Here is a 57,671-nt window from a genome sequence, read left to right on the forward strand (position 1 = left end):
AGGCGACACATCAACGGAACCAAGCTCGCTGACGTTGTTTGGCAGTAGGCAGGAACCGCCGTATACGGAACCGTACGTACGGTGGTGTGAGAGGACGGCGGATGTAAATCCGCCTCCTACTCGATCCTGGAATTTGTCGGCCGCCCTCAATAAATAAGTTGCGCGACTGATAACCTGTTGCAGAACCGCCCTGTACTTTTCCAGTCTTACGTACAGGCCCTAACCCGCAGTGAGGAAAAGCATGAAGTCGCGCATCTGGCATTTGGCCGGTGTTGGTTTGCTGTGCGTCAGTGTCACTGCGCAATCGCTGGCCGATGATCAGCAAAACCGTGGCCCCGATGACGGGCAGCGTGGATCGGACGGCCATCAGGGCAACAATCAGGGCCATGGCGGCAATAATCAGCCGCGCCCGCAGAACAACGACATCATTCGTGGCGACAACAGCCGCCAGTTCGAGCACAACGGCCAGAATCAGAACAACGGCCAATGGCAGAACCGCCAGCAGCCCGACTACAACAATCCTGTTCGCTCACCGCCGCCACCGCCGCAGCTACCGGCCAATGACCTGCCGATCCAGGGTCGCCCCGACACCGTGCGCCAGACCCAGCAGCCGCAACGTGGCTATTATCAGGACGTTCCGCGGCGCAACGATTACAACCAGCACTGGCAGAACAACGGTCCACGTCCCGATGATCGCCGTTGGGCCGGTCGTCCGGACGGGCACGGTAACGGCTGGGGCCCCGGCCCGCAGTATCGCCCGGGTCATGTGATCGACCTCTTCCCGGACCGCGACTACCGCGTGCCTTATGGCGGTCGGGATTATTTCTATTCCGGCGGCTACTGGTATCGCCCGCAAGGCCCGCGTTATGTAGTGGTTCAACCGCCTCGCGGGATTCGTGTCAGCTACTTGCCCGATTACGCGCGTGAGGTTTGGATCGGCGGGGCGCTGCTGTTCCTGGCGGCCGGCTCGTATTACGCCTATCAGCAAAACACGCAGGATTACGTGGTAGTCGAGCCGCCGGTGCAAGCGCAGCCGCAGCCGGTCAGCAACAGTTATGACGTGGAGGCCTATCCGGCGAACGGTCAGTCGCCGGAACAGATCAAGCAGGACGGTTACGAGTGCTATCAATACGCGGTGCAGCAGAGTGGCTTCAATCCGCGGACGGCCACCTACCAGCCAGCCCCGTCGGTGGTACAAGCCTACCGTCAGGCCCAGGGCAACTGCCTGAGCAGTCGCGGCTATCAGGTGAGTTACTGAGCCCTGCTGGCCTGCACCACTTCCTGCGGGTCGGCGTGCACCAGCACTTCGGCTCGCGGGTAGGCGGCATGAATAGCATCGGCGGCTTGATCGCTGATGCCGTGAGCGACTGACAGGGTCAAGTCCCCCGGCAATTCCAGGTGCAACTGCACGAACCACTGGCTGCCGGAAATCCGTGTACGCAAGTCGTGCGCCCCCAATACTCCCGGTACGCCGCAGGCCAGTTCGAGCATGTGCTGGCTGACGTCCGACGGCAGTTCTTCATCCATCAACACGGTAAAACTTTCCCGGGCGATCTGAATCGCGCTCCAGAGAATGTAGACGGCGATCGCCAATCCAAACCAAGGGTCGACCTGATGCCAGCCAAACCCAGCGAGCACCAGCGCCAGCAGAATGCTGCCGTTGAGCAACATGTCCGAGCGGTAATGCAGAGAGTCGGCGCGCACTGCATTGGAGCCGGTTGCCTTGACGACCCGATGTTGCAACATCAGCAGGGCCAGCGTCAGCACCAGGGAAAACACGATCACGCCGATACTGATCCATGGCGCCCCCACCGGTTCCGGGTGTTTGAGTCGATCGATCGCCTGCCAGCCAATCAGCACCGCACTGCCACCAATGAACAACGCCTGAGCCATGCCCGCCAGCGACTCGGCCTTGCCGTGCCCGTACCGATGATCATCGTCGGCCGGGCGCAAGGCGTAATGCACCGCGAGCAGGTTGAGCAGCGACGTGACGCCGTCGAGGGCTGAGTCGGTCAGCCCGGCGAGCATGCTCACCGAACCGCTCAACCACCAGGCGATGGCTTTGGCGACGATCAGCGTACACGCCACCGCCACCGAGGCACGGGTCGCCAGCCGCAACAGGCGGGCGTGTTCGGAGCTTGCGATCATAGGGACGGCGTTTCCTTTGAGTGATCCTTCACAGGCACGGACTATGCGGCAGGTTGCAGGCCAAGCATGGCCAGTTGCTGGGTGCTGCCCTTGTGCTGAATCAGACGCGGGTCGTCCAGCGGGAAGCTACGTCCCAGTTCGGTTTCGAGAATAGTCTGCAACTTGTGGTTATCGACCTTGCCGTCGGCGCCGATGGCTTCCTTGAGTTTTTCCGGGGCCACTTGGGTGGTCTTGCCGGGCTCGAAGTAAATCGCGCCAGTGGCGAAGTCCACGGCAAACGCGATCAGGCCGGGGATGATGTAGAACAGCAGACCCACGGCATCGAGCGCGGCGATGGCCGGGTCGATCTTGCCGTCGATCTGACCACGACGGTCAGGGTAGAAAATCGATCCGCAAGCGGTCACTTGCGTCAGCAGCGTCGCGACCAATACACCGCCAATCAAGCGAAAGGGAATACGCATATGAAATCTCCTGGGTAATTTCAAAACGAAAGGACGCCTGTATGAATTAGGACCGTCATTAACGCCGAGCAGTTCGCCGTTATACTCGCCGCTCTGTTTTGGAGCCAGCATGATTTCTTTGCCGATTGATGAAGTTTTACCCGCCCTGCGTGAAGCCTTGGCTACACGCCACGAAGCCGTGCTCGAAGCACCGCCCGGTGCCGGTAAAACCACCCGCGTGCCGTTGGCCCTGCTCAACGAGCCTTGGTTGGCCGGGCAGACCATTCTGATGCTCGAACCGCGCCGGCTGGCGGCACGGGCGGCGGCGGAGCGCTTGGCCAGTGAGCTGGGCGAGAAGGTCGGTGAAACCGTCGGCTATCGCATTCGTCTCGACAGCAAAGTCGGCCCCAACACCCGTATCGAAGTGGTCACCGAAGGCATCCTCACCCGGCGTTTGCAGGATGACCCGGCGCTGGAAGGCGTTGGTCTGCTGATCTTCGACGAATTCCACGATTTGCTGAATGCACCGAAATCATCATTATTTTGTCAAAAACTTTCAAGCAACGCGGTCTCAGCCTGAGGGCTTGATCTCCTCCTCCAGTCCCCCGTCGTATACTGCTCCCCTGATTTAGGAGCATCGATGATTTCTCTACCTATTGACGCCGTATTGCCAGCCTTACAAGCCGCTCTGGCTGGCCGCAACGAAGTCATCCTTGAAGCGCCTCCTGGTGCGGGTAAAACTACTAGGGTTCCTCTCGCACTGTTGAACGAGCCTTGGCTTGGTGACCAGAAGATCCTGATGCTCGAGCCTCGGCGGCTAGCTGCTCGGGCGGCGGCAGAGCGTTTGGCAGGCGAACTCGGTGAGAAGGTGGGAGAGACTGTAGGCTACCGCATTCGACTTGAAAGCAAGGTAGGCCCGCGCACTCAGATCGAGGTAGTCACCGAAGGTATTCTGGCTCGCCGCCTTCAGGATGATCCTGCTTTGGACGGTGTGGGTGTGGTCATCTTCGATGAGTACCACCTGCGAAATCTGGACTCAGATCTTGCACTGGCCCTGTGCGTGAGTGCTCGTGAGCTATTGCGTGATGAGCCGCCACTCAAGTTGCTGCTGATGTCTGCAACACTGGAAGGCGCTCGGCTTTCAAAGCTTCTGAATGACGCGCCAGTGATCACCAGCGAAGGGCGGATGTATCCGGTCTCAACGGTTTGGGGTAGCCCATATCAGTCGGGCGAGCGTATCGATGCGCGAGTCACAGACACCTGCTTGTCCGCCATCAACGAACAGTCAGGAAGCGTTCTGGTTTTCCTTCCTGGGCAGGCAGAGATTCGGCGGGTGGCAGAGACCCTCAAAGAGCAGTTGAGCAACCGTCCAGACGTGATCATATGCCCGCTGTATGGTGACCTTGATCTCAACGCACAGCGTGCTGCGATAGACCCGGCACCCAAAGGCTCCCGTAAGATCGTACTGGCCACGAACATCGCCGAGACCAGCTTGACCATCGAAGGCGTCAGAGTGGTGGTGGACAGTGGCCTCGAGCGAGTGCCGAAGTTCGATCCTCGCAGTGGAATGACTCGACTCGACACGCAGCGTATTTCGAAGGCCAGCGCTACTCAGCGTGCGGGGCGGGCAGGGCGATTGGAGCCAGGTGTCTGCTATCGCCTATGGTCTGAATCGCAGCACGAGCAAATGGCCGGCTACAGTACCCCTGAAATCCTGCAGGCGGATCTTGCAGCCCTGGCACTCCAGTTGGCCCGGTGGGGAATGAAGCCAGAGGAGATGATCTGGCTCGACCAACCTCCATCAGCTCCCTTCGCCCAAGCCAGAGACCTGCTGAAGCGCTTAGGCGCACTTGATGATGCTGGGCAGCTCACACCACATGGATCGGCCATGAGCGAGCTTCCAGCGCATCCACGGATCGCTCACCTGCTCATCAAAGGCAACGCGATGGGACTGGATGACCTGGCTTGCAACATCGCTGCGTTGCTGGGTGAGAAAGACATCCTGCGCGGAGCAGGTGCCGACCTTCACACTAGGCTGAGTGCATTGTCAGGCGAGCAACATTCACGCCGAGGCGGTGGCTCTTTCCAGCGAGTGAAGCAGTCTGCTCGGCAGTATCGATCCCTACTACGTGGAAGGGCTTCCAGCCCCGTTAGCGAGCCCGATCACCCAAGATGGGTAGGGTGCCTACTGGCATTCGCCTACCCTGACCGAATCGGTCTCCAGAGGCGTGCGAGTGCATCTGAGTACCGTCTCTCCAACGGGCGGGCCGCAGTTTTCTCAGAGCCCGATGCCCTGACCAAGCATGAGTGGCTGGTTGTGGCAGACCTGGGTAGCCGACAAGGTCAGCGTGAGGAGCGGATCTACCTGGCGAGTGACCTCGATCCGGCCCTGTTCGATGAAGAGCTGGCTGACCTCGTGAGGTCTGTCGATGAGGTCGAGTGGGACGAAAGGGAAGGTGTGATCAAGGCTGAACGGCAGCTGAAGGTGGGGCAGTTGGTGCTATCCACAGCGCCTCTGCCAAGTCTTGACGAGCAAGCCCGTTCGCTCGCCTTGGTCAACCTGGTGAGACGCAAGGGCATCGAACTCCTGCCTTGGAACCCTGAGTTGCGGCAGTGGCAAGCGCGGGTAGATCTGCTGCGTCAGCTTGATATCCAAAATGGCCAGGCAGAAAGCAAGTGGCCTGATCTCAGCGATACCAACCTGGTGGACACGCTGGAAGAGTGGCTCACGCCGTACCTGGGCAAAGTCACGAGGCTCAGCCACTTCAGCCAGCTGGATCTGTCTTCGATAGTCAGAAATCTCCTGCCTTGGCCGCTTCCAAAGGAGTTAGAGGTTCAAGCACCGCAGACGATTCAGGTGCCGTCAGGGTCGAACATTCGCATCGACTACAGCGAACAGCCACCTATTCTGGCCGTACGTCTGCAGGAGCTGTTTGGGCTGGCAGAAACGCCTCGCATAGCCCACGGCAAGCAACCTCTGGTTCTACATCTTTTATCGCCGGCCCGCAGGCCTGTGCAGGTGACCCAGGATCTAGCCAATTTTTGGCGGAGCACCTATGCGGAAGTGAAGAAGGATCTTAAGGGTAGATACCCGAAGCATTTTTGGCCTGAAGACCCATTGGTGGCTGAGGCTACCGCACGAACCAAGCCTAGAGGCACTTGAGCCTACTTGCCGCACGAGGTTTGGTTTCTGGATTTGAGCGGGTTTATTCGCTTGTCATGATGGAAGGGCTGGGCGACAGATTCTAGGAGTGGTGTTCGCGATGAAAAAGGCGCTGGAGAAATACGCTAAAAGGCTTCAGAAGGACGCGGAGGTAGCTGTCATCAGGTGAATGATGTGGATTGACATGGAAAACCGCATCCGCGAGATGTTCCGAGAGGTCGAAAGCTCACCTCAAGCTAGCTGGTATGGAGGTATGAGAATCCACAATGGGTTACATCCCGAAGCCAACAAGATCCCCGTGAACAAACGACTGAATCATCTCCAGGTTACGTGCATGACTAGGCGACTTTCTGGCCTTCCTGCGGCAGATCGACCGAGCTACGCCCGCAGAACTTGACCTGCATATCATCCTGGACAACAGCTCGACTCACAAAACGCCGGCCATCAAGCAATGGTTGGAGAAGCACCCGCGTTTCAAACTGCACTTCATGCCGACCAGTGCTTCGTGGCTGAACGCAGTGGAAGGCTGGTTCGCGCAGCTGGAAAGGCGGGCACTGTATCGTGGTGTCTTCACCAGCGTGGCCGAACTGAAAGCGGCTATTCGTCAATTTATCGAGGCCCACAATGACTTTCGGCTAAGCCTTTCAAGTGGAAAAAGACGGCTGAATCAATCATCAGTTCTGTAAACAAAGCAAAGCTGGGAGCGATAAAGAATAAGTTATTGAATTAACCGCTCAGGACAGTAGCCACCCAAACAGGTTTGACATGAATATATAACCCCGATCTGCGCTCAGGCCAGCCCCGCCCCGCTAATTTGGACTCTTTTGCCGTGGAATGTTCTGCGTTTTTTGGTCATGAAAAGCTCCGCGATAGATATATTTTCCACCTGTCGGGATGTCCGTTGAAATCAGACCACTACTGTCTTTTGGAGGAGGCGAATTTTTTGTGGTCCCCCGGCGCCAAATGACAGGGGAAGCATAGTCAAGACCGAAAAGTATACTTTGATAAAAAACATGCTAGCCCCAAGTCGATGTGTGTCAGCATAAGATCTAACAATTAACAGAGTGCCCACTAAGCAGGCAGTGATAAGCACCAAGAACTAACCCGATCAAAATCAAGAATTTTCTTGGCCTGTATCAAGAGCCTGCTTATCTTGTTTCTATGCCGCCCCCTTTAATATGTGGCTTGCCAGTGATACGGAAAAAATTAACCAATATCGCTTTAGGTAGGTGTGGATATATGAAACTCGTTAAGTCTGCTATTGCTGTTGGAATCTGCTGTTTTGCTGCTCAGGCCATGGCGGCAGATGGTGAGATTAACTTTACCGGAAGCGTGACTTCCAATACCTGTTCTGTTGTCGTTAGCGACGTGAACGGTGGAGCGGGTGGTAATGTTTCGCTGGGTAACGTGCCGAGCACTGCACTGAAAAAAGCCGGCGATGTGGCGGGTGGTGGCGCATTCCAGTTGACGCTGAGTTCGGCTGATGCAAACTGCGTTCTTGCAGGCAAATCCGCGACGGTACGTTTTATCAGTCTGAACGGTGCTTCCGGGAGCAAGGGTGAATGGATCGGTATTGCCGGTGGAGCCGGTGCCGCCAAGAACGTTGCCGTTCAAATCAAAGACGCTACCGGTGCTGACGTGCAACTTGGCCAAGCCTCCAGTGAATACGCTGATTTGACCAAGCCGCTGCGTTTTACCGCCAACTACATCGCTACCGGTGTAGCAGAGGCAGGTACGGCCAACGCCAAAGCAGCGTTCAGTATCGATTACAAATAAGTCGAGAATCTGGAGAGTATTCCTCTGGAGATCTGTCGCTACCTAACCTGCTAATGGCTGTTAGGTAGTGACGCGTTGTGCGTGAAGTGTTCAGCTGAACACCATCTCTCTGCGGAGCGCTAAATAAAGCAGGCTTCAACAGTCTGTTTTATTGGCCGGCATGTTGGTTTTTTACGTGAGAGGCTATCCCGCATGTTGGGGGAAATATGTTTTTAAAGTTTAAGATTTACACTTTTTATTGTATTTTTGGGCTCGGCGTTTTAGTGGCTAGCGCTTGTTATTCGCCGGTCGCCTTCTCCGGCGTGATGTTAAGTGGTACCCGTATCATTTTGAATGCGGATGAACGTAATGTTTCGACTGTCGTTAGTAATGTAACGGATAAAGACTACGCCGTACAAGTGTGGGTCAACGGTCAAGAAGACAACAATAATGCACTGTCGCCATTTATTGCAATGCCGGCGTTATTTCGGGTCAGGGCTGGGGAAGAGCAAGTAGTCCGGATTATCAAAACTCCGGGTACACTGCCTTTGGATCGTGAGTCGGTGTTCTATTTCAATGCACAGGAAATCCCGATCGCTAGTAAAAATGACGAAAACGCATTAAAAGTCGCGATTCGCACGCGGGTGAAGTTTTTTTACAGACCGGAAAAGTTAGCCACAAAGCCTGCCGACGCTCCTGGCCAACTGCAGTGGAAGTTAGTCAATACCGCCTCCGGAAGTAGCCTTCGCGTAACCAATCCTAGCCCATACCACATTACGTTTATCGGCATTAAAGCGATGGACGGTAATAACGCTATCGAGTTGAGCGACGTAGCGATGGTGGCGCCCAAGTCGAGCCAGGAGTACCCGTTGGAGCATAAGGTCGGGGCGCAAAAGGTCGATGTCGAATTTTCGGTCATCAATGACTACGGCGGATATAGCGCTCCGAGCAAATCAATAGCGTCATTTTGACCCTTTCAGTTTTGGTTCTCTGAGCGTTAGCTCATCGGCTGAGTGAGAGTTTAGATACCTAGAGGTTTCTGTGCGCATTTGTTTGAGATTAAGGAAAGTCGCAGTTGGTTTGCTACTGATTGCTATTTTTGCACGCGTAAATGCGCAAGAGCTTGAGTTCGACTCTGGCTTTGTCAGGGACTTTGACCATTCAAGTGGAACCTCGAATGTCGATATAGCGGCCATGCTTAAAGAACGCGACATCGGTCCTGGCAGGTATGTGGTGGGCATTACCATCAACCAGGAGTACTTCGGGCAGCGAGAAATAACCTTTACCCGACTACGTCAGGACTTGATGCCATGTCTCTCGCCAACCCTGCTCACTGAGATGGGAGTGAAGACTGCTGTTTTGCTTGATGCCACTCAGCAAAGCGTGACATGCGTTGATCTGCAGTCTCTGGTCAAAGAATCTTCGATCCGTTTCAACAGTCAAAAACTTTTGCTAGACATTAGCGTGCCGCAGATCGCCATGGAGCGCGATGCCCGTGGCTACGTCTCGCCCAAAGAATGGGACAGTGGCATCAATGCGAGCTTTTTGAACTATCAACTATCGGGGTCGCAAAGCAAAAACCAACAACAAACTGCGACGGGTTACAATCTGTACTTGAACGGCGGGATGAATCTTGGTGATTGGCGCTTGCGCTCCAGTTCGTCTTACCGAAAAAACGGGCAGTGGGAGCATGCCACCACTTATGTGCAACGCGACTTGCCTGGCACCGCCGGTACCTTGTCCCTGGGTGAAAGTGTAACCCCAGGTGACATGTTTCAGAGTATTCCGTTTCGCGGTGTTCAACTATCGACTGACGTCGACATGTTGCCTGATTCCCTGCAGGGCTATGCGCCGATTATTCATGGCATCGCTCAGACGCAGGCCAAGGTCGAGATCCGTCAGCACGGTTACTCGCTATACACCACGTACGTGGCACCGGGCCCTTTCGAAATCAGGGACTTGAACGCCGCAACCGGTAGTGGTGACCTCGAAGTGATCATCACCGAAGCCGACGGCACTGAACGGCGTTTCATACAACCTTATGCGACCCTGGGTAACCTGTTGCGTCAGGGGACCTGGCGCTACAGCGTCACGGCCGGGCAATACAATGAAAACAACGAGAACAGTGACCGCCCAACCTTTACCCAAGCGTCGTTCGCCTACGGTTTGCCGAGCGATTACACGCTTTCGGTCGGTGGGCTGTTCAGTGATGACTATCGAGCCTGGCAGATGGGTGTGGGTAAAGGCCTCGGCAGCCTGGGGGCGATCTCTCTGGATGCCACCCAAGCCACAACCGATACGGCGCGCGGCACCTTAAGCGGTCAAAGTTACGGTATCCGCTACGGTAAGGCGTTTGATAGCGGCACCAGCATTCGTTTTGCGGGCTATCGCTATTCGACGCAAGGCTACCGCGACTTTGGCGAAGCAGTTTTTCAGAGAAGCGCCAATTATGACGCTCTAGATGCCTATCAAGGCATCAGCCGTCGCAGCCGCCTGGAGGCCAACATTTCACAAAGTCTCGACAGTCGAGCTTCGATTTATTTGAACCTGACCCAGCAGGACTATTGGGGCTCGTCCCGCCAAGAGCGTCAGCTGCAGTTTGGCGTAAACACCCAGATATCCAAGGTGAACGTCGGCTTGTATGCCAGTAAAAGCTTGAGTGACAGCGACTACCAAGGGGCGCAGATAGGATTAACATTCACCTTTCCACTGGGCCAGCAAAGCGCGAGCGTGAGCCTTAACCGTAACACCGACGGCTCTAACGATCAGCGTCTGGGCATGAGTGGCATGGCGGGCCAGTACAACGATGTGAACTACAACGTTGACATGCTGCGCAGTGAGACTTCGGCCAATACCGGATCTGCCTCCGTTGGCTATCGAGCCCCATGGGCCCAGCTGAGTGCTGGTGCCAGCAATAGCAGTTATTACAAAAGTGCTAACATCGGGATGTCCGGATCGGTGCTGGCCCATGCCGGCGGTATTGAGTTGGGCCAGAGCATGGGTGAAACCATGGCGTTGGTAGAAGTTAAAGACACCCCGAACGTAGGGGTCAACAATGCCCCAGGCTCACTGACCAACAGCAAGGGTTATAGCCTCGTGCCTTACGTACAGCCGTATCGCAAGAACCGCATTAGCCTGGATACCAGCCAACTCGATACCAATACAGATATCGATAATGGCGTGACGACCGTTATTCCGCGCCGTGGTGCGGTCGTACTTGCCCGATTCGATGCCAGCCACTCCCAAAAGGTGCTGGCCACGGTGCGCTTGAAAAATGGGGTATTTGTACCCTTTGGTGCGGCAGTGCTGGATGAAAAAGGACGGAAGATCAACGTTATCGGGCTGGGCGGGCAAGTGCTTCTTGCGGTTGCCGATAGTCATAAGTTTCAGGTGGAGTGGGGAGCGAGTCAGGCGCAACACTGCAGTCTTGATATTTCCTTTGAGGAAACCGAAGATGATGGTGATTTTAAGGTAGTAAACGCTTACTGTAACTAAGGAGCTCTGGTGTGATGTCGATGTTAGAGGTCCGGCGGCTTTCTTGATGTAATCGAGTCATCAGTCTGAACGTCTTTTGTCCTACGGCATCGGAGCTTATGCTGTTACTACGAGGTGAGTCCTTTGGACAACATTTCAAGTTCGCCAATCAGGGGCAGGTGATAGTTAGTATTAGCGATGCCACACTCGACGGTCATAGTGTAGAGCTTGCGCGGGGCGGATCTATCGAGGCGAGCGCGGACTCTTATGGTTCATCAATAAAGGTGGCGCCGGGTGACTTCATTCTTCCGATCAGTGGTGGGCCGCCCGCCCGAGGTTCTGTCTGGTCTCTGCGTGTGGAGATTCATCCGCTGATTCCCGTTTCCGAAATGCGCATCCCAGATGCCAAAACACTGGAAGCTCATTTCACCTTCGAGGTTGGAAGTCATTGAGTTCGTCGGTGTTGCACGAAGGATTATTGAGTGGCGGCATCAGTTATGCACGAGGCCCTGCGCGATGAGATCAGACCGACGGATATCGGATGGCAGTGCGCGGCTGCCCAGTGACAGGCTGATGACGTTTTCCAAGGTAAAGCCGCACCTGGCTGATCATCGAGCACTTCAGGTAATGAGTAGACTGCCTACGAGTTCGTTCCTTTTAACTGCGTTCTACCGCAGTAGCCAAAGAGGCACGACACAGGGTCGTAGGGAGGAACCAGAGTGTCGAGTATTTCAGCAGAATTAACTTGGCTTGTTGAAATGATCTAATACTAAAAGCCCGACTATATGCCGGGCTCTTGTAACGATAGTCAACGCGAGGGTCTATGGATAAGTCAACGTCACTCGGTATTTCCCAAAGTTTGCTGGTCGCCCTGTACTATCTATTAGTGTAAACAATTGTTTGTTGTCATCGCTGTTGTTTTTACGGTTGGCGACCAATTGTATCTGCGCACCTGATCGGCTTATTGCTTCAACCTTTTGCTGAGGAGCGATCCATGGAGTGCCCGTTGACCGGGCCGCAACCGCGGCTGGGCAGTGCTCCAGGGAGAGCTGTGCTGTACGGGGTTCTTCGTTGTTCACAATGGATTGTGTACACGGTGTTTCGACAATATTTCCATGGAAATGAATCACCCCTTGAATTGTGGGGGGGGCGGCGATGCTTAAGGAGGAGAAGCCAATCAGCAGGTTTAACGCCACGATTTCTATACGCATGCCAACACTCCAAGCTTTGAGGGGACTATGAAGAAGCATAGCCCCAAGAAAAGTTTGTGTGTATGACGGCTGTCACATTCTTGGATGATGAGGCTGTAGTGCTAAATGAGCGAGCCCCATGAAAGACAGGACACCCCGATAGGTGGGAAATGCGTCTATCGAGGAATTTTCCATGACCGAAAAACGCAGAACATCCCACGGCAAAAGAGACCGAATGGCCAGGGCTAACCTGAACGCAGATCGGGATTATATCTTCACGTCACAGCTGTTTGGATGGCGGCGTCACTTATTTATAAGTAAGTGTAAAGTTAGCACTTGCATTCGCGATACCTGGTTCAGGCCCCGTTGCAGAGTCGCTGGTCTGAATGTACCGGGCTTTGAGGATTAGACTCATACTACCATCCTTGACCTTGGTAATGGGGGTTGGAATGCCTAACGGCATTGGTGTAATGCCGTCCTTGTGAAGAACCTGCACCGCAACACCTTTGGCCGTGGAGTCGGAAGTTAAACCTAAAATGCCGTTCGCAGGGTCAATCATGGTGGACCCTTTTGCACTTTCCAATAATAGGGTGGCATTGGAGTTTTGATAAAAGTTCCAAGACTGATTCGGGTAAGTACCGGCAGTGCAATCTGTAAGGGGGATTTGGAATTCATTGGTTTCGGTTTTACTGCCCTTACCTTTAAATTGCCGGCGCTCTATGTTGCCCATTGGGACTTTTATAATTCTTGCGCTTGCAGGAAGTGAGCATTCTGAACGCACTACTGAGCCCGTTACGAAAATAGAGGTGACGTTCTCCCCGTTACTCATGTACTTTACTATGGAATAAGGGCTTGTTAAGTTAGATGCACCCATAGGGATATCATTGCTGATTTTGACTAGTGTAAACTCTGTCCACCAACCGGGGGGTATGCCAAACGCTCCTTTGGCTTTTAGGTTGAAAGGAGGGTAAGGAAAGTTACTAGGAATGGTTTCAAAAACAGATGCAGCGCCCAAAAGACCTTGGGATCTGACGATTATTCCAACGCCTGGAATATTTGTTTTAACAATAGTTGCTTTTATGTTGTAATCTCCGTCGTCGACTGACGGCATGGTTATACCACTCACTACGGACCCGTTGATAAGCACTTCAAAAGTGTCATTCTTTTTACAATATAAGTCTTGGGAGTGATGAAAAGACCGGTGGTAAACTCCAATTACAGAACCAACAGGAGCGTTGCGCGGAACGTAGTTTGCCCCCACGTCGAATGTCGGCCATGCATTACTACTACTGGTGCATGTTGCAAAAGAGGGATTGCTAAATAATGTAAAAATATTTACCGTGAGGGCTAGTAGTAGTTTTTTTCTAGAATTTGACATTCTTAATTTAAATCCTGTGTAATTAATCGTGGCGGCTAAATAATAATATAAATATTTGGTAGTGCTTAGGTTTCTCAAGGTTGTCATCAACTTTCGTCTCCTGCTAGATATAGCGCTTTAGCAGATTGTCGATTCCCCATAATTATGAATAAAACATCTTTATCCCTAACGGAATACGGTGAGATCAAGGTGTCGAGATTAGACGCGCTGTAAGACGTAGAGAGCTATCTGATCCCACATTATAACGCGTTGCGCGCGCATTCTTGGCGGGATGGGTCTTGAATTGTGGTAAGAGCGATCTTGGTCTGGTAGCTCTTGGGTGAGGCGGAGGACGAATGAGAAAACGCTCTTCCATTATGAGCATTCAAATACTCGGTGATGTTAATTTGCTTATGCCCTGCGAAGTTTTCTTAGGCAACGCTAAGGGCCAATTTTATCTCTTCCAGCGCAGCGCCAACTTCCAATATCATTTGCTCAATGCGGATCCTGTCGGCGTCTCTTTCTAGTTCTTGCTCAATGGACTCACTGAGTTTTAGCAGTCGGTCTGAATGAATGATTCGGGCAGAGCTTTTTAGTCTATGGACGGTGCTTTTGATGCTGGTTAAATCTGCACTCACAATAGCGGCTTCAAGTGCTTGGTAATCGGCTTCATTGCTGGTCACCAGATCACGCATGAGCTCCTGGCGTTTTTGCTCAGGCAAGGCAGAAAGAAAACCTGTCGTCGCTTGGTCAAACCCTTGCTCTTGCGCGGGTTCGAGCCGCGTCGGCACATAGTGAGCGAGTGTTGAAATGCTGACGGGTTTCAGCAGGCAGTTGTTCATGCCCGCATCGAGGCAATCACCCACTATGACTTCCAGCATGCTAGCGGTCACGCCGATAATTGTGCAGGGTCTGGCTTGTAATCGCTGTTCCAGCTTGCGTATTTCTTTGGTCAGCGCTATCCCGTCCAATTCAGGCATGTTGTAGTCGGTGATGACGATGTCGATCTCGGCGTCCTCCCATTGGAACAATGCATCCAGACCGTTTTGAGCCAGGATCGGCGTGTGCCCCAACAACTCAATCTGCGCTTTGAGCAATTTGAGGCTGGGGGCATGATCCTCGGCAATAAGGACATTGAGCCGGGTTGAGGTAGTGGGGGATGCAATCATCGCGGTGTTTGAATCGGATGTGTCAGACGTCGCAGAGATGACTGCCGACATACGCAAGGTGACCGATGTACCCTGGCCTTCAGCGCTGGTGATCTTCAGATCACCGCCCATGATTTTGCTCAGGGAGTGACAGATTGAAAGCCCCAGCCCGGCGCCGCTGTTATGGGTGATTTTGGTTCGGGTGAAGGGTGTGAAGAGTGTCGCCTTTTCTGCTTCAGGAATGCCCTGGCCGCTGTCTTGTACGGTGATGCTGAACCCTATGGCAGCGGCTTCGTCGACTTGACCAGTAACAGTGACGCTGACACCACCGGTTTGCGTGAACTTGATGGCGTTGCTTAATAAATTTGAGAGCACTTGCTTGATCTTGAATTTATCGATGGAAACATAAGCGTCGGAATACGAATCGAACGTCGTCTTGATCCAAAGGTCTTTGTGCTTTGCCGCGCCCTCGAAAATCATAACAACGGGCTCGATCACCTGCCGCAGCGTGGTGGTCTCCAACTGCAATCTGGTTTGCCCTGACTCAATGCTGGAAACATCCAGAATGCCGCCCAACAGTTCAAGAAGACTCAGCGCCGACTCATGGGCGGCCTGAATGGCTTCGCGGTTTCGTGTGGTGCTTTTGTCCCTGACCAACGTCAGTTCGAGCATACCGATGATGGCGTTCATCGGCGTTCTGATTTCATGGCTCATGGTCGCCAGGAAAATAGACTTGCTGTTATTGGCGTTGTCCGCGGTTTCCTTGGCTTGGCGAAGTTCTTCGAGAATCTGCAAGCGGTCGCCGATGTCCAGCCATCCACAGACCACGCCGATAATCCGTGCATCGTCGTCTCTCAGCGGCTGGATCCAATGGTAAATTTCCAGATTCTTGGCATCGAGGGATAATGTCTGATCACTTGAAATGGCCACGCCGTTGCGTATGACCTCGGCATAGGATTTTTCCCATTGTGCATAGATCGGTTGGCTGATCAGTTTGTCGAGGGAAAGGTTGCTGGTCTTTGAGTCGGCTGACGGGTTAAAGGTGCGGGCGTAAGAGTTATTAAACAATATCAGGACACCGTCACGATCTCTCACATAAATGGGGTGAGGAATACTGTTGACCATGTTCTGCATCAGGCTCAGTTGCGTCTGCAGGTTCTTTCTCACGATGGTTTTCTTGAAGATACGTTTTTTGAGGAAGGCGATCCAGATGCAAGTGGCCAATAGCAGAACGAACAGGGCGCTGAGTACTTGATAGATCAGTAGACTGAGGCCTTCCCAGTACAAATTGTCAGTGGCGGCGTTGGCACGCCAGCGCCCTGTTATGACTGCAATCTCGCTCGGCGAGATTTTTAGCAGGGCTTTTTGAATGATAGAGATGAGCTCGCGGTTGTTCGGGTTCGCTGCTATTGCAATGTTAGCTGAGGTACCCATGAACATACTTGAGATTTTCAGTGTGCTCTCATACTTATAAGCCAAGTAATAACGGGCTTGATTGGTCGAGGCGATAGTGAAGTCGGCTTCACCGTCTCTGACCAAATTCAGTGCATCGGCAATGTTGTCAGTACTGAGGATCGTGAGCGAGGGGTAGTGATTTTTTATATAGGTCTCAAGGGCATCCGACTTGGGCAGGGCGATGGTTTTAACGTCGGAGGCCGAGAGAGAGAAATTATCCGGTTCAGCCTTGCGAGTGATGAGGGTATAGGGTGTGCTGGAAATGGGGTTGGTGAAGAGGTATTGGCGCTTACGATCATTGGTCTCGGCTATCAAACTCAGGTCGACGGCATGGGCGTTAAGTTGTTGGATCGCGGAATGCACAGAGTGCGTTCTTACTACACTAAACTTCAGGCCAGACTCAAGTCTGATCAATTCTAGAATATCGGACGTCGAGCCGCTGAACTGGCCGAGGCTGTCGAAAAAAGCATAAGGGGCTAGGTCTTCGCTGATGGCTATTTTGAAGGTTCTGTTGCTATTGAGTAGACTTTTCTCCTGACCGGTCAGCTGTTGCAGGAAGTCACCTGCATTGCATTTTAGGGTCGAGACCCACCAACTGATCGATTCTATTTTTTTGCATTTACTGCGGGTGCTCAGGTGTTCGTTTAGTATGTTTTTCAGCACCGAGTCGGAAGATCTGAGTGCAAATCCGATTTTTTCGTCAGCACTTGCCACCGTGGTGTTGGTGGTGAGCTGGTTGTTGAAGCTTTGGTTGACCAGATAGCTAGTGCTGACAGTATCGCCCAGATAGGCCTGCGAGTTGCCATGTAGAACGGAGGAAATGGCATTGAGCGGTGAGTTATAGATCTCGATAGTGGTACTGCGGAAACCATGAAGGATGTCATCACTTATCAGACCGTTTTCGGTCGTGGATATCTTGGAGCGCGGATCACTGAGATCGATATTGAGCAACGAGCCGGTCTTTGAGTAGAGCGCAACTCGGGTAAAGGTATATTCGTCAGTAAGGTCGGCGCCATACTTACGGGCTTCGGCTTCTGTACTGGTATCAATCAGATCAATCTCGCCTTGAGCCAAGGCTTGAAAGGCTTGTGCCCTGCTCGAATATCGTTGGAGTTCAATGTTAACCTTCAAAGCACTTTGCAAACCCTTGAGGTATTCGGCCGTTATACCCTGAAGTTCACTATTGGAGTCTGTGATGGTGAAGGGAGGATAGTCAGGAGAGGTGACACCCACTTTCAGTGTGCCTTTTACCTTCAGCCAGCGTGTTGTCTGTTCATCCATCGGGGAGGAAAGATCAATGGAGCGGTTCACGTCAGACACCCTAAGGGAGACGCCGCTAAAAGATTCTGCATGGCAGACACCCATCATCATTAATAGGATGGATAACAATAGATGTTCTGCTCGTAGGATCATGAAGAAACACTCAAATCAAATTTAGCTCTTTTGCAACACTGGCCAACTCGATGGTCGTGCGAGCGCCGAGTTTCCTGAGTATGTTGACTTTATGTCCGCTGACAGTCTTGTTGCTCAGGTTCAGTTTGGTTGCAATTTCCAGGTTGGTAAAACCTTTCGCCAGTAACTGGAGAATGATGACTTCTTTGTTAGTTAGACCCCGCAACCCATTGTCTGGGTGTTTCTCCGAGTTTCTGTATAGGGACAGCACCTCTTTCGGAAAATACAAATAACCGTCGGACAGGGCGTTCAGACCTTTCACCAACTCGCTCAAGTCGGCACTTTTGTTTATATAGCCCTGCGCGCCTGCTTGCATACATCTCACCGCGTAAGTGCTGGCAAGGTGAGAGGTGAACACCAGCGTTTTTATCTCGATATCTTCCGTCGCCAATCGCTGCAGCACGGACAGACCGTCCAGACTGTCAATTCCTATATCCAGCAGCATGTACTCGGGACTGAGAGAGCGGATTTTTGTCAAAGCATCGAAGCCATCCGAAGATTCTGCCACCGCTTCGTAACCGTTCTCCTCGAGGACGGCTTTGATAGCGGCACAGATAATCGGGTGGTCATCCACTATGAGCACGCGTTTTTTCATGGATTCCTCTGGAGTGTAGGTGTCAGGAGAGCATTCAGACGACACCGTCAGTGGCCAGTATAGTCAAATGCATTGTGTTGAGAACCTGCCTTTTTTCAAAATGAAATCCTACGCGAGTATGGTGTCACGAGCGTGTAGAAGCTCTTTGGGGTAGGGGGAATTCTAAAAGCTCTGCATACAGATATGGAATACTAAATCAGATTTTAACACCAACGATCAACTCAAGAATTATCCCCGGAAAACCAAGAAATATCTTGGTTGAATATTTGCTAAGGTAACACCCTCTTTTGTGTTCAAGGCGAGGCTCGTATATATGCGCTCTTCAGTCAGTCAAACAATCATGCCTTCAATGAATACCCGATGGTTGAATGAGCTGGAGGTAGTACGAGCGCTTGATAATAAGCAAATAGTCCCCTATTTCCAGCCCAAGATGTGTCTGGAAACCGATAGAACCTTGGGAGTGGAGGTGCTGGCACGCTGGGCTCACCCAGAAAAGGGGATTTTGTTTCCGGGTTTATTTTTGTCTTTGATTGAGGAAGGCGAACTTTATCCAAGGCTATTTTCATGCCTGCTTGAACAAGGTCTAAAACTGCATAAATGTCTAGTCTCCGCCGGGCAGTCCATTGTTTTTTCGTACAACATAGAAGTGACTCAGTTGCTGGATAAGTGCTTTGCTGAACAGTTTATCGGTAAAGTAAAAAAGGCCGGTATTCCTTTGCATTTGATCACCTTGGAAATGACCGAAAACAGTGATCTTGCGCTCGACACGGTATCAATAGAGAACATTGAGTCCTTGACAAGAAACAAAATAAACTTGTCGCTGGATGATTTTGGCACGGGGTTTTCGTCGATCATGCGGTTGTCGGAAATTCCCTTTAACCAGATAAAGTTGGATTCCCGATTTGTCGCCCATTCATTGGGTTTTAAACAAAGCAGGATTATTAAGTGTGTCACCGACCTGGCCAGGTCGCTTGATCTGGAAGTGGTAGCTGAGGGGGTCGAGACCGAGAAACAAAGAGCTCATCTTCAAAAACTGGGTGTCGACTCTGCCCAGGGTTATCTATTTCACAAGCCAATGGATGGTGCTTCTCTGCTGAAAGTTCTCCTTGAGGGTAAACCGCAGCAACCGTTTCTACGGCAAGGTTAATCGTTAGTTTAATTCTCTCAGGAGCCACTATGCGTCATTTGATTTTGAGCGCCATTTTTGTCACCGGTAGTTCGTTCAGTATGGCCTCTCAGGCAATCAGCCAGTACGTTGAGTTGCCTCAAAGCGGTGGGCTTGTGCAGCAGGGCAAGATCGAAGTAGTGGAGTTGTTCTCGTATGGTTGCCGGCATTGTTACGATCTGGAGTCAACCCTCAATCCTTGGATCGAAAAGCTACCGACGGACGTTAACTTTGTGCGGGTGCCGGCCATGTTCGGCGGCGTCTGGGATGTGCAGGGTCAGGCGTTTTTGACTCTGCAGGCCATGGGGGCTCGCCAGAGTGTACATGCAGCGGTTTTTGAGGCCATTCGCAATCGCATAAAACTGACGACGCCTGATGAAATAGCTGAGTTTCTGGCAGGTGAAGGGATACACAAGGACATATTTCTGAGCACTTACCGCTCGTTTGCCGTTCAGGCCAAAGTGATGGATGCCAAGAAAAGAATCGCGGCTTATCAGGTTTCCGGGGTGCCAGCTTTGGTGATTGACGGCAAATATCGCTTCGACCTGAGCGCGGGTGGTCCACAAGGGATGTTGAAGCTAGCAGAGCATTTAATCGCTCAAGAGCGTGCTGCGAGGCTTGCGAAACTCCCATCTACATAAGGCGCTCGATGTTCTTGAGAGCTGCACTCAATTATTGGAATGCATCGAAAGTCTGACTTCAAGTGGTTGGCGCATATCAGGCTTCTTGGGTACCGATTCAGTAGCGATGCTCACCTAGTTGTAAACTTAATATTTACCCTCTCAGCGTGTTAAAGGTTAGGTCCAATGACAACCACCCGAGATAGTTTTATCCTCCCTCTAGCTGGCAGTCCACGGAATAAAATCACAGTCGATGTGCAAGTAAACAGTCAATGTACGTGCAATAGAGTTACAGCGAAAATACAGAGCAAGGCGACTATGGATGAGGCTCAGAATCAACAACATAAAATTGATCGTTTCTTGATTAGGCAGATTGACTTTCTGAACGGCAAATCGCTGAATTAGAGAGGGCCGTCATCTTATATTTTTCCTATCCTCCAAATGCTGTCGACATTGCGGCTAGCTTCAGCGAGGTGCAAGCTTTCCAATACCATCAGGGTTATGTCATGCAAGCTTAAGAAGTTGTCTCGAATGTTGCCAATCCCTCCAACATCAACCACGCAGCCATCATGGGCGAGCTTCTGCATGATGCGGATCTCGAAACGCTCTTGACACCGGGGAGCGAGTGACGAAATATTGGTGTCGAAGTGTATTGTAAAAGCCCCAACGTCTTGTTGCTCCGACCAGTTGAGCGCGCCTTAGTCTTTTTGATGCATCGTTATCCGGCTTTAGGGAAGGTACTGAAGTACCCACCGATTTTTGATGCCCTCACTACTTGAGGCTCAAAAAATCATAAGTCGGCGAAAATCAGGCCTTTCTTGTCCTTAATCCACGGTTCTTTCCTCTAATTGCACTGTTTCAGGGCAATTGGCCCGCATTACAGAGGCACCTCGCCCATACCCATCAATCGTTTTCGCACCAGCTACAAATTCGAAGCTGCTGGGCCGGGCGGCTATCGACCGGATCATCTTGCGGTCCTGATGCTCTGGGCGTTTGTCCACTCCGGTGTAACCCGCATCCCCGCACACGTAAGTTTCCTCGCCGTGCAGTAACTGATCGACCTGTGTCACGTCCGCTACATTCGCCGCGGTGCCCACCAGGCTATGCACCAAGCCGGATTCGGCATCGACGCCGATGTGCGCTTTCATCCCGAAGAAATATTGGTTTCCTTTCTTCGTCTGATGCATTTCAGGGGCGCGTTTACCGTCCTTGTTCTTGGTCGAACTCGGCGCATGAATGATCGTCGCATCGACCACCGTGCCGTGACGCAGCAGCAAACCACGATCACCCACATAACCGTTGATGACCTGCAAAATCCCGCCCGCCAACTCATGTTTCTCCAGTAGGCGCCGGAAGTTGAGGATCGTGGTTTCATCGGGAATCCGATCCAGATGCAGCCCCGAGAACTGGCGCAGGATCGTGGTCTCGTAAAGTGCTTCTTCCATCGCCGGATCGCTGTAACCGAACCAGTTCTGCATCAGATGAACCCGCAACATCGCCATCAGCGGATACGCCGGACGACCACCTTCGCCCTTCGGATAATACGGCTCGATCAAGGCAATCAAACCCTTCCAGGGCACGATCTGATCCATCTCGATCAGGAAGCGCTCGCGGCGGGTCTGCTTACGCTTTCCGGCATACTCGGCATCGGCGAAGGACATCTGTTTTCGGGGCTCAAACGTTCTGTTCATGTGAGGTGCGTATTTCACCGAATCTGGAAGTCTTTTTCAGAGTTTCCCTAAGGCCTGGCCCCGGCCTTGGCGGTGAGTTGCTCCCGACAATAATCAGCAAACAACTGCGCCGGTTTGGTCAACTGCCCGCGCTTGAGCCACGCCGCCACCAGCCCTGAGCCGGTGACGTCTTCGACGATGTCCACGCACACCACTTTCTGGCCGTCATAGGTGCATTCCGAATGCGGCCGGGTGACCAGGATCGAGAATCCGAACCCTTGCCCGACCATCCCCCGCACCATCTCGATCGACGGTGAGCTGAAGGCAATGTTCGGCGTCAGACCCAACTCTTCGAACAAGCTGACGAAGTAGGTCCGGCTCGGTTGCACGTCCAGCAGAATCATCGGCTCCAGGCACAGATCGCGCAGCGACACTTGCTTGAGCTGAGCAAAGCGATGATCCGCCGGCAACAACGCATAAGGGCGCTGCGCCGGCATCAGCGGTTCGGTCTGGATGGTGGCGTCGAGGTCGTGTTCGTACAGGATCGCCAGGTCGAAGGTGCCCGACGTCAGGCCTTGCACCAGCTCTTGCTGCTCGCCGTCGCGGATGCGGATTTTCACCCCCGGGTACAATGCCGAGAACCCGGCAATCAACTGCGGCAGGTACAGCGGCGCGACCGTTTCGAAGCAGCCGATATCGATTTGCCCGGCCACCACGTCGTTGTCGGCCAGGGCGTTCTGTTCGAACTCCTTGGCCATGCGCAGCAGTTCCTGGGCCTTGCGATAGAAGCGCGCGCCGCTCGGTGTCAGGGACACGCCCTGGGCGTGATGACGGATAAGCAGTTGCACGCCGAAGCTGTCTTCCAGGCCTTTGATCGCCGTAGAGATCGCTGGTTGGGCGATGTACAGCTTGCGCGAAGCCTCGGCGACGCTGCCGCATTCGACGGTGGTGATGAAGTACTTCAATTGACGCAGGTTGTAGGCAGCCACGGCAAACCTCGGGTTGGATGATGTCGACATCCAGGCAAATTGCGAGCCGCCCGCCCGCATCCGTTCGTTCGACGGTGTTGTTGTGTTTGAACAATAACCACATCCCGCGCCACCGGGGAGATTGGCTGCCCAGTTTTTTCATGGTCTGCGAAGATATTTTTACTATTTTTCCTGGACACGGGCCTGGGCCACCATCCAAACACAAGAAAAGTCCATGGAGCATCTGAACGTGTTCGAGCTTGCATATTGGCAAAACAAAGCCGCCGCACTGCGGTTTCCCGATCAGGCTGTGATCGACGGCAACCCCCGTTCGGCGCAGTCGGGGCAGACTTTCACGGCGATCAACCCCGCCACCGGCCAGCGCCTGGCTAACGTGACCGCTTGCGGTGATGAAGACGTGGACGCGGCGGTACACAATGCGCGGCAGGTGTTCGAGGCCGGAACCTGGTCAGCGCGTTCGCCGAGTGAGCGTAAGCAAGTGTTGCTGCGTCTGGCGGATCTGATCATGACCCACCGCGAAGAACTGGCGCTGCTCGATTCGCTGAACATGGGCAAACCGGTCATGGATGCCTACACCGTCGACGTGCCGGGCGCCGCCGGGGTGTTTCGCTGGTACGCCGAAAGCCTCGACAAACTCTACGACCAGATCGCCCCCAGCGCGCAAAACGTGCTGGCGACCATTACCCGCGAAGCACTGGGCGTGGTCGCCGCCGTGGTGCCGTGGAATTTCCCGCTGGACATGGCTGCATGGAAACTCGCGCCAGCGTTGGCGGCGGGCAATTCGGTGATTCTCAAACCCGCCGAGCAATCACCGTTCTCCGCGTTGCGTCTGGGCGAACTGGCGCTGGAGGCCGGGTTGCCGCCAGGCGTGCTGAATGTGCTGCCGGGCCTCGGCGAGCAGACCGGCAAAGCCCTCGGTTTGCACCCGGACGTCGATTGCCTGGTGTTCACCGGCTCTACCGAAGTCGGCAAATATTTCATGCAGTATTCGGCGCAATCGAACCTGAAACAGGTGTGGCTGGAGTGCGGCGGCAAGAGCGCCAATCTGGTGTTCGCCGACTGCCAGGACCTCGATCTGGCCGCCGAGAAAGCGGCGTTCGGGATCTTCTTCAATCAGGGCGAAGTGTGCTCGGCGAACTCACGGTTGCTGGTGCAGCGTTCGATTCATGACGAATTCGTCGAGCGCCTCAAAGAGCAGGCCGAGCGCTGGCAACCGGGGGATCCGCTGGACCCGTCGAGCAGCGCCGGGGCGATTGTCGACAGCCGTCAGACCGCGCGGATCATGAAGTTCATCCAGCAGGCCGAGCGCCTGGGCGCGAATAAGGTGTGTGGTGGTCGGCAGTCGATCTTCAACGGTTCCGACAACTTCATTCAGCCGACGATTTTCACCGGCGTGAGCCCGGACATGCCGCTGTTTCGCGATGAAGTCTTCGGCCCGGTGCTGGCGGTCACGGCGTTCGATGACGAGGCCCACGCCTTGCAACTGGCCAACGACAGCGTCTACGGATTGGCGGCCTCGCTGTGGACTGACGACCTCAATCGCGCCCACCGCGTGGCGCGGCAATTGCGAGCAGGCACGGTGTCGGTCAACAGCGTCGATGCACTGGACGTGACCGTGCCTTTCGGCGGCGGCAAACAGTCCGGTTTCGGCCGCGACTTGTCGCTGCACTCATTCGATAAATACACCCAGTTGAAAACCACCTGGTTTCAGCTGCGCTCATAACAGCCGCTAATAACAAAACGGAGAACTGGCGATGACCACACCACGTGAAACCCGCGACTACCAGGCCGCCGACGCTGCGCACCACATCCACGCATTCGTCGATCAAAAAGCACTCAACGACGAAGGACCCCGGGTGATGGTCCGTGGTGAGCGCCTGCACCTGTGGGACAACGATGGTCGGCGTTACCTCGACGGCATGTCCGGGCTGTGGTGCACCAACCTCGGGTACGGCCGCAAGGACCTGGCGGTTGCAGCGACCCGACAGCTTGAGCAATTGCCGTACTACAACATGTTTTTCCACACCACCCACCCGCAGGTGATCGAGCTCTCAGAGCTGCTGTTCAGCCTGTTGCCGGGGCACTACAGCCACGCGATCTACACCAACTCCGGCTCCGAAGCCAACGAGGTGCTGATCCGCACCGTGCGCCGTTACTGGACGATCCTCGGCAAGCCCGAGAAGAAAATCATGATCGGTCGCTGGAACGGTTACCACGGCTCGACCCTAGCGGCGACGGCGCTCGGTGGCATGAAGTTCATGCACGAAATGGGCGGCATGATTCCCGACGTCGAACACATCGATGAGCCGTACTTCTTCGCCCACGAGGGCAACCTGACCCCGGCTGAATTCGGCCTGCGGGCGGCGCAGCAACTGGAAGCGAAGATTCTCGAACTGGGTGCGGACAAGGTTGCCGGGTTTATCGCCGAACCGTTCCAGGGCGCTGGTGGGATGATCTTTCCGCCAGAGAGTTACTGGCCGGAGATTCAACGAATCTGCCGTCAGTACGACGTGCTGTTGTGCGCCGATGAAGTGATCGGTGGCTTTGGTCGTACCGGTGAATGGTTCGCCCACGAGCACTTCGGTTTCGAGCCGGACACGTTGTCGATCGCCAAGGGTTTGACCTCCGGTTACATCCCCATGGGCGGATTGATTCTGTCGAAGAAAATGGCTCAGGTGCTGGTGGAGCAGGGCGGGGTGTTTGCCCACGGCTTGACCTACTCCGGGCACCCGGTGGCCGCGGCGGTGGCCATCGCCAACCTCAAGGCATTGCGTGATGAAGGGGTGGTGACGCGGGTCAAGGATGACATCGGCCCGTACCTGCAACAGTGCTTGCGCGAGGTGTTCGGCAATCACCCGTTGGTGGGCGATATTCAGGGTGTCGGCATGGTCGCGGCGCTGCAATTGGCGGAGGACAAAACCAGTCGCAAGCGCTTTGCCAATGAGAACGACATTGCCTGGCGTTGCCGCACGATCGGCTTCGAAGAAGGGGTGATTATTCGCTCGACGTTGGGGCGGATGATCATGGCACCGGCGTTGATTGCCAGTCGCGAAGAGGTTGATGAGTTGGTCGGCAAAACCCTGAAAGCGGTGGATCGTACGGCGCAGGAATTCGGCCGGCTCTGAACTTGTAGCGCTCTTGCGGGCCTCTTCGCGAGCAAGCCCGCTCCCACAGTGGGATTGTGTCGATCTCGGTAAAGGGGGCGACATAGGCCCCCTGTGGGAGCGGGCTTGCTCGCGAATGCGATAGCCGATTCAACACACCTCTCAACTTTTGCACCCACCCCGGGCATCCCCGCCCGCAGCGCCCTTTCGCAGTGCGAGCTACCCAGTTTTTTCATCACTCCCATCGACATATTTCCTAATTTTCCTATTCCCGGCCCTGGTCCAACATCGACCTCGCCAGTCAGCCAAACGCTGACCACCGAAAGGTCCATCAGAGACCTCAGGTTGCTTCTGCTCCAAGGCCACTGGCCGTACTGCCCATGACAAAACTAAATCAACAGCTTTGGGAGTGCTCCATGATCAAGTCCTTGCTTACCCGCGTCGCTCATCCACTGGCGGTCACCGCCATCGCCGCCACGGTCGCTACCAGCGCCCAGGCCGGCACCCTGTCCATCGGCCACACCACGTGGGTCGGATATGGCACGCTCTACCTGGCCCGGGATCTGGGCTACTTCAAGGAAAACGGTTTGACCGTCGAATTGCCTGTCGTCGAAGAGGCTTCGATGTACATGGCTGCGCAAGCCTCGGGAGAGTTATCGGGCTCGGCGTCGACAATCGACGAAGTGCTCAAGTACCGCCCGCAATTCTGTTTCAAGGCGGTGGCTGCACTCGATGACAGCCACGGTGGCGACGGCGTGCTGGTGGGCAAGGAGGTCAAAAGTCTGCAGGAGCTGAAGGGCAAAGCCGTGGCGGTGAACGAAGGTTCGACCTCGCAGTTCTGGCTGTCGTACTTGCTGAAAAAACACGGCATGAAAATGAGCGACATCACCGTGCAGAACATGACCGCCGACGATGCCGCCACCGCGTTCATCGCCGGTCGCGTGCCGGCCGCTGTGACCTGGGAACCGCATCTGTCGATGGTTCGCAACAAGCAGCAAGGCAAAGTGCTGATCGACAGCAGCAGCACACCGGGGGTGATTGTCGACGTGGTTGCGCTCAACTGCACGGTCATCGAGAAGCAGCCGGAAGACGTCAAGGCATTGGTCGCCGGTCTCTACAAAGCGGTGCAGTACACCAAGGACCATCCGGAAGAGGCCTACAAAATCATGGCCAAAGGCGTTGGCGGGTACCTCGCCGATCCGAAGGAACTGGCCGCTGCCGCGCAAGGCGTGCGCTTCTACGATCAGGCCATGAGCGAAAAGCTCTTCGGTTCGCCGGGTAAACCGGGTGACAGCGAGCCGCTGATCAAACTGGCCAACGAGACCGCCAGTGAATTGCAGGGCAAACCCTACAACGTCAGCAATGACGACTTGATCGACAACCGCTTCGTCAGCCCGCTCTAGGAGGTTTGCATGTTCAAGCGCAATTCATGGCTGAGCCGCTGCATCACGCCAAAGACCGGCCTGCCGGTTTCGGTGATTTGGAGCGCGAGCGGTCTGGCCTGGGTGTTATTGATCGGCCTGTGGGCCGGATTGTCTTACGGCGGCGTGGTGCCGGGCATGTTCTTGCCGACACCGGGCGCGGTGGTCGAGGCCGCCGTGCGCCTGAGCCGCGACGGCACACTCGGTTTGCACGTGTGGGCCAGCCTCGAAGTGGTGATGGTCGGTTTCATCGTCTCGTCGCTGGTGGCGGTGCCGCTGGGGTTGCTGATGGGCAGCTTTCGCATCGTCCAGGCGTTCCTTGAGCCGATGGTGAATTTCATCCGCTACCTGCCGGTCACTTCGTTCGTGCCATTGTTCATTCTGTGGATCGGCATCGGTCTGGAGCAGCGAGTGTCGGTGATTGTCTTCGGCGTGTTTTTTCAGCAATTGGTGATGATTGCGGACGTGTCCAAAGGCATCTCCAAGGACCTGATCAACGCGTCCTACACCCTGGGTTCGACCCGCCGCGATGCGGTGCTGCATGTGATCGCCCCGGCGTCGTTACCGGGTGTGCTCGACACGCTGCGCGTGACCATGGGCTGGGCATGGACGTACCTCGTAGTCGCCGAGCTGGTCGCCGCATCCAGCGGCCTGGGTTACTTGAGCCTTAAAGCCATGCGCGGCTTTCAAGTGGATGTGATTTTCCTGGCAATCGCGATCATCGGCCTGCTGGGCCTGGTCACCGATCAACTGTTCCGTTTCCTACGTCTGAGGATCGCCGCATGGGCTCAGTAAGCGCCGTCACCCCGCGTTTCGTCACACCCACGGCCGCCCCGGTGCAGGCCGCGCCACGGCTGCAAGTGGACAAGGTCAGCCTGCGCTATCAGAAACCTGACGGCGGCATGTTCACAGCGCTGGAGCAGGTGACGTTCGAAGTGCCGGATCAACAATTCGCCGTGCTGGTCGGGCCTTCGGGCTGCGGCAAGTCGAGTCTGCTGTATCTCACGGCCGGCCTGAATGAGCCCACGGAAGGCGAAATCTACGTCGGCGGCCAACAAGTGCAAGGACCGGGCGCGGATCGCGGCATGGTGTTCCAGAGCTATACGCTGTTCCCCTGGCTGACCGTGCGCCAGAACGTTGAGTTCGGCCTCAAGCGGCGTGGCATGGCGGCTCCACAGCGCAAGGAAATCGTCGATTACTACGTCAATGAAGTGGGCCTCACCGGGTTCGCCGACAACTACGCCAAGCAGCTGTCCGGCGGCATGATGCAACGCGTCGCCATTGCTCGGGCGCTGGCCAACGACCCGCAGATCTTGCTGATGGACGAGCCCTTCGGTGCACTCGACAGCCAGACGCGCCTGCAAATGCAGCAGCTGTTGTTGCGGGTCTGGGGCAACAGCAAGAAGACTGTGTTGTTCGTGACCCACGATATCGACGAGGCGATTCTGTTGGGGGATCGGGTTTACGTGATGGGCGCCAGGCCTGGGCGGATCAAGCAGATTCTGGATGTGCCGATCGAACGCCCACGAACCCTGGACATGGTCATGGAGCGATCGTTCATCGACATGAAACGCAGGATTTTCGGGTTACTGCATGATGAGTTGGAAGAGGCGCATTGAGATCCCTGTGGGAGCGGGCTTGCTCGCGAAAGCGGTGGGTCAGTCGACATCAATGTTGAATGATAAATCGCCTTCGCGAGCAAGCCCGCTCCCACAGGTTGTGCATCATCAGTTGGCGGGCAAAAGGAACCGCGCAATCACCGGCAAATGATCGGAGATCCGCAAGGTATCGTCCTGCCTCACCATGGCCTCGACCCGTTTGATCCGCGGGCTGTAGAAGAGGTAATCAACCGTCCGGTCCGGGCCGTTCAAGCCCGGATCATTCGGGTAGTGGGTCAGCCACCGTGACCGATCGACACCGCTGGCTTCGTTGTGGGTCGGGATCATCGGGTATTTATCCCACAGCACATGCAATGCGCTGTCGACGGAGTAGGGCGTGCGCTGTTCGTCGGGCAGGCGTCGATACTGGCCCAGCGGCAACAGGTTGAAGTCGCCACCGATCAACCACGGGGTGCCACGGCTTTCAAACTTGTCGAGCACCTTGGTCACGGCGGTCACTTGGGCTTGCAGGGTCTCGTCGGGCTGGATGACGCGGTCCAGATGGGTATTGAGCACGGCGATCTGCCCACCGTCACTCAACGGCAGGTAAGTCACCAGCAAAGCGTTTTTCGGTTTGAACTGACGGCTGATGAGGTTGGCCGACGCGACCGGCAGTTGCAGGCGTTCGGCGTGTTCGATCTGGAAACGGCTGAGGGTGGCCAGTTGCCGGCCGACGCTGCCGAGGATGTGCGGCAGCGGCACGAAATCGGCTTTCCAGTCGAAGGCGTGAGCGCTGCACGGATAAAGGTCGGCGACCCGTTCCTGGAGCAACTTGAACTGGTTCTGGTAATCGCTGGCCTTGGCGCCGTCATCCAGTTCCTGCAACAACACAATGTCCGGTTGCTCGTCGCGAATCACCCGCGCCACTTCATCGAGGCTGAAGGCCATGTCTTCGGGGGTGGGGCTGTCGTCGTCGCCTTCGGCCTGGTCATTCCAGAACACGTAGCGTTTACCCGCCAGGTACTGAACGTTCCAGGTCATCACTTTCAACGCCTGGCCGGGTACCAGTGTGGGCGCCTGAGTGCTGCAACTGACCGGTAATGCTTCCTCGGCTTCGGGACGCCAGGTCAGGTTGTAGATCAGCAAGGCAATCAGGCCTGCCGCGATCAGCAGGCCCAGCAGGGTGTAGCGCAGTAGACGGGTCATGGCTCGGCTTATAGCGTTACAAAAGATGAGCCTGAGCATAACCGAGCGTCGGGCTTAAGCCCATGGGTCATAGTGGGCCATCAATTTTTTCAGGCACATCGCAGATCAGCATGAACAACCGGAACAACACCACGCTGGTGAACAGTTGCAAAAAGCTGTGCGCGCTGTCGATCAGCAGCGAAATCGCCGGATTCTGCGGCTCCGGGTAAATCGCGAGGGTCGCGCCCTTGAGTACCCATAGCGGCCCCATCACGCACAGGATGCACACCAGGATGCGCAGGAAATGGCCGCGGGTCAGGCGCAGGCTTTCCTTCATCGCCGCCAGCGGGGCCAGGCCGCGCAGCACCAGCAAGTACTCCCCGAATGCCAGGGTCACCATCAGCCAGATGCCCGGCAGGAAGTACAGCGACAACCCGATCAGGATCAGCAAGGTGTTGAGGGCTGTGAGCAGGGCGAAGCGCGGCCACAGGTAGGCCGACCTGGACAACAATTCGCGGTTGCTCGGCGATTCGCCACGGCTGCGGGCATCGAGAAACAGGATCAATGCGGCGGTGTACAGCGGATAAACCAACAAGCCGACCATCACGCTGATACCGGGGAAACTGTCCGGCTCGGTGGAGCGATCGACGACTTGTTGCAGTAGCGCTTCGAAGATCACCAGCGGCAGGCACAGCCGCACAATCTGGCCCAGATTGCGTTTGAAGAAATACAGAGAGTCACGCAGTACATCTAACGAATTCATCAGTCGATATCGCAGGTTGAAAGCAGTGGCCCACTTTAACCGATGAAGCCCTTTGGGGCGCAAACGTAAACGTTCGGTAAAGACCATTGAAACATCCTGCATCAACCTCCATTAGGGAGGTGTACCTCATCCACAGTGGAGGAGGACGACGATATTCCCGGCAATCTACGAGGTCGCCATGAACAGCGAAGAACAAACCCTGATCGATGGACTGTTTTCCCGGCTGCAACAGGCCGAAACGGATTCAGCCCCACGCGACGCCCAGGCTGAGGCGCGGATCAAGGAACACCTGACTCGCCAACCTGCGGCAGGCTATTTCATGGCCCAGGCGATTCTGGTGCAAGAAGCCGCCATCAAAAGCCTCGACGAACAGAACAAGCAACTCGCCCAGCAAGTGCAGCAATTGCAGGCCGAACTGCAATCGGCCAAGACTCAGGCGCCCGCCAGTGGTGGCTTTTTATCGAGCATCTTCGGTGGCGGTTCCCGTGATCCACAACCAGCACCCACGCAAAGCGCGCCGCCCTCCAGTGGCGGATGGCGTGAGCCGGGGCGGCTGTCGTTCAATTCGCAGCCACCACAGCAAAATTTCGGTGCAGCGCCGCCTCAGCAGAACTACGCGCCGCAACAACCTGTTGGCAACGGCTTCCTCGGCGGTGCGCTGAAAACGGCGGCTGGCGTGGCCGGTGGCGTGATGCTGGCGCAAGGCATCAGCAGCCTGTTCCAACACAATCAGCAACCGGAAGTGGCGGAAGTCATCAAAGAAGAGCCAGCTCAGGTCAACGATCAGAGCGACAGCGGCAACGGCTGGGGCGATGACCAGCGCGTGGCGGACAACAACGCCAACGATCAGGGCGGCTTCACCGACGCCGACTATAGCGATGACAGTTCATCGTTCTTTGGCGGCGACGACGACTCCTTCGTCTGATTCACCGATGGCGAGGGACTTGCTCCCTCGCCGCATGGCCGATTATTCGCGGAACAATCCTTCAGGCTGGCATACTGGGCCACTTTTCGGGCCTGGTGCCTGACCCAGCTTGCGCGCGACAGCGCCAAAGAGGATGCACGGTGAAAAAAATCGCGGTGTTCGCCGATGTCCAGAACCTCTATTACACCGTGCGTCAGGCCTATGGTTGTCACTTCAACTACGCCGCGCTGTGGGCTGATATCAGCAAACAGGGCGAGATCGTCGAGGCTTATGCCTACGCGATCGATCGCGGCGACAGCAAGCAGCAGCAATTCCAGCAGATCCTGCGCAACCTCGGCTTCATCGTGAAGCTCAAACCCTACATCCAGCGCAGCGACGGCTCGGCCAAGGGCGACTGGGACGTGGGCATCACCCTCGATATCATGGACGCCGCCGATCATGTCGACGAAGTGGTGCTGGCCTCCGGCGACGGAGACTTCGACATGCTGCTGGAGCGCATCATCACCAAGCACGGCGTGCAAGCCGTGGCCTACGGCGTGCCGGGCCTGACGGCCAACTCGCTGATTCGCGCGGCCAGCCGCTACGTGCCGATCGAAGGCGCGTTGCTGCTCAAGAATTGATTTTTACGGAGTTGAAACAGGTTTGGAACGCATAGCAGTCATCGACTTTGAAACCACCGGGATCTCCCCGAACAGCAGTTGCCGGGCCACAGAAATTGCCGTGGTGATCCTTGAACAGGGGCGCATCGTCGAGCGTTACCAGAGTTTGATGAACGCCGGCGTGCGCGTCCCGGCCTTCATCGAACAACTCACCGGCATCAGCAACGCCATGCTGCGCACCGCGCCATCGGCCGAGCAGGTGATGAACGAAGTCAACGAATTCGTCGGCATCACGCCGCTGCTGGCGCACAACGCCGCGTTCGACCAGAAGTTCTGGGACTTCGAACTCAGCCGCATCAAACGCACCCGCTTGCAGAACTTCGCCTGCTCGCTGCTGCTCGCCCGCCGCCTGATGCCCGCCGCGCCGAACCACAAGCTCGGCACCCTCACCACTTTCGCCAGGCTGCCCAACACCGGCAAGGCTCACCGGGCCATGGCTGATGCCGAGATGGCGGCCAACCTGACGGCGCATCTGGCGCAGGAGTTGCGGCAGAAGCATGGGTTGCGCGAGTTGTCGCACGATCTGCTGGTCAGCCTGCAGAAAGTGCCGGCGGCGAAGATCAATGAGCATCTCAAGCGTCATCGCGGGTTCTAGGATTTGTGGTGTTCTGGCGGGCCTCTTCGCGGGCAAGCCTCGCTCCTACAGTTTTTGCAGTGTTCATTCGGCCGGCGTAAACCCTGTAGGAGCGAGGCTTGCCCGCGAAGGCGTCATCCGCATCGCTACTTACCATTACCTTCCAATTGCCCCAACGGCACGCGCTTCTCGATGGCGCTCGACAGCACAATCGACGTCTTGCTGAATCCGAACTTGGCGATGCGATTGATCAACTCTTCCAGCTCCGGCATCGACCCCACCGCCGCTTGCATGATCACGCACGGATCACCCGTCACCCGGTGGCACTCGGTCAGTTGTGGGATTTTGATCAGGTCGTCGTAGGCCTTCTGGTTGCCGTGCTGGTTCAGGCGCAGTTCGATCACGCACTGGATCGGCAACCCAAGCTTGGCCATATCGACTTTCGCCTGGTAACCGGTAATCACCCCGCAGGCTTCGAGTTTGGCCACGCGCTCGGCCACGGCCGGGGCGGACAGGTTGACCTTGCGCGCCAGGTCGGCGTAGGACGCACGACCGTTTTCCAGCAGGGCGCTGAGGAGCATGCGGTCGTATTTATCAATCGTGGTAATCCTGAAAAATGACTGGCTTTCGAAAGCACGGGTTATAACGGCAATCTCCGTGTTTTGAAAAGTGTACCGGCGCTATAAACAGGTTTTGTAACTTATTTTACGCCGCTGGCCTTTCTAGAATAGCTGTTCACATTGTCCCGTCATCGAGTTGCCCATGCCTGGCTTACGTCGTTTTCCCTTACCGTTGATCGCTGCCTTTTTCGCGTTGTACGTGATTTGGGGTTCGACCTACCTGGTGATTCGCATCGGCGTGGAGTACTGGCCGCCGTTGCTGCTCGCCGGTATTCGTTTCGTGATCGCCGGGACCTTGATGTACGCCTTCCTGCGCTGGCGCGGGGCGCCGGCCCCGACCTGGGCGCAGTGGAAGGCCGCCGGGATCATCGGGATCTTGCTGCTGACCTGCGGTAACGGTGCGGTCAGTGTCGCCGAGCACACGGGTGTCGCTTCCGGCGTTGCCGCGCTGGCGGTGGCGACAGTGCCGCTGTTTACCTTGCTCTGCGGCTATTTCTGGGGCGCGCGTAATACCCGTCTCGAATGGGCTGGGATTGTGCTCGGGCTGATCGGCATTGCCATGCTCAACCTCGGCTCCAACTTGCAATCGAGCCCGCTGGGCGCCGCTTTGCTGATATCCGCGGCAGCTTCCTGGGCCTTCGGTTCAGTCTGGAGCAAACACTTGCCGTTGCCCCAGGGCGCGATGGCCAGTGCCGTGCAAATGCTGGTGGGCGGCGTGGCGTTGTTGATCGGCAGCGCCGTGAGTGGTGAGCATCTGGAAAGCATGCCGCCGATTGAAGGCTGGGCAGCCTTGGCCTACCTGACTGTCTTCGGTTCGATCATCGCCTTCAACGCCTACATGTACCTGTTGAAAAACGTGCGTCCAGCGGCGGCGACCAGTTATGCCTACGTCAACCCGGCGGTCGCGGTGTTGCTGGGGATTGTGTTTGTCGGCGAGACCATCGGGATCGAAGAAGGGTTGGCGATGTTGGTGATCATCAGTGCAGTGGTGTTGATCGGGTTGCCGCAATGGCGACGGGCGCCGGTTCGACCGGCTGCCGTGGTGCAGACAGAATCGAGCGTGAATTAGGGTAAACTGCGCGCCATTGCACACCCGCGCTGAATTTTCCTACGGTAATCCCATGACTTTCGCCTCCCTTGGCCTGATCGAACCCTTGCTGCGCTCTCTCGAGACGCTCGGCTACCAGACTCCTACGCCGGTTCAGGCGCAAGCCATTCCGGCGGTGCTGGCCGGTCGCGACCTGATGGCTGCGGCCCAGACCGGCACCGGCAAGACCGCCGGTTTCGCGCTGCCGCTGCTGCAGTTGCTGACCATGGAAGGGCCGAAAGTTGCCTCCAATTCGGTGCGCGCGCTGATCCTGGTGCCGACCCGCGAACTGGCGGAACAGGTTCACGAAGCCGTGCGTCAGTACGCCGAAAACCTGCCGTTGAGCACTTACGCGGTGTACGGCGGCGTCAGCATCAACCCGCAAATGATGAAGCTGCGCAAAGGTGTCGACGTGCTGGTGGCGACCCCGGGACGTTTGCTCGACTTGTATCGCCAGAAGGCCCTCAAGTTCAATCAGCTGCAAACCCTGATTCTTGACGAAGCCGACCGCATGCTCGATCTGGGTTTTTCCGAGGAGCTGGGGAATATTTACCGCGTGCTGCCGAAGCAACGTCAGACGTTGTTGTTTTCCGCGACCTTCTCCGACGCGATCCGTTTGCTGGCCGGACAAATGCTCAACGATCCGTTGAGCATCGAAGTCAGCCCGCGCAACGTCGCTGCCAACACCGTCAAGCAATGGGTTGTGGTGGTGGACAAGAAGCGCAAGCCGGAGCTGTTCATTCATTTGATGCGCAAGGGCAAGTGGAAGCAGGTGCTGGTGTTCGCCAAGACCCGCAATGGTGTGGACGCGCTGGTGGAAAAGCTCCAGGGCCTGGGCATCAACGCCGACGGCATCCACGGCGACAAACCGCAGGCAACCCGCCAGCGTGCGCTGGACCGGTTCAAGGCCAGTGAAGTGCAGATCCTTGTGGCCACTGACGTTGCCGCCCGTGGTCTGGATATCGAAGATTTGCCATTGGTGGTCAACTTCGACCTGCCAATCGTGGCAGAGGACTACATCCACCGGATCGGTCGTACCGGTCGTGCAGGTGCCACCGGGCAGGCTATTTCGCTGGTGTGCGCCGATGAAGTGAATTTGCTGTCGGCCATCGAGACGTTGACGCGTCAGACGTTGCCTCGGCAGATGGAACATGACTTCGAGCCTGAGCACCGGGTACCGGATACCGATGCCAGCGGTCAGGTGGTGAAGAAGCCGAAAAAACCGAAGAAGCCGAAGACCTCCGGTGGCGGTAAGCGCAACTTGGGTAAGTGGGTTGAGAGCGGGGATGCTTCGGTGCCGGAGCCTTCGATCAAGCCTGTGCGCAAGGTCCCGGTGTTCAATACCGGGCCCCGTAAGCGTAAGCCTTAAAAAGCTTCGGCGTCTGTCAGGACGCCTTCGCGGGCAAGCCTCGCTCCTACAAGAGCACCACCAATCCGTAGGAGCGAGGCTTGCCCGCGAAGGGTGCGCCTCGGTCTTCAGCCCTTGCGCTTCAACCATTCCACAATCCCCAACCCCGCCGCTCGCCCACTGGCGAAACACGCGGTCAGCAGATAGCCGCCAGTCGGCGCTTCCCAATCGAGCATTTCACCCGCGCAGAACACGCCAGGCAGTTGCTTGAGCATCAATCGTTCATCCATCGATTCGAACATCACGCCACCGGCGCTGCTGATGGCTTCATCCAGCGGACGGGTTTTCACCAACGTCAGTGGCAATGCCTTGATCGCTTTGGCCAGCAGCGCCGGATCAGCGAAGCATTCGGCCGGAGTGAGTTCGCGCAGCAACGCCGCTTTCACACCCTCGATCCCGAGCTGGCTGTGCAAATGTTTCGACATGGAACGAGACCCGCGCGGTTTGCTCAGCGCAGCCTGCACTTTATCCACAGGCCTGCCCGGTAACAGGTCGAGGTGAAGGGTCGCCGAGCCGTGCTGATTGATGGCTTCACGGATCGGCGCCGACAAGGCGTAGATCAAACTGCCTTCAATCCCGGTCGCCGTGATCACACATTCGCCGAGCCGTGGGACGTCGTCATTGAGGCCAATGGCGATGTTTTTCAGCGGTGCGCCGGCGAATTTGCTGACCATCAACTCGCTCCAGGCCTGCACCTCGAAGCCGCAATTACTCGGTTGCAGCGGCATCAGTCCTACGCCGCGTTGTTCCAGTGCCAGCATCCAGGCGCCATCCGAGCCGAGGCGCGACCAGCTGCCGCCGCCGAGGGCCAGCAGGGTTGCGTCGGGTCGAACGGTTTTTTCACCGTCGGGGCTATCAATGCGCAAACCACCGCTGTCATCCCAACCAAGCCAGCGGTGGCGGGTGTGGATAACGACGCCAGCGTCTCGCAGTCGTTTGAGCCAGGCGCGTAACAGCGGGGCGGCTTTCATGTCTGTAGGAAAAACTCGGCCGGAGCTGCCGACAAAGGTTTCAATGCCCAGGTCATGAATCCATTGGCATAGCGCATCGGCGCCGAAGGAACGTAGCAACGGCGCAATCTGCGGCGCGCGTTCGGCGTAGCGCGAGAGAAATGCCGGGTAGGCTTCGGAATGGGTGATGTTCATGCCACCCACACCGGCCAGCAGGAATTTTCGCCCAACTGAAGGCATGCCGTCGTACAGGTCGACCTTGATCCCGGCCTGGCTCAGCACTTCAGCCGCCATCAAACCGGCGGGGCCGCCGCCGATGATTGCGACGTGAGAAGTGGAGGAAGGCGAGGGCTGGGTCATGGCTAGAGCTGCGGCGTGGCGGAATAAGCCGCGCATTCTACCAGCACGAAGCATTGTGGGAGCGGGCTTGCTCGCGAAAGCGATTTAACATTCAACATTGATGTCGACTGATACACCGCTTTCGCGAGCAAGCCCGCTCCCACATTTGATCAGCGGTGTTTTCAGATGACTGATCAAAAAACAACCACCATTTTGCCGGCTATAGGCAGCATGGCCTGCAGGACCTTTCACTCAGGTTATCCACAGGCAGTTCCACAGACATTGTGGGTAAAGCATCCACAACTCAATGACAACCTGATGACTGCCAGACCCGCTGCGCGCTGTGGTGCAGGATTCCGTGGCGGCGCGCCAAGGCCTTGCGGTCCTTGCTGTAGCCGCCGCCAATCACCCCGACCACCGGAATATCCCGCCCCAGGCAATGACGCATCACGCTTTCATCGCGAGCGGCAACGCCTTCGTCTGTCAGCTTCAGGTAGCCGAGTGCGTCGTCCTTATGCACATCGACCCCGGCGTCGTACAACACCAGATCCGGTTGGTAGAGTGGCAGCAAATAATTCAGCGCATCGTCCACTACCTTCAAATAATCGGCATCGCCCATGCCTTTGGGCAGCGGGATGTCCCAATCACTTTCAGCCTTGCGTGCAGGAAAATTCTTTTCGCAGTGAAGGGAAACGGTTATCGCGTCCGGGGTGTTGTGCAGTATTCGTGCAGTCCCGTCGCCCTGATGCACGTCGCAATCGAAGATCAGCACCCGATTCACACGGCCGCTTTCCAGTAGGAAATGGCTGATCACCGCCAGGTCATTGAAGATGCAGAAACCCGCCGGATAGTCGTAATGCGCGTGATGCGTGCCACCGGCCAGATGACAGGCCAGGCCGTGTTGCAGCGCCTGTTCCGCCGCCAGCAACGAACCGCCGACCGCCCGCACCGTGCGCCGGGCCAGTGCTTCACTCCAGGGCAGGCCTAGGCGCCGCTGGTCTTCGCGGGACAACTCGCCACTCATGTAGCGTTCGATATAGGCAGCGTCATGCGCGAGGGCAAGAATCTCCGGGGGACAGAGTTCAGGGCGCAGCAGGTCGGCGTCCCGGGTCAGGCCGCTGTCCACCAAGTGATCGCGCAGCAGGCGAAACTTGTCCATCGGGAAGCGGTGATCCGCCGGGAACTCGGGGCTGTAGTCTTCGTGGTAGATCAGCGGCAGCGGCATAACGAATTCAGGTAGGAATGAGTGAAGGATCCTACCAGCGTTGTAGACTTGCGGCATGGAAAGGGGAGGGCACGATGGAGCCGATACTGAAACTCGAGAGCGCGCGACTGCTGTTGCGGCAGTGGCGCGATGAGGATTTGCCGGAGTTCGCGGCGATGTGCGCCGATCCACAGGTCATGCGCTATTTTCCGGCACCCTTGAGTCGTCTCGAAAGTGCTTCGCTGATCGGACGGATTCGTGGGCATTTTGCCGAACATGGCTTCGGCCTCTGGGCGCTGGAGCGCAAGGACACCGGGGCATTCATCGGTTTCACCGGCCTCGGCGTGGTCGGTTTCGATGCACCGTTTACCCCGGCTACAGAAATCGGCTGGCGCCTGGCGCGCGAGCATTGGGGGCTGGGTTATGCCAGTGAAGCGGCGTGGACCGCTCTGCGATGCGGGTTTGACCGGATGCCGCTGAAAGAAGTCGTGTCGTTCACCACCGAAACCAACATGCTGTCGCAGAAAGTCATGCAGGCAATCGGCATGCACCATGATTCAGCCGATGATTTTGAACATCCCAGGCTCGCGGCCGATCATCCCCTGCGCCACCATGTGTTGTATCGCATCACCCGTGAACAATGGCTGCAAACCTTGCATGGATAAGCAGGCACGGACGTTTACAATGGCCCCCATGGGCCCTGGCCATAAACTGAATCGACCGTCGCAGCCCAGACTGCGCGGCATGCTTTGTGTGAGGAGAGTCTGAATGAGCCAAGTGTTGGATGATCTGGTCGACCTGCTGACCCTGGAACCGATCGAAGAAAACCTGTTCCGTGGCCGCAGTCAGGACCTGGGTTTTCGTCAGTTGTTCGGCGGTCAGGTGATCGGTCAGTCCTTGTCGGCGGCCAGTCAGACGGTCGAAGAAGCGCGCCATGTGCATTCGATGCACGGCTATTTCCTGCGCCCGGGCGATTCCGCGTTGCCCGTGGTGTATCAGGTTGACCGGGTGCGTGATGGCGGCAGTTTCAGCACGCGTCGGGTGACGGCGATCCAGAAGGGCAACCCGATCTTCACTTGCAGTGCGTCGTTTCAGTACGACGAAAAAGGCTTCGAGCACCAGGCCGAGATGCCGACCGTGGTCGGCCCGGAAAACCTGCCTTCGGAACTTGAGCTCACCCAACAGCGTGCGCACCTGATTCCCGAGCACATGCGCGAAAAATTTCTGTGCCCCAAACCGATCGAATTCCGACCGATCACCGAGAAAGATCCCTACAACCCGCAACCGTCCGATCCGGTCAAGTACGTCTGGTTTCGTGCCGACGGTGCCTTGGCCGATTCTCCGGCGTTGCACAAATACCTGCTGGCCTATGCGTCGGACTTCGGTCTGCTGACCACCTCGATGCAGCCCCACGGCAAATCGGTCTGGCAGAAAGACATGCAGGTCGCCAGCCTCGATCACGCGCTGTGGTTCCATGCGGATCTTCGCGCCGATGACTGGTTGCTGTACGCGATGGACAGCCCGTGGGCCGGCAATTCTCGCGGGTTCACCCGTGGCAGCGTGTTCAATCGTGGCGGGCAATTGGTGGCTTCGGTCACTCAGGAAGGCTTGATCCGCCATCGCAAGGATTGGGCATGAGCCTGGCCGAGGTGCGGCATTGGGTGTTCGACATGGACGGCACCCTGACGGTGGCCGTGCATGACTTCGCGGCGATTCGCGTGGCGTTGGCGATTCCGGCGGAAGACGACATATTGACCCACCTCGCAGCGCTGCCGGCCGATGAAGCCGCAGCCAAACATGCGTGGCTGTTGGAGCACGAACGGGACCTGGCGTTGGGTTCGAAAGCGGCGCCGGGCGCAGTGGAGCTGGTGCGGGAGTTGGCCGGGCGCGGTTATCACCTGGGCATTCTCACGCGCAATGCCCGGGAGCTGGCGCACGTGACACTGGAGGCGATCGGCCTGGCTGACTGCTTTGCCGTGGAGGATGTGCTGGGCCGTGATGAAGCGCCGCCTAAACCGCATCCCGGTGGTTTGCTGAAGTTGGCCGAGGCCTGGAACGTGCCGGCGAGCGAGATGGTGATGGTCGGTGATTACCGCTTTGATCTGGATTGCGGTCGAGCGGCGGGAGCGCGGACGGTGTTGGTGAATTTGCCGGATAACCCTTGGCCGGAGCTGACGGATTGGCATGCGGCGGATTGTGGGGTGTTGCGGGAGATGTTGTCTGCTTGAGGGCCCTTTCGCGGGCAAGCCTCGCTCCTACAAAGTGACGCGCTGCCCTTGTAGGAGCGAGCGGTGCGGCGATCCGACTTGCCCGCGAAGGCGTCAGATCAGGCAATACAGAACTCACTGACCAAACAACACCTTCTGCCCCTCCGGCGACGTCAACATTCCATCCCCGTTATGCCCAACCCCCGGCACTTCAACCAGCCGCTGATTGACCCCTTTCGGATTCCGACGCAGCAGGTAACTGAAAAAATTCTGCCCGCGAACCAAACGATAAGCACCCTGGGCTTTGGCCTCGCAACCTTTGTCGAGCGCCGGATGTTGCGGGTCGGTATCTTGCTGCCCGTGCAGATAAGTCACGTCCCGTTTGACGTAATTGCCTTCAATTTGCGGTGCCGTTTGCCCACTGGCATAAACGGGTAAATCCGTCAGCCCGTACTTCCAGCGATTGAACCCGGGACACGCCGCATGGTTGAACGCCACCGGCCGCTGCTCATTGAAGTACGCGTAGGACGAAGGGTTGGCGACGACGTAGCGAAGCTTCACGCCGGCGGCCGTCAGGGCCGGTTGCTCACGCGCCAGCAGCGCATAGCGCTGAACCACCTGAGCACCACCGGAGTGCCCGGCGATGATGATTTGCTTCACATCCGGAAATTGCCGGCGGTCACTGACTCTCTCGATGATTTGATCGAGGGCTGCATAGGAACTCAGCGCAAAAGGAGCGGTGGATAAACCTCCTGCCATCCAGTCATTGCCCTGCCAGCGCAACACTGTGTCCGCCACCGGATGAAGCGCGATGTCGGTTTCGTTGAGGAATTGCGGGGCGATCACCAGGGTGCTTGCACTTTGCCCGGCCAGTTCCGCCGCGCGCTCGGCGCTCTGGCGATAGGTTTCAGCATTGCGTAAACGACCATGGATGATGATCAGCACGCGTTCGATTTTCGCTGGCGCCGGGCCAAGGCTCACCGCCATCTCGCCTTCTTTCAACAACAATCGCCCGGGGCTGAGCTCCTTGACGCCATGCTCCGCGGCCTGGGTGCTTGCGCACGTGAACAACACAATCAACAGCCAATTTTTCATTTACAGAGTTTTCGCCGCAAAGGTATCGCACTGGCCCACCTGGCCTTGCGCAAATCCGGTTTTAAACCAGCGCACCCTTTGCGCCGATGTGCCATGGGTAAACGAGTCCGGTACCACGCGGCCCTGACCTTTTTGTTGCAAACGGTCGTCGCCGATAGCGTTGGCCGCATTCAAGGCTTCTTCGATGTCACCCGGTTCCAGCCAGTTCAGACGCTGCTGCGCATTGTTGGCCCAGACACCGGCCAGGCAATCGGCCTGCAACTCCTGGCGCACCAACAGTCCGCCATCGCCTTCCATCTGCCGGCCTTGCTGGCGGGCTGCCTGAATTTTTGCGGAAACGCCGAGCAACGTCTGAACGTGATGTCCGACTTCGTGCGCGATGACGTAGGCCTGAGCGAAGTCACCTGCAGCGGAAAAGCGTTGCGACATTTCCTGGAAAAAAGCCGTGTCCAGGTAGACCTTCTGGTCGGCGGGGCAATAGAACGGCCCGGTCGCCGATGTCGCCATGCCGCACGCCGAGTTCACCCGGTTGCTGAACAGCACCAGCGTCGGGTTCTTATACTGTCGACCCGCCTGCTGGAAAATCTGGCCCCACGTATCCTCGGTATCGCCGAGGATCGAGCGCACGAATTCGGCGCCTTCATCATTGGCCGGCGGGGCCTTGCGGCTCTGGTTGGTGGCCGGAGCCGATTGCTCGGTCATTTGCCCGGTCAGTTGTCCGAGGATTTGCATCGGGTCCTGGCCGGTGATCCAGCCGATCCCGACAATCAGGATGATCGCGGTCAGGCTCAGGCCTTTGCCGCCACCAAAGCGCATCCCGCCGCCACCGCCGCCATCACCACGGGCGTCGACCACGTTGTCGCTGCGTCGGCCTTTTTTCCATAGCATGTGGGAATCCTCTGATTGTCCGTGGTGATGAGTGTTGCTGGTGTGTGGGGGCGGCGCCAGTCCGGCTGTCCGGCTTTTCGCACTGGTCGGTAGACTTGCAGACTGTAGGAACATGGATAACCCATCGAATTCCGTAAGCGGGTGGGTTTTTATCGAGTAGGCCAATTGAGCATCGGGTTCCAGATTTCGCATTACTCGGTTCATCTTCTAGAATCAGGCAAATTGTATGTGGAACCTCCCATGGCCGGCAGTCAGATCGAACGAGTCTTCAGCGTGCTGGAAAGCCTCACCAGTGACCCTCGCGGTCTGCCGATGCAGAGGCTCGCGGAGCAACTGGACATCCCTAAAAGCGCAACCCACCGTCTGCTCGCGGAGCTGATTCGGCTGGGTTACGTGCGGCAGAATCCGGAGAACTTGCGGTATCACTTGTCCACAAAATTGGTGGCGATGGGTTTTCGTTACCTGTCGGGCAGCGGCGCCGATATTGTTCAACCCGTGCTGGATCGGCTGGCTCAGGAAACCGGGGAACTGGTGCGTCTCGGGGTGATTGAAGGCGAGCGGCAGGTCTGGATTGCCAAGTCCCAGGGAGCTCGTTCCGGCCTGCGTTACGACCCGGAAATGGGCCGCGATGCGCCGTTGTTCTATACCGCGTCGGGCCATGCATGGCTGGCGTGCATGAGCGATGCCGAGGCGTTGTCGCTGGTGGAGCGCCAGGGCGGCGAGCGACCTAAGGACCTTGGGCCGAATGCACCGCGTTCCAACATTGAATTGCTGGAGCGCCTGCGTCTGGCGCGGGAGCAGGGCTATGCCTGGGTCGAGGAGAGCTCGGCGGTGGGCACCTCGGCGATCGCGGCGGTGGTGCGGCACCCGAGCGAGGGGCGGGTGATTGGTGTGCTGAGCATCGCCGGGCCGAGTGCGCGGATGCCGGGCGCGCGGTTGCATGAGTTGGCGCCGCTGTTGTCGAGGTATGCCGAAGAATTGTCGGCGGCGAGTCTGGCGTCGGAGTTGTTCAGTTAATTCATTCAGCACCAATCCATTGTGGGCGAGCCTGTGGTGAGGGGATTTATCCCCGTTGCGCTGTGAAGCGCCCCCCAAAACCGCCAGTCATGTTGGATCAGGTCCACCGTAAGCAACGTTTTTACGACTGCTGCGCAGCCGAACGGGGGCCAGGCCGTGGGCGCCGGTCGCCAGGCTCCAGAGCAACACCGCGCAGAAGAACACGCGCTTCACGCCGACCCGATCGATCAGCCGGCCTTGCAGCACGAATCCGATGGCGTAGCCGACCTGAAACCAGAAGTTGATGTTGGCGTAGTCCATCGCCGTCCAGCTCATTTCCTTGGCGAGGATGGGCTGCATGACGCCCAGTGCGGCGCGGTCGATGTAGTTGAGCGTGGTGGCGAAAAACACCAGCGCCAACATGCCCCAGCGGGTTTTGCCGACCGCCATGGCGCCGCGAATCTTGTCGCCGATGCCCCCGGAGGCAGGAGTCATGGAGGAACGCTCCACGGGAGAGCTTTGAGAAGGAGTCATGTAGGCCACCGATTATTTTTATGTGGTGTTCTGGGTCTTTGGTCACCGAGACCGATGTCTGCGACCGGACTCAATGTGTCGTCGATGGTGGGCAGTGGACGAAAAATCGTCAATTCGCCAAGGGGCATTGTGTTCGATAATCGCACGCAAAACTAACTGGGTAGTACACTTTGAATTGCTGTGTGAGTTCGTCAGGCCAATAATTTCCCCCTCGATAAACGCGATCCCTGTAGGAGCCAGGCTTGCCGGCGATGGCGTCCTCAAGATCGCCTTCGCGAGCAAGCTTCGCTCCTACAAAAAGGGTGCGATGCCTCTAACAAGATTGTCCCCACCACCGGGAGTCGAAACATGCAGCGTTCCATTGCCACCGTTTCCTTGAGCGGTACCCTACCGGAAAAACTCGAAGCCATTGCCGCCGCCGGTTTCGACGGGGTGGAGATTTTCGAAAACGACCTTCTCTACTACGACGGCAGCCCGCGGGAAATCAAACAGATGTGCGCCGATCTCGGGATAGCGATCACACTGTTTCAACCGTTCCGCGACTTCGAAGGCTGCCGTCGCGATCGACTGCCGCGCAATCTGGAGCGGGCCGAGCGCAAGTTCGACCTGATGCAGGAACTGGGCACCGACCTGGTGCTGGTGTGCAGCAACGCCTCGGCTGACTCCATCGGTGATGAACAGATTTTAGTCGACGACTTGCGCCTGCTGGCCGAACACGCCGGCGCACGCGGGTTGCGAATCGGCTACGAAGCATTGGCCTGGGGCCGGCATGTGAACACTTGGCAACAGGTGTGGAACATCGTTCGTCAGGCCGATCACCCAAGCCTCGGTGTGTTGCTGGACAGCTTTCACACGCTGTCGCTCAAGGGTGATCCGAGTGCGATCGCCCATATTCCCGGTGACAAGATCTTCTTCGTACAAATGGCTGACGCGCCGATTCTGGCGATGGACGTGCTGGAGTGGAGTCGGCATTTCCGCTGCTTCCCGGGCCAGGGCGAATTCGACTTGCCGGGCTTCCTGGCACCGATCATCAAGAGTGGTTACACCGGGCCGCTGTCGCTGGAAATCTTCAACGACGGTTTCCGCGCCGCACCGCCTCGGGCCAACGCCGCCGACGGTTTTCGTTCGTTGCTGTATCTCGAGGAAAAAACCCGCCAGCGTCTGGCGCAGGAAGCGACACCGGCAGCCAGCCTCGACATTCTGTTCGAGACGCCCAAGGCCAGCGAATACAACGGCATCGAGTTCCTCGAATTCGCAGTGGACGAAAGCCTTGGCGCCAAACTCTCCCATTGGCTGGAGCGACTGGGTTTCGTCAAGGCCGGGCAACATCGCTCCAAGAGCGTGAGCCTGCTGCGCCAGGGCGATATCAACCTGATCCTCAATTCCGAGCCTTACTCGTTTGCCCACAGTTTTTTCGAAGCTCACGGTCCTTCACTGTGCGCCACTGCCGTGCGGGTCAAGGACAGCGCCAGTGCGCTGGCCCGGGCCGTGGCCTATAAAGGTCAGCCGTATCGCGGGCTGGTGGGCCCCAACGAGCTGGAACTCGCTGCGGTACGCGCGCCGGATGGCAGCCTGATTTATCTGGTGGACCAGGACGCCGATGTCTATGGCACCGACTTCAATCTGCAACCCACCGCCGTGGCCAGCGGCGGCCTCAAGCGCATCGACCATATGGCCATGGCGCTGCCGGCCGACAGCCTCGACAGTTGGGTGCTCTTCTATAAAAGCCTGCTGGATTTCGAAGCCGACGATGAAGTGGTGCTGCCTGACCCGTACGGTCTGGTAAAGAGTCGGGCGCTGCGCAGCCGGGACAGTTCGATCCGCTTGCCGCTGAACATTTCCGAGAACCGCAACACCGCAATCTCACATGCACTGTCGAGTTATCGCGGCTCTGGCGTGCATCACATCGCCTTCGATTGCGACGACATCTTTGCCGAAGTCAGCCGGGCCAAGGAGGCGGGCGTGCCGCTGCTGGATATCCCGCTCAATTACTACGATGACCTCGCCGCGCGGTTCGATTTCGACGACGAGTTCCTCAGCGAACTGGCCTATTACAACGTGCTCCACGACCGCGATGCCCAGGGTGGCGAGCTGTTCCATGTCTACACCGAGCCGTTCGAAGGGCGGTTCTTCTTTGAAATTATCCAGCGCAAGAACGGTTACGCGGGTTACGGCGCAGCCAACGTCGCGGTGCGACTGGCGGCCATGGCAAAATCCCGCAGTGGTGCCGTACGTCAGACAAAGTTGTAGGGAAATCGTAAACACGGGGTACAAACCGCTGCCGCGCGGCTTCCTTCACTGTGCGGCGCGGCCCATAATCGCCAGCCTGTGCAGTGATGGCCGTGAGCCCGCAATGACGATAACTTCAGAACTCTCCGCAGCGCCCGCCGAACCGATTGCCGGGCCGCGCAAGAGTCGCAAGAACAACCCGGAAAAGACCCGCGAGAACATCCTTCAAGAGGCGATTTTCGAGTTCGTCCAGCAGGGGCTTTCCGGTGCTCGCGTCGATGCGATCGCCGAGCGCATCCACACCTCCAAACGCATGATCTATTACTACTTCGGCAGTAAGGAACAGCTCTACGTCGAGGTGCTGGAGAAACTCTACGGCGATATCCGCAACACGGAAAACCACCTGCACCTGGCCGAACTGACACCGGTGGAGGCGATTCGGCGGCTGGTGGAGTTCACTTTCGATCACCACGATCGCAACGTCGATTTCGTGCGCATCGTCAGCATCGAGAATATTCACAACGCTGAATACGTGAAGCGCTCCGATGCGATCAAGGCGATGAACAACACCATCCTCGACTCACTGGGCGTGATTTTGCGTCGCGGCGCTGAAGAAGGTGTGTTCCGTTCAGAGCTTGAACCGCTGGATGTTCATTTGCTGATCAGCTCGTTTTGCTTTTATCGAGTGTCGAACCGCCATACCTTCGGTGAGATCTTTCAGATCGACTTGCCGGACGAAAGCATCAAGCAGCGTCATCGGGAGATGATCTGCGAGTCGGTTTTGCGATACCTGCAGGCCTGACCTGTGGCGAGGGAGCTCGCTCCGTTGGGCTGCGAAGCAGCCCTCGTACTTTCTACCTTAGCCATTCATGCTCTGAAAATGCGCCAACATCCGCTGCACATCCGGCACCACGCCGCTGAACAATTCAAACGCCTTCACCGCCTGAAACACCGCCATGTTGCCGCCATCCAGCGTCCGGCAACCCAGCGCGCGGGCGTTGCGTAGCAGTTCGGTTTCCAGCGGAAAATAAACAATCTCCGCCACCCACAATTCAGCCCGAAGCAAATCCACCGGCACCGGCATGCCCGGGAGTTTTTTCATGCCCATGGGCGTGGTGTTCACTAATCCATCCGCCTGACCCAACGTGCTCGGCAAATCATGCGCGGCGACGGCCCGGCCAGCGCCGAAGTGTTGATTGAGATTGTCCGCCAGCGCCTGCGCGCGGCTGATCTCCACGTCGAAAATACTCAACAGTTGTACGCCTTCGCTCAACAGCGCGTGGGCCACTGCCGCACCCGCGCCGCCAGCGCCCATCTGGACTACACGCTCACGGGTAACATCCTTCAATCCCCGACGAAAACTTTCGGCAAAACCCAGGCAGTCGGTGTTGTGGCCGATGCGTTTACCGTCCTTCAGCACCACCGTGTTCACCGCCCCGATCCCGCGAGCTTCCGCCGACAATTCGTCAAGCAGCGGGATGATCGCCTGCTTGCACGGGAAGGTGATATTCAGGCCGGTGAAGTTCATGCGCTCGGCGGCCATCAACAGATCGGGCAGGGCGCTGCTGTCGAGCTTCAACTGATCGAGGTCGATCAAGCGATAGAGATAGCGCAAGCCCTGGGCATCACCTTCATGCTCATGCAGCGCCGGGGTGCGGGAAGCCTGGATGCCGGCGCCGATCAGCCCGGCCAGTACCACGTTGTTCTGAGTCACGGCGTTCACCCCTTTAAACGTTGGCTGAAATAATCCAGCGCCAGGCGATAACCATGGCTGCCGAAACCCGCCATCACAGCGGTGGCAATGGCTGAAACGAAGGAGTGATGTCGGAAGGGCTCGCGGGCGTGAACGTTGGACAGGTGGACTTCGATCACCGGCAATTCGCTGGCGATCAAGGCATCACGGATCGCGACTGAAGTGTGTGTCCAGGCCGCCGGGTTGATGACGATCCCGGCGCAACGGCCACGGGCCGCGTGAATCCAGTCGAGCAATTCGCCTTCGTGGTTGGTCTGGCGAAATTCCACCGCCAGGCCGAATTCTTCGGCGGCGCGTGCGCACAGCGCCGAGATGTCTGCCAGGGTTTCGCGACCGTAAGTCGCCGGTTCGCGAGTGCCGAGCAGGTTCAGATTCGGGCCGTTGAGCACCAGAACGATAGGGGACATCGAAGTCTCTCCACATATTATTTTTGGAATGGGCTGTGGTGTTCAGCCTGTGGAGATAAATTGTACCAGCTGGTTAGTTCGGTCAATTGAAGAGCGCTTTCATTGAGGTTATGTGTGCGGTGATCGGACAGTCGAGATGCTCAGCGTGGCAGATGTTCGACCAGAAAATCGATAAATGCCCGCAGTCTCAGCGGCATATGACGGCTCTGTGGATAGAGCAGGGTGAACGGTCGGGAGCGCCCGCCATAACGTTTGAGCACTTCCACCAACGAGCCATCGGCCAGTTCGTTTTCGACAATAAACCGGTAAGTCTGAAACAATCCCGCCCCGTGTTTGGCCAAGGTCACGCCACCGAGCACATCGTCAGAACAACTGAGACTGCCCTCGGCAAGAATCTCCCGCGGTGCGCCGTTGTCGTTAAAAAGCCAGGCAATCCGTCGACCGCTGCTGGGCAGTTCGTACTGAATGCATTCGTGCTGCGCAAGGTCGTCGAGGCTTTGCGGTACAGCCGCGCGCTTCAGGTAATCGGGGCTGGCAATTATCACCAGCGCGGCGTCCTCAAGGTGCCGGGCGATAAGGCCGGAATCCGGAATCGCCCGCACGCGGATCGCCATGTCATAACCTTCACCCACGAAATCAATGTTGCGATTGCTGATGTGTGACTCGACTTTCACGTCGGGAAAGCGCGCCCGAAACGCGGGCAACAACGGCAAGATCCGGTGGTGCGCATACGTCGTGGGAATACTGATGCGCAGCGTGCCGGACGGTTGCTGTTGCTGGCCCATGACCTCGCGCTGAGCCTCGACCAGTTGCGCCAGTGCCTGACGACATTCCTCGTAATAGCGGCGGCCACTGTCGGTCAGCTTGACACTGCGGGTAGTACGCGCAAACAAACGCACGCCCAGACGTTCTTCCATGCGCGACACCGAACGACTCACCGCTGCCGGTGTTACGCCGGCCACCAATGCGGCCGCGGTAAAGCTGCCGGCCTCGGCCGCCAGGCAAAACAGTTCGATGCTGCCCAACTGAAGATCGTCGAATACTCGCTGCATGATTGATGACACCGGGGATCAAATGAGGGACTGCGCCACTGTAGATGAAATCGCCGAAGCAGTGCTTTACTTGACTGGCATCTAACTTGAACTCGGACAGGAGCAGCATCATGCCTTTCGTCAGCGTACGAATCACCCGTGACGGCGTCACCCGAGAGCAGAAAGCCCAGGTCATCGCCGAAATCACCGACACCTTGAAACGCGTTCTCGGCAAGCCACCGGAACTGACCCACATCGTGATCGAGGAAGTCGATACCGATAACTGGGGCTATGCGGGCATCACCACCACCGAGTATCGGAAGCAGCCTGGATGATGGGGTGCAATTCTAGGCAGCCGTCCTTGTGACGGCTTTTTTGTGGGCGTGGTGAAAGGAATGCTTACTATTTGGCGTTGAGATGAGCAAGTCGAAAAGCTCTCAAGCGCTAATCTCAAATACGGATTGATCATCCAGCAATCAGCACCAGTTATCAGTTTCTTCAGGGAACGGAGAATCTTCGCAATCTATAACCTAACGGATGGGTTAGCATGAATGTATGCCGCTACAGAGGCTTTTCATTGGTCATCATGCTGCGTGATGAACATTGTCCACCCCATGTCCATGTCGACGCAGGGACGTGGGGCGCACGGTTCAAGTTCAGTTTCTGGCACAACGGCGTCGAGCTCTGGGATGTCGTTCCTCATTCGCAGCGACCGCCCTCGGCGGTTCTGGAGGGATTAAGACAGGCGCTCCGGCAACCTGCCCATTTACGGCGAGCCCGAGGTCTCTGGTGGAGCAAATTGCGCACAGCCTGTCTCGACAATCAGTTGTGGGATTGGGAGGGCAATGAAGTAGTCGTTATGAAGAGGATAGCCAGTACGACGTGCATGATTGGCTCGGCTAGCTACGAGCCTGAAGCGAACAAGACTCTGCTGGCCCTGATGGGGGCACCGGAGGGAGTGGAGATCGAATTATGAAAACGATACAGGCAAGAGAGCAGACGGATCGGCCTGTCACCGAAGAAGCATTGAGCCAGGCCATCGAGCGAGGCGAGGCAAGTCGCCGTAGCGGGTTGAACGCGACGGCGGTCACCTTGTCAGGGCCTTGTCTGGCAGTCAGTTTTGAAGATGGCAGCGGTGTGTTCCTGCCAGTGGGGAACTACTCGGAATTTGATAGTTTTGACGCAGGCGATTTCAATGATTTGAAGGTTGGCTTCTCCGGAACCGCTCTGTGTCATGAAGGCAAGGACCTGCACGTTTCTATCGCCGGAATGATTTCGGCGAGCAAGCCGCTGATGGACATGGCGTCCTCGGTCATCGCCTCGCGAAATGGCCGTCAAAGCAGCGCCGCCAAAGCCGAAGCTGCGCGTGCCAATGGTAAAAAGGGCGGCCGCCCACGCAAGGTTGATACGGCTCTTTGACCGCCCACAAAAAAGCCGTCGTGATGACGGCTGATTTGTATGGACGGCTGCCACTCAACGACGCGTCAACAACACCCCGGATTCCATGTGATGCGTCCACGGAAACTGGTCGAACATCGCGCACTGAGTGATGCGATGGGTGTCGTGCAACTGGGCGATGTTGGCCGCCAGGGTTTGCGGGTTGCAGGAAATGTAGAGGATGTTGTCGAAGCGCCGGGTCAGCTCGCAGGTGTCCGGGTCCATGCCGGCGCGAGGCGGGTCGACGAAGACGCTACCGAACTCGTAACTCTTCAGGTCGATGCCGTGCAGGCGCCGGAACGGGCGGACTTCGTTCAAGGCTTCGGTCAGCTCTTCGGCGGACAAACGCACCAGGGTGACGTTATCCACAGCGTTTTCGCTGAGGTTGCTCAGTGCGGCATTAACCGAAGTCTTGCTGATTTCGGTGGCCAGCACTTTGCGCACGCGGGTCGCCAGCGGCAGGGTGAAGTTGCCGTTGCCGCAATACAGCTCCAGCAAATCGTCCGGGCGATCGCCGAGGGCGTCGTAAGCCCAGTTGAGCATTTTCTGGTTCACGGTACCGTTAGGCTGGGTGAAGGCGCCTTCGGGCTGGCGGTAGCTGAACGTGCGGCCACCGACTTCCAGTTTTTCGACCACGTAATCATGGCCAATCACTTCGCGTTTGCCTTTCGAGCGACCGATAACGCTGACGTTCAGGTCGGCGGCCAGTTTCGATGCCGCCGTGTGCCAGTGTTCGTCCAGCGGGCGGTGATAGCAGAGGGTGATCATCGCGTCGCCGGCCAGGGTGGTCAGAAACTCCACCTGAAACAGCTTGTGGCTTAGCGCCGCGCTCGCCTTCCATGCCGCCTTGAGCTGCGGCATCAACTCATTGATGCGCAGGCTGGCAATCGGGAACTCCTCGATCAGGATCGGCGTGCGTTTATCTTCTTGGGAAAACATCGCGTAGTGACGCTCGCCGCCTTCGCGCCACAGGCGGAATTCGGCACGCAGGCGGAAATTTTTCAGCGGCGAGTCAAACACCGCAGGTTCTGGCGCATCGAACGGGGCCAGCAGGTCGCGCAGGCGCGTGACCTTTTCTTCGAGCTGAACGGCGTAGGCCTGGGAATCGAAAGTCATGCGTTGAACCAACCCAACTTGATCACAAACAAAATCGACAGAATCACCAGCGCCGGGTTCAGCTCACGGCCACGACCGGACAGCAGTTTAATCGCGGTCCAAGAGATGAAACCGAAGGCGATGCCGTTGGCGATGGAGTACGTGAATGGCATGGCCAGCGCGGTGATCACGACTGGTGCGGCAACGGTGATGTCATCCCAGTCTATTTCGGCCAGTCCGGATGTCATCAACACCGCGACGAACAGCAGCGCCGGTGCAGTGGCGAACGCCGGGACGCTGGCGGCCAATGGCGAGAAGAACAGCGCCAGCAGGAACAGAATCGCCACCACGATGGCAGTCAGGCCGGTGCGGCCACCGGCACTCACGCCGGCGGCGGATTCGATGTAGCTGGTGGTGGTCGAGGTGCCGAGCAGCGAACCGGCCATGGCCGCGGTGCTGTCGGCGATCAGGGCGCGGCCCATTTTTGGCATGTGGCCGTCCTTGCCCATCAGGCCGGCGCGTTTGGCGACGCCGATCAGGGTGCCGGAGTTATCAAACAGGTCGACGAACAGGAAGGCGAAAATCACGCTGACCAGACCGATATCCAGCGCACCTTTGATGTCCAGTTGCAGGAAGGTCGGCGCCAGGGACGGTGGCATCGACATCACGCCGCCGAACGGGGTGAAGCCCAATGCGATGGACGCGATGGTCACAACCAGAATGCCGATCAGCACCGCGCCGCGTATGGCGAGCGCTTCGAGGGCGACGATCAGGGCGAAGCCAAGGGTCGCGAGGATCGGAGCAGGTTGCTTCAAGTCACCGAGGCCCACCATGGTGGCCGGGTTGCTGACCACGATGCCGGCGTTATGCAGGGCGATCAGCGCCAGGAACAGACCGATACCGGCCGCAATCGCCGAGCGCAGCGGCAGCGGGATGCTATTGATGATCCATTCGCGGATGCGGAAGATCGACAGCAGGAAGAACAGCACCGCCGAGATAAACACCGCCCCCAGCGCGACTTGCCAGGTGTGGCCCATGTGCAGGACCACGGTGTAGGTGAAGAAGGCGTTCAGGCCCATGCCCGGCGCGAGCGCGATCGGGTAGTTGGCGATCAGGCCCATCACCGCGGAACCGATTGCCGCCGCCAGACAGGTCGCGACAAACACCGCGCCCTTGTCCATGCCGGTCTCGCCGAGAATGCTCGGGTTGACGAACAGAATGTAGGCCATGGCCAAGAAGGTCGTGACGCCCGCCAGAATCTCGGTCCGCACGTTGGTGTTGTGTGCCTTGAGTTGAAACAGCCTTTCCAGCATGTCTGCTCCCCGTGGCGCGCCCGGCGCCGTGAATGTATCGACCTCAACAGCAAAGCACAGACCGTTGAAGGCGCCTGGTAATTTTCTGTGGGTCGGAAAAAGCCGCGCATCATACCAGCAGCGTGGGGTTGTGGCTGCTTATGGCTGTGATCGTCGTCGATGTTTTGCCGTAAAGCGAAGTGAGCCATACTGCGCGCTGGTTTTGGGGGGCGTTATGGATTGCATTAAAAAGTGTGGGGTTGCGGTTATTGGCGTCGCGATGGCGTTGTTGCTGGGGGCGCAAACTGCCTCGGCGGCGATGGCGCCGCGATTGAGCCAGTTGAAAGTGGTCAAGGTCGAATCGCCGGGCTGTAGTTATGAAAACATTGCCGAAGGGCAGACCGAGACGAGTTGCAACCACAGCGGTCCGAGCATCAAGGTCTATGTACTGGAAGTCGGCTACGGTAGTCCCAGTCCGCATGTCGCGCTGGATGGTTTTGAAGTGAACGGCACCCGGACGCCGGTGTGTGCCTTTCAAACCGGCAACCTGACCGAGTGCACGCCTGGAGAAAAAACCGTCGGCTATCTGTATATCTTCAATCTTGCGGGCAAGCAGGACGGGATCTTCACGTTCAGCAACACCTCGATCAATGCACCGGGCGATAAGATGTCGACCCAGCTTTACATCAAGTAACGCCTGCGCTCGAACAAGGGGCAGGAAAGCTGACTACGCTTTAAAGATCATCCTGTGGACCGTGCCCATGACCTTTAGAGCTTTGATTACCCTCGCCGAGGGCATCGATGACCTGCAAACCGTGACCCTGATCGATGTGCTGCGCCGCGCCAAGGTTGAAGTGGTGGTGGCGAGCATCGAAGGGCGGCGCATGCTCACGTGTGCCCGCGGTACCCGCCTGACCGCCGATGCGATGCTGGTGGATTTGCTGGCCCAGCCGTTCGACCTTATCGCGCTGCCCGGCGGAGAGGTAGGCTCGCAACACCTCGCCGCCCATCAACCCCTACAACAGTTGATCAAGGACCAGGCCGCCGCCGGGCGTCTGTTCGCCGGCATCGGTGAATCCCCGGCACTGGCGTTGCAAACCTTTGGCGTATTACGTCAGCGGCGCATGACCTGCCTGCCATCGGCCAGCCATCAATTGTCGGGCTGCAACTTTGTTGACCAGCCGGTGGTGGTGGATGGCAACTGCATCACCGCGCAGGGATCGGGTGCGGCCCTGCAGTTTGCCCTGACGCTGGTGGAGCAACTCTGCGGTAAAGCCACGCGGACGGCTGTGGCGGGGGAGTTGGTGATTTGAAAAGTGTCAGGCGTGAATGGCAATGGGTTCGATAAACGGTTGCTCGCGATGTTCCGCTTGCCAGAGGTCGTAGTCGGCCTGAACCCCTAACCACATCCGCGCCTTGCCAATTCCGGCTCGTTCGAGACGCACCGCCAGATCCGGACTAATCGGCGCGTGGCCATGCAATACGCGCGAAAGATGCGGACGAGCGAACCCCAAGTGGCGGGCCAGCTCAGTGACACTGATGCCTAGCTCGGGTAATACATCCGTCAAAAGCGTTTCACCGGGGTGCGGCGGGTTGTGCATGGGCATGTCCTGCCTCCTGTCAGTGGTAATCCAGATAATCGACCAGTTCGATATCCGAGCCGATAAAACCAAAAAGTAACTCGCCAGTTCCCCCGAAACGCTCAATGACCAGTATTCGGCCACTCACCCCGTAGTGGGTGCAATCGCCATCCCGGCAGGTCGAGGTCGCCAGGCAACGCTGCACGGTCCATGAACTGAAGCATCCGAGACAGACGCTTTGCATGGTCTGCGCGAATCCCGCGAGTCGAACCTGTTTCATAGAAGCCACGAAGGCCTTTGTGTTGAAAGGATTTGATCATGGAGAAAGTGTAAGGCGATACATTACACTTAATGCACTATTTATGTAGTGCACCTGATCGGCAAAACTGTGATCGAAAACTGCTTCAGGCCTTCACTTCTTCCACCGGCACATGCATGCGGTCTCGGTTGGCCAGGGTCGGGAACAGTTTGATCCACGCCCCAGTCACCACCAGCGTGCCAATCCCACCCATGACCACCGCCGGCACGGTGCCGAACCAATGGGCGGTGAGGCCAGATTCAAACTCGCCCAACTGGTTCGAAGCGCCAATGAACAAACCGTTCACGGCGCTGACGCGGCCGCGCATTTCGTCCGGGGTTTCCAGTTGCACGAAGGAGGCGCGGATCACCATGCTGATCATGTCCGCTGCACCCAACACCACCAGCACGGCCAGTGAAAACCAGAACGAAGTCGAGAGGCCGAATGCGATGGTCGCGACGCCGAACACACCGACGGCCGTGAACATCACTCGCCCTACCTTGCGCTCCACGGCAAATCGCGCGAGGTACAGCGACATCAGCAACGCACCAACTGCCGGGGCTGAACGCAACAGGCCCAGGCCCCATGGGCCGGTCAACAGGATGTCCTTGGCGAACACCGGCAGCAACGCCGTCGCACCGCCGAGCAATACCGCAAACAGATCCAGGGAAATCGCCCCGAGAATGTCCGGGCGACTGCGAATGAAGCGGATACCTGCGAGCAACGAATCCAGGGTCGCCTTGCCCTTGTTCAGCGGCGTTTGCCGGGCCGGTAGGTTGAGCATCAGCAAGCAGGCAATGATGTAGAGAATCACCGTCGGGCCATACACCCAGACACTGCCGAAGGCATAGAGCAAACCACCAACGGCAGGGGCGACGATGGTGGCTGATTGTTGAGCCGACTGCGCGGCGGCGACGGCGCGGGGGAACAGCGCGCTGGGCACGATGCTCGGCAGCAAGGCCTGGGTGGTCGGCATCTCGAACGAGCGCGCGGCGCCGAGGAGGAACGCGAGGATGAAGATCATCTCCCGGGTGACATGATCGGTCGCGCTGCCGATGGCCAGGGACAGGGCGATCAACGCTTGCAGGGACTGGCAGATCGCCGCGACCTTGCGCCGGTCATAGCGGTCCGCGACGTGCCCGGTGTGCAGCATGAACAGCACCCGCGGGGCAAACTCCACCAGACCTACCAAACCCAGGTCGAGCACATTGCCGGTCAGTTGATACAGATTCCAGCCGATGGCCACGGTGAGCATCTGAAAACCGCTGGCGGTAAACACCCGAGCCAACCAGAACGCGATAAAAGGGCGGTGATGACGTAATAGCAAGGGCGCTTGGCTGGGCATCTGAGGGCTGGTCTTGAACGAGGGGAGGCCCGAGATTATCACCAGCCTGTAACCAGAAGTTGCAGGTCGGGAAGATTTAGTTAGCTAGACACCGATCTTGAAAACACCGACATCCCCCGTAGGAGCGAGCCTGCTCCCACAGGTAATGTGTTGCTACTGATTACCAGACCTGTGAGGCAACCTGTCACGCGTCAAAAGACCACACCGTCCATCGTTGAAAATGGGACTACTCTTTTATCCATTGCTTGATCCAGATCAAGACCCTATTGGAAATGATCCGGCGGCCAGATGGCCAGACTCCCTACGTTGTGATGCTAGTAAAAAAAGAACGAATTCAAATTCGCCACACTCCATATCCGTGGGGGCAGTGGGTGTAGGCCGCAAGCCTTCAGCCGGTATTACCTGACAGAGGAAGACTTATGTTCGGTTTGGAGGCGCTTGATCTCGCCCGAATTCAGTTCGCATTCACCATCTCGTTCCACATCCTGTTCCCGGCCATCACCATTGGCCTGGCGAGTTACCTGGCGGTGCTCGAAGGCCTGTGGCTGAAGACGAACAACGACACTTACCGCGATCTGTACCATTTCTGGTCGAAGATCTTTGCCGTCAACTTCGGCATGGGCGTGGTTTCCGGGTTGGTCATGGCCTATCAGTTCGGCACCAACTGGAGCCGTTTCTCGGACTTCGCCGGGTCCGTGACCGGGCCCTTGCTGACGTACGAAGTCCTGACAGCGTTCTTCCTTGAGGCCGGTTTCCTCGGTGTCATGCTGTTCGGCTGGAACAAGGTCGGGCGCAACCTGCACTTCTTCGCCACGGTCATGGTCGCCATCGGCACGCTGATCTCGACCTTCTGGATTCTCGCCTCCAACAGCTGGATGCAAACCCCACAGGGGTTCGAAATCATCAATGGCCAGGTCATTCCAACCGACTGGTTTGCAGTGATTTTCAACCCGTCATTCCCCTACCGCCTGATGCACATGGCAACGGCCGCGTTCGTCGCGACCGCCTTCTTCGTCGGCTCTTCGG

At 57.1% G+C, this 57,671-nt stretch carries 51 protein-coding genes and 5 pseudogenes (1 of these 56 running past the window's edge); 32 read left to right on the plus strand and 24 right to left on the minus strand.

Features of this window, described 5'->3' with window-relative positions:
• Positions 1–241: 241 nt before the first annotated feature.
• On the plus strand, positions 242–1,258 hold the full coding sequence (locus EYC95_RS19435) for a DUF6515 family protein (protein WP_131061802.1): 1,017 nt from the start codon (positions 242–244) through the stop codon (positions 1,256–1,258).
• Here EYC95_RS19435 and EYC95_RS19440 read toward each other — a convergent pair.
• Entirely contained in the window at positions 1,252–2,148 is an 897-nt protein-coding gene (locus EYC95_RS19440; protein ID WP_131061803.1) for a cation diffusion facilitator family transporter, read from the minus strand. The two genes, EYC95_RS19435 and EYC95_RS19440, sit on opposite strands and share 7 nt — an antisense overlap.
• Positions 2,149–2,189: 41 nt before the next feature.
• Positions 2,190–2,609, minus strand: a complete 420-nt coding sequence (locus EYC95_RS19445) for a polyribonucleotide nucleotidyltransferase (RefSeq protein ID WP_131061804.1) — start codon at positions 2,607–2,609, stop codon at positions 2,190–2,192.
• A gap of 109 nt (positions 2,610–2,718) precedes the next feature.
• On the opposite strand from EYC95_RS19445, the pseudogene EYC95_RS19450 reads away from it, so the two are divergent.
• The 7 genes and pseudogenes from EYC95_RS19450 to EYC95_RS19480 all read left to right on the plus strand — a co-directional run.
• Positions 2,719–3,102: pseudogene (locus EYC95_RS19450) on the plus strand (DEAD/DEAH box helicase); the annotation flags it as partial.
• 126 nt (positions 3,103–3,228) lie between these two features.
• Complete coding sequence (gene hrpB, locus EYC95_RS19455) at positions 3,229–5,751, plus strand: ATP-dependent helicase HrpB (protein WP_131061806.1); 2,523 nt, start codon at positions 3,229–3,231, stop codon at positions 5,749–5,751.
• A 344-nt stretch (positions 5,752–6,095) separates the two neighbouring features.
• Positions 6,096–6,481 (plus strand): annotated as a pseudogene (locus EYC95_RS19460) (IS630 family transposase); the annotation flags it as partial.
• A gap of 509 nt (positions 6,482–6,990) precedes the next feature.
• Positions 6,991–7,527 (plus strand): fimbrial protein, encoded by a 537-nt coding sequence (locus tag EYC95_RS19465; protein WP_131061807.1) that lies wholly within the window; start codon positions 6,991–6,993, stop codon positions 7,525–7,527.
• A 206-nt stretch (positions 7,528–7,733) separates the two neighbouring features.
• Complete coding sequence (locus EYC95_RS19470; RefSeq protein WP_131061808.1) at positions 7,734–8,477, plus strand: molecular chaperone; 744 nt, start codon at positions 7,734–7,736, stop codon at positions 8,475–8,477.
• Positions 8,478–8,586: 109 nt separating this feature from the next.
• Positions 8,587–11,001: a fimbria/pilus outer membrane usher protein gene (locus EYC95_RS19475; protein WP_256656975.1), complete on the plus strand. Its 2,415-nt coding sequence runs from the start codon at positions 8,587–8,589 to the stop codon at positions 10,999–11,001.
• Positions 11,002–11,099: 98 nt separating this feature from the next.
• Positions 11,100–11,432, plus strand: a complete 333-nt coding sequence (locus EYC95_RS19480) for a hypothetical protein (RefSeq protein ID WP_131061809.1) — start codon at positions 11,100–11,102, stop codon at positions 11,430–11,432.
• A gap of 369 nt (positions 11,433–11,801) precedes the next feature.
• On the opposite strand, the gene EYC95_RS19485 is transcribed toward EYC95_RS19480, so the two are convergent.
• From EYC95_RS19485 to EYC95_RS19500, 4 genes are all read right to left on the minus strand, one after another.
• Positions 11,802–12,191, minus strand: coding sequence for a type 1 fimbrial protein (locus EYC95_RS19485; protein WP_131061810.1), 390 nt, complete (start codon positions 12,189–12,191; stop codon positions 11,802–11,804).
• A gap of 286 nt (positions 12,192–12,477) precedes the next feature.
• Positions 12,478–13,635: a fimbrial protein gene (locus EYC95_RS19490; protein WP_131061811.1), complete on the minus strand. Its 1,158-nt coding sequence runs from the start codon at positions 13,633–13,635 to the stop codon at positions 12,478–12,480.
• Positions 13,636–13,958: 323 nt separating this feature from the next.
• Positions 13,959–17,441, minus strand: coding sequence for a transporter substrate-binding domain-containing protein (locus EYC95_RS19495; RefSeq protein WP_165557479.1), 3,483 nt, complete (start codon positions 17,439–17,441; stop codon positions 13,959–13,961).
• Positions 17,442–17,553: 112 nt separating this feature from the next.
• A complete protein-coding gene (locus EYC95_RS19500) occupies positions 17,554–18,177 on the minus strand; it encodes a response regulator transcription factor (RefSeq protein ID WP_131061813.1) in 624 nt (207 codons plus the stop codon).
• 313 nt (positions 18,178–18,490) lie between these two features.
• On the opposite strand from EYC95_RS19500, the gene EYC95_RS19505 reads away from it, so the two are divergent.
• A complete protein-coding gene (locus tag EYC95_RS19505; protein ID WP_131061814.1) occupies positions 18,491–19,324 on the plus strand; it encodes an EAL domain-containing protein in 834 nt (277 codons plus the stop codon).
• A 29-nt stretch (positions 19,325–19,353) separates the two neighbouring features.
• Entirely contained in the window at positions 19,354–19,983 is a 630-nt protein-coding gene (locus EYC95_RS19510; protein ID WP_131061815.1) for a thiol:disulfide interchange protein DsbA/DsbL, read from the plus strand.
• 908 nt (positions 19,984–20,891) lie between these two features.
• Here the strand turns inward: EYC95_RS19510 and EYC95_RS19515 are convergent.
• Together EYC95_RS19515 and EYC95_RS19520 are read right to left on the minus strand one after the other, a co-directional pair.
• Positions 20,892–21,623: pseudogene (locus EYC95_RS19515) on the minus strand (IS5 family transposase); the annotation flags it as partial.
• A 77-nt stretch (positions 21,624–21,700) separates the two neighbouring features.
• A complete protein-coding gene (locus EYC95_RS19520; protein ID WP_131061816.1) occupies positions 21,701–22,621 on the minus strand; it encodes a LysR substrate-binding domain-containing protein in 921 nt (306 codons plus the stop codon).
• 229 nt (positions 22,622–22,850) lie between these two features.
• Between EYC95_RS19520 and EYC95_RS19525 the strand changes: the two genes are divergently transcribed.
• From EYC95_RS19525 to EYC95_RS19545, 5 genes are all read left to right on the plus strand, one after another.
• On the plus strand, positions 22,851–24,344 hold the full coding sequence (locus tag EYC95_RS19525) for an aldehyde dehydrogenase (protein WP_131061872.1): 1,494 nt from the start codon (positions 22,851–22,853) through the stop codon (positions 24,342–24,344).
• Between the two features lie 31 nt (positions 24,345–24,375).
• Positions 24,376–25,746, plus strand: a complete 1,371-nt coding sequence (locus EYC95_RS19530) for an aspartate aminotransferase family protein (RefSeq protein WP_131061817.1) — start codon at positions 24,376–24,378, stop codon at positions 25,744–25,746.
• Positions 25,747–26,141: 395 nt separating this feature from the next.
• Positions 26,142–27,128 carry an ABC transporter substrate-binding protein gene (locus EYC95_RS19535; RefSeq protein ID WP_131061818.1) on the plus strand — a complete coding sequence of 329 codons (987 nt, stop codon included), beginning with the start codon at positions 26,142–26,144 and terminating at the stop codon, positions 27,126–27,128.
• A 9-nt stretch (positions 27,129–27,137) separates the two neighbouring features.
• Complete coding sequence (locus EYC95_RS19540) at positions 27,138–27,941, plus strand: ABC transporter permease (RefSeq protein ID WP_131061819.1); 804 nt, start codon at positions 27,138–27,140, stop codon at positions 27,939–27,941.
• A complete protein-coding gene (locus EYC95_RS19545) occupies positions 27,929–28,765 on the plus strand; it encodes an ABC transporter ATP-binding protein (RefSeq protein ID WP_131061820.1) in 837 nt (278 codons plus the stop codon). The genes EYC95_RS19540 and EYC95_RS19545 overlap by 13 nt, the downstream gene beginning before the upstream one ends.
• Before the next feature lie 108 nt (positions 28,766–28,873).
• On the opposite strand, the gene EYC95_RS19550 is transcribed toward EYC95_RS19545, so the two are convergent.
• Positions 28,874–29,950 carry an endonuclease/exonuclease/phosphatase family protein gene (locus EYC95_RS19550; protein WP_131061821.1) on the minus strand — a complete coding sequence of 359 codons (1,077 nt, stop codon included), beginning with the start codon at positions 29,948–29,950 and terminating at the stop codon, positions 28,874–28,876.
• Between the two features lie 67 nt (positions 29,951–30,017).
• Complete coding sequence (locus EYC95_RS19555) at positions 30,018–30,692, minus strand: YciC family protein (RefSeq protein ID WP_131061822.1); 675 nt, start codon at positions 30,690–30,692, stop codon at positions 30,018–30,020.
• 178 nt (positions 30,693–30,870) lie between these two features.
• On the opposite strand from EYC95_RS19555, the gene EYC95_RS19560 reads away from it, so the two are divergent.
• The 3 genes from EYC95_RS19560 to EYC95_RS19570 all read left to right on the plus strand — a co-directional run bounded on the left by EYC95_RS19560 (position 30,871) and on the right by EYC95_RS19570 (position 32,871).
• Positions 30,871–31,617 carry a DUF2076 domain-containing protein gene (locus tag EYC95_RS19560; RefSeq protein WP_131061823.1) on the plus strand — a complete coding sequence of 249 codons (747 nt, stop codon included), beginning with the start codon at positions 30,871–30,873 and terminating at the stop codon, positions 31,615–31,617.
• Between the two features lie 140 nt (positions 31,618–31,757).
• A complete protein-coding gene (locus tag EYC95_RS19565) occupies positions 31,758–32,237 on the plus strand; it encodes an NYN domain-containing protein (RefSeq protein WP_010467410.1) in 480 nt (159 codons plus the stop codon).
• 22 nt (positions 32,238–32,259) lie between these two features.
• Positions 32,260–32,871, plus strand: coding sequence for a PolC-type DNA polymerase III (locus EYC95_RS19570; RefSeq protein WP_131061824.1), 612 nt, complete (start codon positions 32,260–32,262; stop codon positions 32,869–32,871).
• Between the two features lie 125 nt (positions 32,872–32,996).
• Here the strand turns inward: EYC95_RS19570 and EYC95_RS19575 are convergent, their stop codons facing one another.
• Positions 32,997–33,449 carry an Lrp/AsnC family transcriptional regulator gene (locus EYC95_RS19575; RefSeq protein ID WP_008149219.1) on the minus strand — a complete coding sequence of 151 codons (453 nt, stop codon included), beginning with the start codon at positions 33,447–33,449 and terminating at the stop codon, positions 32,997–32,999.
• A gap of 163 nt (positions 33,450–33,612) precedes the next feature.
• Here EYC95_RS19575 and yedA point away from each other — a divergent pair, with 163 nt between their 5' ends.
• Both yedA and EYC95_RS19585 read left to right on the plus strand, forming a co-directional pair.
• Entirely contained in the window at positions 33,613–34,539 is a 927-nt protein-coding gene (gene yedA / locus EYC95_RS19580) for a drug/metabolite exporter YedA (protein ID WP_131061825.1), read from the plus strand.
• A gap of 52 nt (positions 34,540–34,591) precedes the next feature.
• Positions 34,592–35,926 (plus strand): DEAD/DEAH box helicase, encoded by a 1,335-nt coding sequence (locus EYC95_RS19585; RefSeq protein ID WP_131061826.1) that lies wholly within the window; start codon positions 34,592–34,594, stop codon positions 35,924–35,926.
• A 107-nt stretch (positions 35,927–36,033) separates the two neighbouring features.
• Here EYC95_RS19585 and EYC95_RS19590 read toward each other — a convergent pair whose 3' ends face one another.
• Entirely contained in the window at positions 36,034–37,275 is a 1,242-nt protein-coding gene (locus EYC95_RS19590) for a TIGR03862 family flavoprotein (RefSeq protein WP_178083846.1), read from the minus strand.
• 283 nt (positions 37,276–37,558) lie between these two features.
• Positions 37,559–38,479 carry a histone deacetylase gene (locus EYC95_RS19595; RefSeq protein ID WP_131061828.1) on the minus strand — a complete coding sequence of 307 codons (921 nt, stop codon included), beginning with the start codon at positions 38,477–38,479 and terminating at the stop codon, positions 37,559–37,561.
• 74 nt (positions 38,480–38,553) lie between these two features.
• Between EYC95_RS19595 and EYC95_RS19600 the strand changes: the two genes are divergently transcribed.
• The 3 genes from EYC95_RS19600 (at position 38,554) to EYC95_RS19610 (ending at position 40,686) form a co-directional block, all read left to right on the plus strand.
• A complete protein-coding gene (locus tag EYC95_RS19600; RefSeq protein WP_131061829.1) occupies positions 38,554–39,123 on the plus strand; it encodes a GNAT family N-acetyltransferase in 570 nt (189 codons plus the stop codon).
• Between the two features lie 103 nt (positions 39,124–39,226).
• Entirely contained in the window at positions 39,227–40,096 is an 870-nt protein-coding gene (tesB, locus tag EYC95_RS19605; protein WP_131061830.1) for an acyl-CoA thioesterase II, read from the plus strand.
• Complete coding sequence (locus EYC95_RS19610; protein WP_131061831.1) at positions 40,093–40,686, plus strand: HAD family hydrolase; 594 nt, start codon at positions 40,093–40,095, stop codon at positions 40,684–40,686. Before tesB ends, EYC95_RS19610 begins: the two co-directional genes overlap by 4 nt.
• 114 nt (positions 40,687–40,800) lie before the next feature.
• Here EYC95_RS19610 and EYC95_RS19615 read toward each other — a convergent pair whose 3' ends face one another.
• Positions 40,801–41,760, minus strand: coding sequence for an alpha/beta fold hydrolase (locus EYC95_RS19615; RefSeq protein ID WP_131061832.1), 960 nt, complete (start codon positions 41,758–41,760; stop codon positions 40,801–40,803).
• The gene (locus tag EYC95_RS19620) at positions 41,761–42,648 is read right to left on the minus strand and encodes a neutral zinc metallopeptidase (protein WP_131061833.1); all 888 of its coding nucleotides are present in this window, start codon (positions 42,646–42,648) and stop codon (positions 41,761–41,763) included.
• A 240-nt stretch (positions 42,649–42,888) separates the two neighbouring features.
• Between EYC95_RS19620 and EYC95_RS19625 the strand changes: the two genes are divergently transcribed.
• Complete coding sequence (locus EYC95_RS19625) at positions 42,889–43,665, plus strand: IclR family transcriptional regulator (RefSeq protein ID WP_131061834.1); 777 nt, start codon at positions 42,889–42,891, stop codon at positions 43,663–43,665.
• 147 nt (positions 43,666–43,812) lie between these two features.
• Here the strand turns inward: EYC95_RS19625 and EYC95_RS19630 are convergent.
• Positions 43,813–44,139: pseudogene (locus tag EYC95_RS19630) on the minus strand (MFS transporter); the annotation flags it as partial.
• 387 nt (positions 44,140–44,526) lie between these two features.
• Here EYC95_RS19630 and quiC point away from each other — a divergent pair.
• Positions 44,527–46,428 (plus strand): 3-dehydroshikimate dehydratase QuiC, encoded by a 1,902-nt coding sequence (gene quiC, locus EYC95_RS19635; protein ID WP_131061835.1) that lies wholly within the window; start codon positions 44,527–44,529, stop codon positions 46,426–46,428.
• 103 nt (positions 46,429–46,531) lie between these two features.
• Complete coding sequence (locus EYC95_RS19640; protein WP_131061836.1) at positions 46,532–47,209, plus strand: TetR/AcrR family transcriptional regulator; 678 nt, start codon at positions 46,532–46,534, stop codon at positions 47,207–47,209.
• Positions 47,210–47,266: 57 nt separating this feature from the next.
• On the opposite strand, the gene EYC95_RS19645 is transcribed toward EYC95_RS19640, so the two are convergent.
• The 3 genes from EYC95_RS19645 to EYC95_RS19655 form a co-directional block, all read right to left on the minus strand.
• Positions 47,267–48,121 (minus strand): shikimate dehydrogenase, encoded by an 855-nt coding sequence (locus EYC95_RS19645; protein WP_131061837.1) that lies wholly within the window; start codon positions 48,119–48,121, stop codon positions 47,267–47,269.
• 5 nt (positions 48,122–48,126) lie between these two features.
• Positions 48,127–48,567, minus strand: coding sequence for a type II 3-dehydroquinate dehydratase (gene aroQ, locus EYC95_RS19650; RefSeq protein WP_131061838.1), 441 nt, complete (start codon positions 48,565–48,567; stop codon positions 48,127–48,129).
• A gap of 140 nt (positions 48,568–48,707) precedes the next feature.
• Positions 48,708–49,619: a LysR family transcriptional regulator gene (locus EYC95_RS19655; RefSeq protein ID WP_131061839.1), complete on the minus strand. Its 912-nt coding sequence runs from the start codon at positions 49,617–49,619 to the stop codon at positions 48,708–48,710.
• A 110-nt stretch (positions 49,620–49,729) separates the two neighbouring features.
• Here EYC95_RS19655 and EYC95_RS19660 point away from each other — a divergent pair, with 110 nt between their 5' ends.
• The 3 genes from EYC95_RS19660 to EYC95_RS19670 all read left to right on the plus strand — a co-directional run bounded on the left by EYC95_RS19660 (position 49,730) and on the right by EYC95_RS19670 (position 51,017).
• Positions 49,730–49,933, plus strand: coding sequence for a 4-oxalocrotonate tautomerase family protein (locus tag EYC95_RS19660; RefSeq protein WP_131061840.1), 204 nt, complete (start codon positions 49,730–49,732; stop codon positions 49,931–49,933).
• A gap of 212 nt (positions 49,934–50,145) precedes the next feature.
• The gene (locus EYC95_RS30670; RefSeq protein ID WP_131061841.1) at positions 50,146–50,574 is read left to right on the plus strand and encodes a DUF4160 domain-containing protein; all 429 of its coding nucleotides are present in this window, start codon (positions 50,146–50,148) and stop codon (positions 50,572–50,574) included.
• Entirely contained in the window at positions 50,571–51,017 is a 447-nt protein-coding gene (locus EYC95_RS19670) for a DUF2442 domain-containing protein (protein ID WP_131061842.1), read from the plus strand. The genes EYC95_RS30670 and EYC95_RS19670 overlap by 4 nt, the downstream gene beginning before the upstream one ends.
• Before the next feature lie 54 nt (positions 51,018–51,071).
• On the opposite strand, the gene trmA is transcribed toward EYC95_RS19670, so the two are convergent.
• Positions 51,072–52,151, minus strand: a complete 1,080-nt coding sequence (gene trmA, locus EYC95_RS19675; RefSeq protein WP_131061843.1) for a tRNA (uridine(54)-C5)-methyltransferase TrmA — start codon at positions 52,149–52,151, stop codon at positions 51,072–51,074.
• Positions 52,148–53,443, minus strand: coding sequence for an NCS2 family permease (locus tag EYC95_RS19680; RefSeq protein ID WP_131061844.1), 1,296 nt, complete (start codon positions 53,441–53,443; stop codon positions 52,148–52,150). Before EYC95_RS19680 ends, trmA begins: the two co-directional genes overlap by 4 nt.
• 214 nt (positions 53,444–53,657) lie before the next feature.
• Between EYC95_RS19680 and EYC95_RS19685 the strand changes: the two genes are divergently transcribed.
• On the plus strand, positions 53,658–54,116 hold the full coding sequence (locus tag EYC95_RS19685) for a DUF4879 domain-containing protein (protein ID WP_178083847.1): 459 nt from the start codon (positions 53,658–53,660) through the stop codon (positions 54,114–54,116).
• Between the two features lie 67 nt (positions 54,117–54,183).
• Positions 54,184–54,735 carry a DJ-1 family glyoxalase III gene (locus EYC95_RS19690; protein WP_131061845.1) on the plus strand — a complete coding sequence of 184 codons (552 nt, stop codon included), beginning with the start codon at positions 54,184–54,186 and terminating at the stop codon, positions 54,733–54,735.
• A gap of 6 nt (positions 54,736–54,741) precedes the next feature.
• On the opposite strand, the gene EYC95_RS19695 is transcribed toward EYC95_RS19690, so the two are convergent.
• From EYC95_RS19695 to EYC95_RS19705, 3 genes and pseudogenes are all read right to left on the minus strand, one after another.
• Entirely contained in the window at positions 54,742–55,029 is a 288-nt protein-coding gene (locus EYC95_RS19695) for a HigA family addiction module antitoxin (protein WP_131061846.1), read from the minus strand.
• Between the two features lie 13 nt (positions 55,030–55,042).
• Positions 55,043–55,322 (minus strand): annotated as a pseudogene (locus EYC95_RS19700) (type II toxin-antitoxin system RelE/ParE family toxin).
• Between the two features lie 84 nt (positions 55,323–55,406).
• Positions 55,407–56,645: an MFS transporter gene (locus EYC95_RS19705; RefSeq protein WP_131061847.1), complete on the minus strand. Its 1,239-nt coding sequence runs from the start codon at positions 56,643–56,645 to the stop codon at positions 55,407–55,409.
• 419 nt (positions 56,646–57,064) lie between these two features.
• Here EYC95_RS19705 and EYC95_RS19710 point away from each other — a divergent pair, with 419 nt between their 5' ends.
• Positions 57,065–57,671: the 5' end (the start) of a cytochrome ubiquinol oxidase subunit I gene (locus EYC95_RS19710; protein ID WP_131061848.1), read on the plus strand. The gene runs 836 nt beyond the window's last position; 607 of the gene's 1,443 nt are visible here — the first part of the coding sequence; the start codon lies at positions 57,065–57,067; the stop codon falls past the right edge of the window.

The sequence above is a fragment of the Pseudomonas sp. BGI-2 genome (genome assembly GCF_004310295.1).
Lineage (GTDB): Bacteria > Pseudomonadota > Gammaproteobacteria > Pseudomonadales > Pseudomonadaceae > Aquipseudomonas.

Coding starts and splice junctions, on each gene's coding strand:
- trmA (WP_131061843.1), bottom strand. CDS start 52,151: ATGACTTTCGATTCCCAGGCCTACGCCGTTCAGCTCGAAGAAAAGGTC.
- EYC95_RS19440 (WP_131061803.1), bottom strand. CDS start 2,148: ATGATCGCAAGCTCCGAACACGCCCGCCTGTTGCGGCTGGCGACCCGT.
- EYC95_RS19540 (WP_131061819.1), top strand. CDS start 27,138: ATGTTCAAGCGCAATTCATGGCTGAGCCGCTGCATCACGCCAAAGACC.
- EYC95_RS19655 (WP_131061839.1), bottom strand. CDS start 49,619: ATGCAGCGAGTATTCGACGATCTTCAGTTGGGCAGCATCGAACTGTTT.
- EYC95_RS19680 (WP_131061844.1), bottom strand. CDS start 53,443: ATGCTGGAAAGGCTGTTTCAACTCAAGGCACACAACACCAACGTGCGG.
- EYC95_RS19660 (WP_131061840.1), top strand. CDS start 49,730: ATGCCTTTCGTCAGCGTACGAATCACCCGTGACGGCGTCACCCGAGAG.
- aroQ (WP_131061838.1), bottom strand. CDS start 48,567: ATGTCCCCTATCGTTCTGGTGCTCAACGGCCCGAATCTGAACCTGCTC.
- quiC (WP_131061835.1), top strand. CDS start 44,527: ATGCAGCGTTCCATTGCCACCGTTTCCTTGAGCGGTACCCTACCGGAA.
- EYC95_RS19500 (WP_131061813.1), bottom strand. CDS start 18,177: ATGAAAAAACGCGTGCTCATAGTGGATGACCACCCGATTATCTGTGCC.
- EYC95_RS19670 (WP_131061842.1), top strand. CDS start 50,571: ATGAAAACGATACAGGCAAGAGAGCAGACGGATCGGCCTGTCACCGAA.
- EYC95_RS19600 (WP_131061829.1), top strand. CDS start 38,554: ATGGAGCCGATACTGAAACTCGAGAGCGCGCGACTGCTGTTGCGGCAG.
- EYC95_RS19625 (WP_131061834.1), top strand. CDS start 42,889: ATGGCCGGCAGTCAGATCGAACGAGTCTTCAGCGTGCTGGAAAGCCTC.
- EYC95_RS19640 (WP_131061836.1), top strand. CDS start 46,532: ATGACGATAACTTCAGAACTCTCCGCAGCGCCCGCCGAACCGATTGCC.
- EYC95_RS19480 (WP_131061809.1), top strand. CDS start 11,100: ATGCTGTTACTACGAGGTGAGTCCTTTGGACAACATTTCAAGTTCGCC.
- EYC95_RS19485 (WP_131061810.1), bottom strand. CDS start 12,191: ATGCGTATAGAAATCGTGGCGTTAAACCTGCTGATTGGCTTCTCCTCC.
- EYC95_RS19705 (WP_131061847.1), bottom strand. CDS start 56,645: ATGCCCAGCCAAGCGCCCTTGCTATTACGTCATCACCGCCCTTTTATC.
- EYC95_RS19470 (WP_131061808.1), top strand. CDS start 7,734: ATGTTTTTAAAGTTTAAGATTTACACTTTTTATTGTATTTTTGGGCTC.
- EYC95_RS19530 (WP_131061817.1), top strand. CDS start 24,376: ATGACCACACCACGTGAAACCCGCGACTACCAGGCCGCCGACGCTGCG.
- EYC95_RS19590 (WP_178083846.1), bottom strand. CDS start 37,275: ATGACCCAGCCCTCGCCTTCCTCCACTTCTCACGTCGCAATCATCGGC.
- EYC95_RS19555 (WP_131061822.1), bottom strand. CDS start 30,692: ATGAATTCGTTAGATGTACTGCGTGACTCTCTGTATTTCTTCAAACGC.
- EYC95_RS19505 (WP_131061814.1), top strand. CDS start 18,491: ATGCGCTCTTCAGTCAGTCAAACAATCATGCCTTCAATGAATACCCGA.
- EYC95_RS19490 (WP_131061811.1), bottom strand. CDS start 13,635: ATGACAACCTTGAGAAACCTAAGCACTACCAAATATTTATATTATTAT.
- EYC95_RS19550 (WP_131061821.1), bottom strand. CDS start 29,950: ATGACCCGTCTACTGCGCTACACCCTGCTGGGCCTGCTGATCGCGGCA.
- EYC95_RS19510 (WP_131061815.1), top strand. CDS start 19,354: ATGCGTCATTTGATTTTGAGCGCCATTTTTGTCACCGGTAGTTCGTTC.
- EYC95_RS19610 (WP_131061831.1), top strand. CDS start 40,093: ATGAGCCTGGCCGAGGTGCGGCATTGGGTGTTCGACATGGACGGCACC.
- EYC95_RS19560 (WP_131061823.1), top strand. CDS start 30,871: ATGAACAGCGAAGAACAAACCCTGATCGATGGACTGTTTTCCCGGCTG.
- hrpB (WP_131061806.1), top strand. CDS start 3,229: ATGATTTCTCTACCTATTGACGCCGTATTGCCAGCCTTACAAGCCGCT.
- EYC95_RS30670 (WP_131061841.1), top strand. CDS start 50,146: ATGAATGTATGCCGCTACAGAGGCTTTTCATTGGTCATCATGCTGCGT.
- EYC95_RS19585 (WP_131061826.1), top strand. CDS start 34,592: ATGACTTTCGCCTCCCTTGGCCTGATCGAACCCTTGCTGCGCTCTCTC.
- EYC95_RS19465 (WP_131061807.1), top strand. CDS start 6,991: ATGAAACTCGTTAAGTCTGCTATTGCTGTTGGAATCTGCTGTTTTGCT.
- EYC95_RS19695 (WP_131061846.1), bottom strand. CDS start 55,029: ATGCCCATGCACAACCCGCCGCACCCCGGTGAAACGCTTTTGACGGAT.
- EYC95_RS19595 (WP_131061828.1), bottom strand. CDS start 38,479: ATGCCGCTGCCGCTGATCTACCACGAAGACTACAGCCCCGAGTTCCCG.
- EYC95_RS19445 (WP_131061804.1), bottom strand. CDS start 2,609: ATGCGTATTCCCTTTCGCTTGATTGGCGGTGTATTGGTCGCGACGCTG.
- EYC95_RS19685 (WP_178083847.1), top strand. CDS start 53,658: ATGGATTGCATTAAAAAGTGTGGGGTTGCGGTTATTGGCGTCGCGATG.
- EYC95_RS19690 (WP_131061845.1), top strand. CDS start 54,184: ATGACCTTTAGAGCTTTGATTACCCTCGCCGAGGGCATCGATGACCTG.
- EYC95_RS19545 (WP_131061820.1), top strand. CDS start 27,929: ATGGGCTCAGTAAGCGCCGTCACCCCGCGTTTCGTCACACCCACGGCC.
- EYC95_RS19535 (WP_131061818.1), top strand. CDS start 26,142: ATGATCAAGTCCTTGCTTACCCGCGTCGCTCATCCACTGGCGGTCACC.
- tesB (WP_131061830.1), top strand. CDS start 39,227: ATGAGCCAAGTGTTGGATGATCTGGTCGACCTGCTGACCCTGGAACCG.
- yedA (WP_131061825.1), top strand. CDS start 33,613: ATGCCTGGCTTACGTCGTTTTCCCTTACCGTTGATCGCTGCCTTTTTC.
- EYC95_RS19620 (WP_131061833.1), bottom strand. CDS start 42,648: ATGCTATGGAAAAAAGGCCGACGCAGCGACAACGTGGTCGACGCCCGT.
- EYC95_RS19435 (WP_131061802.1), top strand. CDS start 242: ATGAAGTCGCGCATCTGGCATTTGGCCGGTGTTGGTTTGCTGTGCGTC.
- EYC95_RS19615 (WP_131061832.1), bottom strand. CDS start 41,760: ATGAAAAATTGGCTGTTGATTGTGTTGTTCACGTGCGCAAGCACCCAG.